We start from the raw sequence: 57,671 nt of genomic DNA on the forward strand, positions 1-57,671 counted from the left end.
TTTGCTTGGGACAATGAAGATTTTGCTCAAGAATTAAAAAAAATGTTTCTAGAAGCAGGAGCATTAGATTATGATATAAATATCAGTTATCGTCAGCAAAAGAAAGGACAGGCCAGTACATTACTCGTCAATTTGACTTCAAATCAGAAGGAACAGTTAAATAGGTTTTATGATAAGGTGTTTCAAGCTCAAAACATGGCTGAACTTGAAGAGATTGTAAATGATGCTATCAAGTTTGGTATACGTTTAAATTATTCTTCTTCACAAGATTTTTTTTCAGGTAATGAATACACTTTTACCGATTATGTGATGAAAAGAATCAGTGAGTTGGAAAAAAATCCTAAAGTTGCTAGTAGTATAATATGTCAATTAGTATCAAAAGGAGCAGTGTTTGGTAATACAGTTGACGCTAATATGATTAACATACTGACATCAGAATTTAAAGAGCATAAAGCTAACATGAAAAAAGCTTATAGAGATTATATTAGCAATGCTCATAAGTTTATTGAAGTCGCAAAAAGTGCAACCAATAGTGAGCTGAAAGATGCAAGAGTAGATAACTCAGTTTTTTACTTAGAATATTCTAAAGATAGTAAAATAGATATTACAAAGATAACAGATGGGACAAGGGGTTTGGGTTTAACCCATGGAGATGTAAAATGTGGAAGAAATATAGTAAAGATTGGTAATAGTGAAGTAGAAATTAAAACCGAAAACGGCAAAAGGAATTACACAGATCTTATAGAAGGCAGCGATATAGTATTAACTTTCTATACTAGTTTGGGAGAATTAAAGGTTAGATTATATCCTGATGAGGCAAATAAAAATTGGATAAAAGTAGAGGTGAGTGAAGAAGGCCTACTTCTACTCGATGAAATAGACAGTTATAATCAAGCAATAGAAGATTGTAATGAAGGAATAGAAAATTGTGAAGAAATAGGGCAAAATTGCTTATTGGGAGGTTTATCGGTTATTGAAGCTATAGATCGAGGTGTTTTTGCTAGATCCGGTGGATTAATGCGTCCTGAAGTAATAAGCGAGTCTAATAACAAATGGACAGAACGTGAAGAGTTAAGAAGGACTTCTGATCCTAGGAGAGAAGTTTCTAGGTAGATTAATTTGCTAAAAAAGGGGAGTGTTAAATAAACCATACGCGTCAAGTTAAGGAAATATCGTGAAATATAGCAACATTTGAGATGGGCATTTTATTTGTTACATTTATTTTTTTAGGGAGTTCTTATCTAGAAGAAGATGATTTTTTCAGAAGAATCTATAAATTAATAACTTTATTACTTAATATATAAAATAGTTTTTTTTCGTTTCCTTTCTTCCTTATACCACTTTTCCTTAACTTGACGCGTATGGTTAAATAAACTGTGTCAAACCGAATTTTCAGCTCAACTCAATTTTCAATCTACCAGGAAAGAAAATGTCGAGCTGGGACATAGTTAATGCCCAATCACGTACAGGCACCGTCCACTTTTCTTCCACCTTTTTTATAGCACAATATACCAGCTTGTACAAGGCATTTATGCTGGTAAATGAGCCTTTGGTCTTGGTGAATTTCCTAATTTGCCTGTGTAATCCCTCTATGGGGTTAGTGGTGTAAATCACTCTCCTCACTGGATCAGAATATTTGAAATAACTAGACAAATTTTCCCAGTTATTCTGCCACGATTTTATAACCATAGGGCCCATTTTTCATCTAGTTCTAGTAGATAATTCTCAGCAATTTCCTTGCTTGGTGCTTGATATACCTTCTTCAAATCACTTAAAAAGCTCTTTGTATCTTTGCTAGCCACATACTTCAATGAATTGCGTATCTGATGCACTATACATAATTGTACTTCTGTATTAGGAAAGACGCTGTTTATAGCTGTAGGAAAGCTTTTGAGACCATCTACACAAGCTATCAGAATATCCTCTACTCCTCTTTCTTTAAGATCGTTTAGCACTCCCAACCAAAAATTAGCTCCCTCACTTTCAGCTAAATAAAAGCCTAGTACTTCTTTTCTGCCATTCTGATCTATCCCTAATATATTATACATGCACTTGCTTACACAGCGTCCATCCTCTTTTACTTTAAAGAACATTCCATCCATAAAAACTATCGGATACACTGCCTGTAAAGGACGACTACGCCATTCGTTGATAACTGGCAATAATTTATCAGTAATACTGGATATTTCAGCAACCGATATCTTATTGTCATAAATTTCTTCGACGTGTGACATTATGTCTCTATATCCCATACCGCTAGCAAACATGCTCAAGATCTTTGTTTCAAGTTCAGAATGCAGGCTTGTTTGTCTTTTTTTGACTATTTGTGGCTCAAAACTTCCTTCTCTATCTCTTGGTGTTAGCAGTTCGAATGATCCGGAACTTGTTCGTAAAGTCTTTGAGTTTTTGCCGTTTCTGCGATTGTTTTCTTCGTTCCTATTATTTGATAGATGGCTCTCCATTTCACCTTCTAAACTTGCCTCTAGCAGCTTCTTTATCAATGGTGTTAGCGCTCCATCTCTTCCGGTAAGTGGCCTACCTTCTCGTATAGATGACAGGATATTTGACTCTAACTCTTGATAATTTACTAACCCAACATAGTTATTTGCTATTTTTTCACTCATGTGTAAAACCTCCGTTTTTATATTAACTAAAATACATCATTTCTTGGTTTGACACAGTTTATTTAACACTCCCTAAAAAGTTGGGGATTATTATTTAAATATAAACTACTATAATTTATAGATTAAGGAGTTCGTACCAATGTCTATGATCTTCTAAGAATACTCTTTTATATTGTTTTTAAGCTGGCTACAAAATGAGGATATGGAACATACAATTGGCTGAGCTGCCTTTTATACTCCAGGTTTAGTATTAAAATATGCAGCTAAAATTGGATCATTTTCTACCATTGTTGCACCTAATATGCTAAAATCTTCATCACTTGTATTGATATTTTTACATAATTGATTTTGTAACATTTATTTGCTCTTCTATATCGATTTCAACATCTTTTTGTGTGGCCCTTTGTAGTAGCTCCTTTTGCAATAACCTTTTTTAATTTTCTGGCACATACTTTTTTCGATGTTTTTTCATGTTGTTTTTATAAACGTTACGACGCTGAGCCGTAAAACTTCTCTAATTGTTCACTCCATAACATTGGTATTTCTCTTAAATCCACTAACCTCAAACTCCTTGGCTGTCTCCCATTTACTATGTCTTCCTTAATCTTTGGAGCTAAATAATTTAATCTTAAAATTTGTTGTATACGTCTTGTACCTATACTAATTTTGGCACTCAGCTCCTTCACACTTCCATATTTTCCCTCTTCTAGTTGCCGTTTCCAGGAATGGGCTCTTACCACTGCTTTCAGTAGCGCATTATTTGTTTTACCTTCTGGCTCTACTACTGTGCATTTGTTTTCTTTCTTTTTTATTGGTATAAATTTTTCCTCTGATTCAGAATGCACCTCTATTCCATCCTCTCTCACCATTACTCCCTTTATTAACTTTTTCACTACTTCTTTCTGTTCTCTGAAACTTAAATTTTTCCATTCTTCTCCCCATTTTTCATATAAATCTTCTGCTCTCTTCATTACTTCTTTTTCTACTTCTCCAGCTACTATAGTTCTGTTTATTGATTCACAACCTTTTCCTCTTAAATGATTATTACATATATAATATCGATACCTTTTATTCTCTTTTTTTGAGTACGTTAGTGTCATATTTACATCACAGCTCTTGCACTTAATTATTCCCCTAAGTAGCGCTTCCTCATATTTTGCTTTTCTATATGGTTGATTCATTATCAATTCTTGTGCTTTTTGCCATTTTTCTTCTTCTATTATCGCTTCATGCTTTCCTTCATACTGTTTGTCATAATGTCTTATCTTTCCCATATATATTGGATTTGTTATTATTCTTCTCACCGTTGCTTTTTTAAAGATATCTGATTTTGTTCTATAACCTTCTCTATTTAACTCCCTTGCCAATTCTGCCATTGATTTTAGCTCCAAATATCTTTCAAATATATGCTTCACTGTCCTTGCTTCTTTTTCATTTATTATTAATTCTTTATCTTTTACATCATATCCAAGCGGCAAAGTTCCTCCCATCCATAATCCTTGCTCTTTTGATGTTGCTATTTTATTTTTTACTCTCTCTACTATCATTTCTCTTTCTAGCTGTGCTGCTCCTGATAACACTGTTTGTACGAACTTTCCCATTGGCGTATTATTATCAAATATCTGCGTTACTGCTACAAAATTTACTCTATGTCTTCTAAAAAATGATGTTACTTCGATGCTGTCTTTTGTTTCTCTTGATAGTCTGTCTAGTGTGTACACTACTACACAATCTACTTCTCCTTTTTTTACATCTTCAAATAATTCCTTTATCGATGGTCTTTCTAAGTTTTTCCCTGAATATCCACCATCATCGTACCTTTTGGCCAATACTACCCAGCCCTCTCTGCTCTTTATGTACTTTTCACATGCTACTCGCTGTGCATCAAGACTATTAAACTTTTGTTCTAGACCATCTTCATTTGATTTTCTTGTATATATCGCGCATCTTACTTCTTTTAGCATTTTCAACTTCCATTTTTATCACGCATTCCAAATAATAAAGGTCCGTTGTAACTCATTCCCATTATTTTCCCTGCTACTGCTGACAATGATGTATAAAACTCTTCTCGATAGATTAAACTTTTATCTGTTACCATCACCGCATGCGTCTCTTTCCCTCTCTCTAATATTAGCTCTGTTCCTGCTACTGGAAGTTTGTCACTACTTATTCTTTTTCCCTTCTTTAGCCGATCTGCCAGATACTCTAGTCTTTTTGTTCCCTTTCTTGACATTTCTCCATACGCTTTTTCCTGCATTCTATAAGCTAATCTCGGTATCAGATATTTCTTTGAGTATCTAGGCGCTTCTTCTCCATATACCTTCTTCCATATTTTTCTCAGCTCATCCAAAGGTTTTCTCTCTAAATTCATTACTTTCTTTTCTGTTTCTCTTTCCATATTTTCAGCCTCTCATAGAAGGTTCTATTTGTTCAAATAACTTTTCAATTCTGTCCGTTTCTTTCTTCAATACTTCAGTTACTTCTTTACTATTTTTTGCATAATCTATTGCTGTCATCCCACATTCATCCTCTTGTTCTATTTCTCCTCCAGCTTTTACCAGCTCCTCCACTATTTCTTTTTCACCTACCATGCACGCAAGGTGTAGAGGTATGCATTTATTTCCATATTCCTCAGCATTTACGTCTGCTCCTGATTTTATCAATTCCCTTACGGTTTCTAGACGTTTCTCCGTTACCGCTAGGTGCAGTGCTGTGTATCCTTCTATATCTTTAGCATTCACATTCGCTCCTTTTTCGACTAATAACTCTACTGTTTTTACCTCTACTGCATAATGTAGAGCTGTTCTTCCATTCTCGTCTCTTGCATAAATATTTTTATATGAGTTCTCTAATAATTCTTTTGCTGACTTATTAAATTTGCCAAACTTTAACATAATTTACCTCACCTTTTTTTTGACCCTTTTTTTAAGCTTTCCTTCTCACCACCTCATCTATCATTTCGTTTACTTGGCTCATTATCTCGCTTGCTAAATTTTTACATTCTTCCTTTATTAGTGACTTATCTTTCTTCCTTATTTCTCCTATCTCTATTATTTTTAGCTCCGGTAAATAACTCCCATTCAACATGTCTGCTATTTCTCCCACTAGCCTCTCTATTCCATAGCACGTCAGTTCTCTACTTTTTGTTACTCCTCCTTTTTCTCTCAAAAATTTACTTGCCTTTTCACTCTCTTTGCTATCACATAGACGATACTTTTCACTTTCCCAGATGTAATACATTGGCGTTGCTCCGTACTTATTCAGTTGATTAACTTCAGCTCCAGCCTTTACCAGCTCTTTTATTATTTCAACTCCTGCTCCTCCTATTTTGCACGCAGAGTGCAGTGGTGTACATCCGGTAATATATTGAGTGGCATTTACTTCTGCTCCTTCTCTTAGCAGTACTTTTACATTTTCTAAACTTTTCGCAAATACTGCACAGTGTAGTGGTGTATAACCATTTTTATCTCTTGCATTTACCTCTGCCCCTTTTTTTATTAATAATCTCACTGTTTTGTAATCGGAGATTTCTACTGCTTGGTGCAAGATCGTCTCTCCTTCTTCATTTCTTTTATTAATATCGTTATTTGATACTTCCTTAAAAAACTTACTAAAAGATTCTCTCTTTTCTTTGCTAAACTTCATACTTACCTCACAAAATTAGCTTTTCTAGCGCCAGACAAATTTCTTATATTTACCTGCTGCTATTCAAGTCATGTCCTTTTTAGCATAAGAAAGCAAGTCCTTTTCTTTTTATTTCATACACTTTAACCTATTATTAATATAATATATGAGGATCTAAATATAAGTATTTAACTTATTATACATATTGCTTGACTATTTTTCCAACTTCTGTACAAATGTCGATGTTCGTGCCACTTTAGTACTCCCGGGTAAAATACTAAAATGTAATTTTCTAATTCGTGTATTGAGTCTTTTTGCTCTGAATCTAAATCGTTTTCATACTTAATATTGTGTTCTGCTAAACCATATTTTGTAATCTTCTGATCAGTATAGTTTTCTATTTTGTAGTGGTGAGTAACGCTAAATCTTTCTAAAATTGGCTTGTGTTTTAAATTCCAATGCTGCCCTGAAAGTTTATCGCTTCCCAATACAAATTTATTCCCTCTTTCCTCTACACTACTTACTGGAAAACATGCATTTATTTCTCCTAAGCTCCAACTGTCCGATAATATAACTTGCGCTTTCGCAAACTTTATTTCTGGTAATAAGCTCTGTGGTAGTGGATATAGTGCTTTTAAGTTGTACCACTGATGACTTCTTTCATAGATGCCTTTGTAATCCTTTGTGTGAGGCTCTGTTTCTCCAAGTACTGCTACATCTAACCGGTATATGTCATTACTAAATGCTTGCTCATAATGGTTGCGTAGATAACTCTCTATAACCTTAATTGATGTACCACTAAACCTAAAAAAATTTACTCTTCCAAACGATAATACTGGTCCATCCTTTTCAACCTTTATACCTGAGTAATCCGATAACAAATTTCCAAAAAAACTTTCATCTAAAATAAACCTATCAACGTTGTAGTGGTCATTAAAAATCCTCATTAGCCGCGATCTTGCTGGTAATGATAGTTTTGCCAGTTCTACTACTGCATCTACAAAAAAATCATTTGGGACATCTTTTATTCCTATCTGCAGCTCAAAGAAGTGCTTGCCAGGTGGTTCTTCGATAATTGTAATATCTTCTATATTTGCCCATTTTAGTGCTATTTTTAGTGATGCTGGAGTTCCTCTCAGTCTTTGAAATTTTACTCCTTCTACTATGGCTTTTCTTTTATCTTTTACCCAGCGTAATATCTCTTCTAAACCATATTCTTCTATTATCCACGACAATGTTTCTTCTTCCAATCTAAATTTAAATCCTCTAATACAGCTTGGATCAACCTTATAATCTGTTGCATCTACTAGCGCTTTTTCCTGTTTTGTTGCATTTGGTGGTAATAGCATTACTCAATCTTTAATTTTCGCAAATTTGCACACTCGTTCCCTAGTATCACAATATCCTCTTTTGGCTCGATTAATTCTACGTTTTCCACTCCTTCCACAAACAAATTCGCTATTATCCATGATCTTGTAACGTTCCATCCCAGCCTTCTATTTGCTTCAAACTTCTTAATGAACTGTTTCTTGATTTCCTCCTTTGATATTATAGGATTTATACTCATTCTGCTGTGAATATCTATTTCCATAATATTGCAGCCAATTACTGTTACTGTATCGGTTAAAACCCTTATATCATCTCTAGTAACCTGCTTTTTTACAATTTCAAGTAGTTCTTCTGACACTATGCCAGTTATGGATAATTTTGTTGATAAAATCGAGATCTGTACTTTCCCTGGTATAGGTGATTCTACTAACGCATCCTTTACTCTACTATCTGCTGACAGTGCATGATATCGATAGTGTTCTTTGCTTCCACACGTGCTTGAGCCCACTATTTTTGCTTTAATTCTTTTTCTAAATCGTTCATCATCATCTTCTTTTTGTCTCTCCACTCCATAAAACTCAGCTAAATTATCAAGATCTTCTCCCATTGCAAACTTCAGTACATTACTTTTTACTGCCTCATTTATTCTTTGTCTTAGTAACAATTCCCTCCATGCTGCTACCTCAAGAATCTTTATCGCTGGATCACTTTCAACTAATGCTGAAAAGGTTTCATCTCTACGGACTAACTCTTCCTTCATTCTTAAAAATATTTCCTCGAAATTTGGCTTTTCTACAATATTTAGCTGCTGCATCTTTAAACTACAATTTCATCAAAATGAATGTTTTTCCCGCTTGGTAAGTATAATCCTTCTAGGTCAAGCGTTACTTTTCCTTCTTTCACCTCTGTCATTTTTACTTTTTCTAGCTTAAATCTCTTCTCAAATTTCCCCAGTGCTTCTGCTGTTGCTGCATAGATTTCCAAAGTTAAATCCCTATTTATTGGCTTATCTACTAATTCAAATAGTCTTGAACCATAATCTCTTCTCATTATTCTACTGTTAATAGGAGTGGTCAGTATATCAATTATTGATTGCTTTAAATGTTCTATTCCCTCTAATTCTTTACCTGTTTTAGCGTCCGTTCCTTTCATATATTTTTCATGGCTCTGACTTAATACTTGCATGTTTTTCACGTGCTATAGAAATAGCCTTCCTCAACTTCTTTTCAAGAATTTCTTTAGAAGGAAGCTGTGTTAAATACTGTGCAACATGAATATTAGAGCCTTCGAGTTCAAGATATTCTATATCCTCTTGATCCTTATCAGCACATAAAATAATCCCTAACGGTTTTTCTTCACCTGCTTTTCGTTCATTTTTATCTAACCAATTTAAATACCATTCCATCTGTCCTTTATAAGCTGGTTCAAAGCGACCTATTTTTAGTTCTATTGCTATAAGGCGCTTTAATCCTCTGTGAAAAAATAGCAGGTCCAAATACCTGTCAGTTGTTTTAGTACTCATCCTTTTTTGACGTGTTACAAAACAAAAATCATTTCCAAATTCTTGTAAAAACTTTGTCAATTCATCCAAGATTGTATTTTCTAGATCAGTCTCACTATAACTTGATGGCAATTCCATGAAGCTAAGGAAGTATGGGTCATGAAAAATGAATTCTGGTGCTAACATATTTTCTTCACGTAAATTTTTTATACTCCTTCTTATGAAATCTTCAGGTTTTTTTGCTAGTGCTGTACGTTCATACAACATAGTATCGATTTTACTACGTAGTGCCCTAACACTCCACCTTTCAATACGACACATTTCTATATAATAATTACGCTTCAGCTCATCAGAAATTGCAATAATTTCTACAAAATGTGACCAACTCAATTGTTGTGACAGTGTCGCGACAATTTCTTGATCAGGAAAGAATTTAGAAAATTGCACCATACGAAATAATGACGCTCTATCAAACCCACGTCCATATTTAATCTGAAGTTCTTTTGCAAGCTGAGTGATGACCTGCTTCCCATAATCTGCACGTTTGTGCTTTAGGATATCTTGGTCAATTCTGGAGCCAATTTGCCAGTTTAGCAATACTAGAGTAGAGTTGAATTGAACAGAAAGATGATTCTTTGCTCTATCTATTAAATTACTAACGTCTCCTAATAGGCTAGTAGTTATATCCATGTTCATAACCTTACTTTTTGTAAGTATAACAGATGGTTTATTTTTATCCTGAAAAAACATTATTACTACCACTCATTACTTTAGAACCACAAGATATTGAATCTCCAACTCTTCCTATACCATACCCATTTGTAAACACTGTTTTTGACCCTTCAGTTAATACTCTACTTTCTGTAAAATTATCTCCTTTTCGGCAAACTGGTTTACCATTCACAAAAACATTATTACTGCCGCTAATGCAAAAATGTGGTGTTGCTTCTGCACAATGATCTCCTACTCGCACAACCGATTTATTCATCAATTAAGGTTTATTTTATCTGCCTTCAATTTTATTCCACTTTTTGTCATTTCTATACTTGATTCCCCAGCTTTCAGTGTTATTTTGTCTACTACTTCAATCTCTAAATGATGTTTATCTTTATCGTATGACAACTTTGTTCCATCTTGAAATTTTATACTATTTATTTCTTTTTTATTCTCTGGTGCAGGGTATTTTTCCTGATATATTCCAGCTAGTACTACTCCTAATGATAACTCTCCCAATGGTGACAATATTACTACCTGTTCATTTATGCTTGGTGGTAACCAGCTTCTTTCCTCTCCTGCTCTAGAAGTTATCCATGGAAGAAAATCTGTTAAAAGTTCTCCTATCTTCACTCTTACTTTTGCTTTTTCATAATCTATTTCTTTAATGATCCCGATACGAACAATGTTGGCCATTTTCCTCTGTAGTTCCGAAATTGCAAAATTATTTTCTAACATTTATTTCACCGATTTCTATTTTGTGTGACCTAAATTTTCCTTCTTCCCAAATAGATCGCCCTACGTGTATTGTATGCACCCACTCAATCAACCACACTAAATACGCATCTAACTCTGGCCTAAATCCGTCAATTTCCGCAGAGATAAATTCTCCTGGTGAAACATTTTTCACGTTCCAAGTATTTTTATTTACTACTCTTGCTACTTCTGCTGCTAATGACCTTACAACTAACGAGGAATACTCGACTGTTCCATCAACTACAATTCTCGCTTCAAATCTTGCTTTCAGCGCTAATTCCTCTGTTCCAGGATCTTTTCCCGATTCTAAACTCACAAGCTCTACAAATAACGCTGGCGCTACTAATTCTTTTCTTATCGATGGATAAATTTCACATGTCTGTATAGCCGGTATTTCTTCCTTTAACTTAGTACAAATTGCTTGATGTAAATCTGTCCAGAACTTTGTCATATCTTTAAAATATAGTTTAGCTCATGCTTAAAGTATTTCTCAAACACTCTCTCACTCTCATAATCAACAAGGTCTTTTATTATTCTTGAGCCTTCAGGTTCCAGTGGTAGTTTTACTTCCTTTATTGGCAATGCTGCTCTTCCTTCACGTTTAAAAATACCGCTATTTCCTTTTGGCATAACTGCTGCAAATCCTCCTATAAACTCATGCTTTCCTACTTTCGATCCTCTTCTTGTTTTTTGTATTTTGCCAATTGTCGATGCTCTAATGTCATAGAGATTTGCTCTAATTAACACTTCTAATCTGCTAGTTTTCGCCTTAAAAATTCTTAATCTCTTTCTTATCAAACTTAATTTTATCTTCTTTTCCTCACTGATTTCCTTAGCTGCTTGCGCTTTTAACCATAGTGCTGTTCTATTTAGTGCTTTTATAGCTGCCAGTTTTATTTTCTGCTCTTTTCTTTCAATATTGGAGATTATTTCATTAATATTGTTACTAATTTTAATATCAAACACTTTCTATTGCCTCAATTTTCCATATTTCACTCGAAGAATCTTTTAACGGTGGTTCAAAAATCTTGTAGAACCTTTTTTCAATCTTGATATAATCGCCTATGCTAAAGGAAGTAACGTCCTGATCACGTATTTCTATAGAAGCAATTTGCTGAGTTAATGCTCCATCTGCACCTAAAGAGTACGTAGTGTCAGGACGTTTAATTAGCACTTTTATTTTACGAATACCCTCCTTATTTTTATTACAGTATGTGGCTTCCACTCCTAAATGCTTAAAACAATCCTCCAATAATCGCTTAATATTCTCTTGCATATTTCTTTTTGATATACTAACCTTTACATGCTAAGAAAGCGCATACCGGTAGAGTCGTTCTGTGCCTCACCACCTTGTAGTTACTCTACCAGTATGTTATGCTATAGCGACTTTTACTAATACGCCAGGTCTATGGCACATTGGCAATGGATTTGACTGCGTATGTAAATCTGTTCCTCTATCAAATCTTCTTGGCTCTTGTTTTGCATATAGTGGTTGTCCTAGTGTGTTTACCGTTTCATTAAAATCTGCTGGTGCAAAATATGTTGTAAATGTGCTTGCTGTTCCTACTGGAAAACAGTGCCCTGTATCTTTCTCAATAAATCTTCTCACAGTTCCTTCAGGGTCAGTTGCTTGCCCTCTATATTCTTCAAATGTTATTCCACAGAATGTAAATCCTGATCTCATATCATTTCGAAGTGCTGCTCCTTCTTGCCATCTCTCGTATGCTTCTTTTACTTTAGCATGAGAAGTGAGTGCATCAAAAAACTCAGGACTTACCAGCGCATGAATCCCAGTCATATATTCACCACTTAAGTTGTCCTCAACATGGCGCAATACTTCCAGACACTTGCGTTTTACATCTGTTGTTGCTGTTCCCAGTGCAAAATTTACTACTTTTGGTGTTATTTCAAATTCGTTGTACAGATTTAATAACTCTGACCCATCAGCATCTAAAATTATTCCTTTGAGCGCTCCCATTCGCAAATGCTCTAATGTTATTGCATGTTTGTTTCTCATTAGCTGCAAATGATCAGTTATTACATCTGCCAGCGCTTTCAGTTCACTTTCTGATCCAAATGCCCTTATTCCTTGTACTTCCTCTGGTAACACTACATCATCATGTGGAATATGTGGAATCGTAAATGTTCTTACCTTTCTTTTTCCTCTTTTTCCTACTGTTGCTGGTGCTCCGGGTAACTGCGTTGGTAATAAACTTAATACTCCATTTTGCTCTTCTATGGTAATATGTCTAAATCTTACTGACCTACTTGGAAATAAATTTAAATTTTCAACACGTCCATAATTTATCGGCAATATATTCATCGCATTTGTTAGTGCTGTCATGCTAAATGCTGTATTTGTAAATGGATTTTGCATTCTTTCTTTTCCCCCTTATATATGTTTTAATAGTTTTTTAAACTCCCTTGCGGATAATGATCCCTTGTGCTTCAAGTTGCTTTATTGCTGCAGCTTTCTGCTCTTCAGTGATATTTGCTGGCCATACAACTGCATGATCTGCTAGCATTGCACCGCGAGCAATAATTACTCCTTTACTATTTTCCTTTGCGTTTACATCGCTTGCTATCACTCCTATCGCCGTTTGTGTCCCATCTGTGGCAGTTGGATTGATTATCCTAATCATGTTGTCTTTATCACGACTAATAACTGTTCCTAGCTTCAGATTTTGCCCCTTGGCTACTGTTATCTGATCTCTTGAATATAGACTTGATGCCTCATACTTTAATAAGTCACCTAGATTATTTTGTTCGGTTATACATGTCATATTTCCTTTTCTCCTTTTTTTATTTTTTTACCGCCATATTTGTGGTTGTTATACACGGCGGTTATACACATACTTTAAATGTTTGATTGCGCACGACTTTTCGCTACCTGCATCATCAACTCTTCTCCTGAATTCTGTGGTATTGCACTTAGTATTTCTGTCTTCTTCGTTTGCTCTGCAAGTAACTCCATTAAAACTTCCCTGGCTTGCTCAATACTTACGCCTTGCTCAATAAATTCTCCTATCTTTTCTGGCATCTTTGATATATTACATAATCTTATTATCTCTAAAATTTCTCTACGACAGTTCTCCTCAATAGTTGTCATACTAACACTCCTACTTTTATGATTATTGATAAATTCAAAAAATGTTGTAACTCCATCTGCAAGACCTATTTCTACTGCTTTCTCGCCAAAATATAGACCTGCTTCTGTTGATCGAATCTTTTCAATTGAAAGACCTCTGTTCCTTGCTATTAGCTGCAAAAACATTTCATATAGTCGGTCTACTTCTTTTTGTAAGCTTCCCAGACTTTCAGACGTCATTGGCTCATGTGGGTTTAAATCATTCTTTCGACTACCAGCAAAGATTGTGGTGTATTTTATTCCCTGTTTTTCGTCAAATCCACTTTGATCTATATGACTTGCTATTACTCCAATACTCCCAACTCCTGAAGTGCGGGTGAGAAAAATCTTCTCAGCGCTAGAGGCTATAGCGTACGCAGCAGAATATGCATCATCATTTGCTAATGCCACAATTCTCTTTTTTGCTCTTGATTCATAAATAAAATCAGCCAGGTCAAATATACCGTTTACCTCTCCTCCTGGGCTGTCTATTTCCAGTATAATTGTCTCTATGCTACTATCTGCTAATGCTTGTGTAATTTGCTCTTCTATTTGCTCATATGATGTCATTCCCAGAAAGACGTCAAAAGCTCCTGGTTTTTTAGTCAGAATTCCATGAATTGCTATAATTGCAGTTCTTTCTACGTTACTTTTGATGGAGTGCTTTATGTTTTTAAACGTGGGATGTTTTTGATTGTTCAATGACAATAGCTCAAAACTTCTTGGCTCAAGCATTAATGGTTTTCCTAAGAGGATCATAACCCTTTGCAATCAGAGTCAAAAATTAAATTGAGACTATTTGCACGCTTTTGATCTTCTGCTATTTCTTGGTCAATTTCTTCTACATCATAACCCATTTCTGATACTACTTCCGATCGACTCTTAAATCCATTTCTTACTGCCATTTGCTGTGCTTGTTGATCTTTTAAAGGATCCACCCAGTCAAATCCCTGTGGTATCCATTTCACTTCTTCTTTCGCTGCTTTTACTACTTTTTCATCTATACAGAGTTCTCCACAAAGTACTGCTAACTCTAGCCATCTATTCCATACTGGTCTGCAAAATTGGAATACCACAATGTTATGTTGCAGCATAGCGCATCGACGACGAAACTCTATTAATCCTGCTCTGATTGATGAATAATTAACGCCGGTTAAATCTCCTGTTAGCTGCTCATATGTTATCCCTGTACCAATCGCTATTGCCCTGAGTTGCTGTCTTATAAACGCTTCATAACTTCCTCCAACATCTGACGGCTCTGAAAATTTTATGTCTTCTCCTGGGTCTAAAAGCTGCATTGTTCCAGGTTCCAATCCAGATAGTGCTACTCCTTGCTCATTACTTTCACCTTCTCCTAAAATATTTGCCTCAGGATCGAGTCTCGTAATAAACCCTGCAAACATCGCTGCTGTCTTTTTTCTCACTAATTCTGCATCATCGTATTGATCAAGTTCATAAAGCTTTAGCAGTATATTAGAAAGCCATGGCTCTCCTCTAATTTGCCCAGGTCTTAATGGTCTATAGATATGTAAAACATCATTTGCTGGCACTCTCACTGATTCTCCAAACATACTTTCACCAGGGTGTTCTTTAAATAGGTAGTATGCTTCTCTTTGCCCAAGCCTGTTAAACTCAATCCCGTTTCTTATTACATTACCATTTCCTAAAGTTTGATTTGTTTTATTATCTAAATGTTCAGACTCAAGTACTTGCAGTTGTAATGGCACAGAAAATCTATCTTCCAGCTTTCTCGTTCTTAAACGTACAAAACATTCTCCTCCCTCTATCATACTTCTGCATACTAGAGCTTGTAATCCATAAAAATCACTTATTCCACAGCTATCTGCTTCATCTGTCCATTTTAGCCATAATTCTTGCACCTTCTTTCGAAATTCTCCATCTCTTGCTTTTGATTGTGGTTTTATTCCTGTTCCAATAGAGTTACTTACTATCGTATCAATTATATTTGCTGCATATGGATTTTTTCTCACCATGTCACGTGATCGACTACGTAAAGTTTCAAGGTTTTGAGACAGCAAATTGTTTATACTTCCTAACTCTGGTTGAAAGTGAGAAAATCTTCTTCCTGAGCCTGCTGCATCCCAAGCAGAACTTTTGATTTTTGGTTTGTTAAACAATTGCTTGAAGGTTTTTAGCAGCATTTATAAAATTCCTTTACTCGTTGAAAAAACAATTTTCCTCTTTGGGTTCATACCTGCAACTTTTAACTCAGCCTTAATTCGTTGTCTTAAATTCAATAAATCCTTTATTTGAACTTCCCCGTACCGCACAACATGATCACCATATGCAATTGAGACAACTCTTTCTCCGCTTTGCAGTTTTTGAATTGCTTTCTCAACTTGAGTTAAATATTCTTCACTGTACATTTTGACTACTAAGCCATTTACTCTGTCTTAATTTTTTAGGCTTTTTGCTTTCCATTTTTCCACTTAAACTATTCCATTTACTCTCTGGCCATCTGTCTATTCCCAGTGCTATCGATGCTGCTCTTGCGTAAACTCGGCAATCTAGTACTTCATTTCTTTCTCTTACCTTTTGCCACTCTTGTTTGGTGTATCCTTTCACCACTTTGCTGACTAATTGCTCTGCCGTTAGCTGCTTAAAATATTCAGGTGCATACTCAGGAAAATGACAATATCCAGGTAGAGCTTTTCCTTCTTCTTCTTTTAAAATATTAAGTAATTGAAAAAGCTCTGACTTTAATATCGATACTCCTACTGGCCATAGCTTTATTCCTCTTTTCAGCTTTTGCCCTCCAACTGTTATATCTACTCTACTTGGGCTACTAAGTGGCACTAGTGCTTTATTTACACCTTTTACTGCCATTACTCTTCCAGATCCTTGATGACCTCTTACCCAGTTGTATACTTCTTGCGTTGCATATCCAGCATCTACCGCCATCATGCTTATCATATATTCAAGATCATTTTCACCGATAAAATGATGATTGAGTAACTCTGAAAGCTTTCCCCATACTTCTCCACCTCCTGTATCTCCTTCAAATACTCGATAGTCTATTGACCAACTTTCACGGCTTTTTCCCCATGCTACAACTTCTACTTCTAACCGATCTTTTTGAACATCAACACCTGCAGTAAGTACCACTTCTCTCTTAGGTACTGTACCTACGGGAAAAAATTCTCTTCTGTTGAATAATTGCTTCCAGTCTGGTACTTCTCCCTTATCTACCCAAGTTTCTCCAAGCGTTGTGTTGATCCAAACTTTCAGTAATTGTTCACTTTCTTTTGCATGAAGAAAATCTTCTACTGCTTGAGTCCAACTATACCAGCCTACTGGACTATAAAGACTTGAAAGATGAAATCCTTTTTTCTCCCCTTCTTTTGCCTCTGTAGCTCTCCATTCTCCACGTTCTAGCATCTCTGTCTTTTGATGATTTTCTATTTTGCCGCTACATTCAGTGCAGACATAATGTGCTGTTCTTGAGTCGTTGTTTTCCCATTTTATTTGTGACCATTTCAGAACTTGATAGTAATTACAATGTGGACATGGTACAAAAAAGTATCTCTTATCTGTTGCTTCAAATTCCTTCTCAATTCTGCTTATTCCATGAATCGTTGGCGTTGATACTAAAAAAATCTTTCGCCGTGCAAAAGTGTTAGTTCGAGCAATACTGAGCAGTACTGGATCTCCTTCTCCTCCTGAATCTCCTGGATACGCGTCTATCTCATCAAGAAAGAGATACTTTACTGGCATAGATCTCAGTGCTACACTGCTATTTGCTCCAGTTATTACTACTATTCCACCTGGAAATTCCTTACTTTGTACAGTATTCCCTGAATCTCTTGATCTTGGGTCTTTTACTTTATTTTTTAAACATGGCGTACTCTCTATTAATGGTGCAAATCTTCCTTTTGACCAACGTTTTCCCATTTCAACTGTTGGCTGTACTACCAGCATTGGACCAGGAGTCTGATCTATGATGTAGCCAATCCAATTGTTACCAGCTTCTGTTCCCCCAATCTGCGCTCCTTTCATGAATACTACTTTTTCTGTTGGTGAGGACGGAGAAAGTGAATCCATGATTTCTTTTAAATAAGGAGTTCTTTCCGTTCTCCATTTACCTGGCTCTGATGCTGCAGTTGCTGCTAAAACTCGATACTCATTTGCCCACTCTGATACTTTAAGCTGCGGATCTGGTCTTAAACCTTCAGAAAAAGCTCTAGCGTATATCATTGTCTGCATCTACTCATAATTGGTTCTATCTCAATATTGTTAACAGTAGAGTTTATTCCTCCACACTCCTCCAATTCCATAAACACCTTTTTCTGAAATTCGTTTTCTATATATCTTTTGCTCACCTCACTTATCATTATTGCTATAACAAGCGCAAATATCCCTGTTATTGTTGCAAAAATGATTGCACTGCTTATTGTTGTTGTTATCAACCCTATATATACTGCTACTGCTGTTGCGCTGACTGTAGTATAGATGCAGATAATATTATTATGTTTTTTCGTCCTTTTATCTGCTATTTCTCTCTGTGCTATATATTTATTATGAAGGGTTGGAAAATTAACAACGGTATCTCTGCAGAGCAAAGACCCATTTTTTTCAGTAAACAAAACTTTAAGTAACTCTAAATTGTTTGATTTGATTGCTAAGTGCAAAACAGGTGTATAATTTGCTCCTTTTTTCAGCAATAACTTTACTACATGTAAATGCCCTTTTTCCGCAGCAAGGTAAATCGGTGATAGACCTTTATTATTTACAATATCAATATTGATTTCTTCTTTTAAAATTGCATCTACAATCTCAATTTCTCCTCTTTGTGCAGCTAAATGGAGTAGACTATTCTTTTCAGAACCGTATTTATTACTTACCAAAGCCTTCTTTATCTCAGGTTTAGCGTAATCAAATGGTGTCTTGCCGCTATCGTCTTTTACCAGAGGGTCTATATCTTCTCGCGTTAGTAAAACTTCTATTGTTTTAAGTCTTTCAGCGTAATGTAGTGGTGTTTTATTTTCGTAGTCTTGCAAATTGACTTGAGCATTAGGCTCCTTTATTAAGCATTTGAGAATATCAAGACATAAGTCTCTTTCATCGTAATTAGTATTACTTACAGCTATATGAACAGGTGACAATTTCATTGAGTTTTGTCCTATGCGCGCGCTATTTACATCTGCTCCAAGCTTCAGCAGTAACTTTACTATCTCCAACTTTTTATTATTAACTGCATAGTGCATTGGTGTCTGATTTCGTGCATCAAAGACATCTATTTCAGCTTTTCCTTCTTCTACTAAAATTTTGACAACATTTCCATGTCCTATGCCTGCTGCTAGATGTAATGGAGTATGATGCAGAGCATTTCGTGCATTAACGTCAATACCTTTTCTGATCAAATATCTCACTGCATTAACTTCACCTATCATTGCGGCCAAATGAAGTAAGCTATCTTGTTCTGACCCGTATTTGTTATTAATTAGCGCTTGTAATATTTCTGCTTTTTTCCCTTCTTTAGCATAGTCAAGAGATGTTTTACCATCATTATCTTCTACGAAAGGATTAATGTTCTTCTTCGTGAGTAGCAGATCTACCATGCTTAATTCGTCAAATTCTATAGCGCAATGCAGTGGAGTTTTTCCGTTTAACCCTCTGACATTAACATCTAATCCAGGTTGATTAATGAGGCACTTTATTAACTCCAAACTTAGGTTATCAGCCATTTTATATTCAAAATCTTTTTACATTTGAAATTTAGTGTTAGATAATTCTTCAAGTGAGTTTGTAATTTCCTCAGTCAATGTTTCATGAATCTTTTCAGTGTCACTCAGTGATGCAAGCAGCGCTGAAACTCTATTTGGAATGTTAAGCAAATTATTACGGACAACTCTTGCTACGTTAAATGCATCGCGCTTTACTTCCTCTACTGCTACAAGTTCTCCTATTTCAGCCTTAGCTTTTGCCTCAAGCAATTTACCACGTTCCATCTCATTTTTTATTCGCGTTTTTAGCAACATTGTAGAAAGATTACTTGTGTTTTCTGGATTTTTCCTCCTCAGTGGCTGACTTGGATCTCTTATTGCTGCTACTGCTTCATTTGCTTGTTCTCTATTGATCAAACCATCCTCCAACTCAACTATTCCTTTTTTTACTAAATAACAGACATATTGCTTTGATACTCCTATCTCTCTTGCCCATTCTGTTTGTGTAATTTTCACTTTTTTCCTACTGTTTTTCTTCTTGAATTTCTGCAAAAGTTTTACCAGTACCGGCTAAAATTGCATCTCTTCCCGTGTATACTTGCCAACGTTTTATCGTTACATCTACAAATTTTGAATCTAGCTCTATTGTCCTACAAATTCTTCCTGTTCTCTCACATGCAATCAGTGTACTTCCAGAACCGCTAAATGGATCAAGTACTATGTCTCCTGATCTGCTGCTGTTTACTATTGCTCTCTCCATTAGCTCTACTGGCTTCATTGTTGGATGTAATGAGTTATGTGTTGGCTTATCATAAAACCACAGATCACTTTGATTTCTACCCCCATGCCACTCACGTTTATTGCCGCTTTTCCATCCATAGAGCATTGCTTCGTATTGTCTTTGATAATCAGACCTTCCTAGCGTAAAGTGATTCTTTGCCCAAATGATAAATGTTGACCATTTTCCTCCTGCCTCCTCAAATGCTTTTTGCAACGTTGAAAACTCTGATGATGATATGCAGATGTAAATTGCACCTTTCGTATATGCTAAAATATGAGTACAAATATCATAGAGAAAAAGCTCATACTTTTCACCTTGATTATCGTTTAGTATCTTTTTATCCTCTCTTTCTTGACTGCTACGCCGGGTAGAAAGAGAAGCGTTGCCGCTCCTTTTCCCCCTAAGAACCGTACTTGACAGTTTCCCGTCATACGGCTCAAGCCTTTCAAAGGCAGATTTATTTGCCCGGCTGTTATCGATAGAAGACTGGTTCTCAAGTTTCGTCATAATTACTTCTCCTTAATACAATGTTGGTATTTCTTTCTTTCAAGATTTCGCTTGAAAAAGTATGAATTAAACTTTGGATCATAGGGATTAGCATCTGCTCTTATTTTGACATGTCTCACAATCGGAATTGAGGCAGCTTGCATTAAAGTTACCATGCTACCTTGTCCTTTATCTTTTGAAGACTTAGCAAAGAAGGTCCAGTTATTATTGCCAATGGTGCAAAAGTATCTCTGCTTTCTCCATTGAAAATTTTTATTTGGATGCCTTCTTTTAATCCATCTCAAAAGCGCACCAAAGATCTTATGATCGACATAGTTGAACACTTTCTTTGACACAACATGACGGTAATAATTTGTCCATCCTCTGATCTTAGGATTCAAGGTGTAGATAAGTTGTTCCGTTGTTATTGTGCTGTGAAGTCTCATGGTTTCCAGGATCATTTTTAGGAACTCTTTGATACTTGCTTTAGAAGGCATGATCAAGAGCTTTCCTCGATACTTTCGAATCGTAAATCCTAGAAAATCAAATCCTTCATCAATGGAAGTAATCTTAGTTTTTTCTACTGAGAATTCCAATCCACGCTCCTTCAAAAAGGCACACACTGCTGGTTTTACTTTGTTTTCAAGGACTTCTTTCGATCTTCCTGTAATAATAAAGTCATCAGCGTAGGCGGTAGTATTAACCTTATCGCGCCAAAAGGCAGATTTTTGGGCTGTCTTTTCTAAGCCTCTAAGGGTAATATTCATCAGTGTAGGAGAGATGATCCCTCCTTGAGGAGTACCTTCTTTAGTGATATAAAAAGTGTTCTTATCCATGTATCCTGCTGTCAGCCATTTTTTCAGAATTTTCTTATCCATAGGGCAGTGTTCTAAAAGCCATGCATGACTAATGGAGTCATAACAAGATTTGATATCTGCTTCTAGGATCCATGGTGCCGATACTTTTTGGCACAACGTTTTAAAACATTGGTCAATAGCATCAGCAGCTGATCTTTTATGCCGAAAACCATAGGCATGACGATCTAAAATTGATTCTGAAACTGGTTCAAGTGCTTGCAGATAAAGAGCCTGCATTGCCCGATCCTTCATAGTTGGTATTCCCAAAGGACGTTTTTTTCCTGCTCTTTTTGGAATCCATACTCGTCGGAGCGGTTGGACGCAATATCCTCGACGCTTTAACGATTGAACAGCTTTGATCTTTTGTTGCGGTGTGCGCCAAACTAAGCCATCAACCCCAGGGGTGTTTTTTCCTTGATTTTGAGTGACTCGTTTAACAGCCAAAAGTTTTGCAGTAAACGAATGTGTCAATATCCATTGCAAAGCTTTCACTTTGCCGTACCTTCTTTCTCGAACAGCCTTTGCAATACGCATCTGGAGCTTTTTGACACCTATTATCACTTTAGTCCAATTAATAGATTCCCATGTAATTGTAGGTGTAGAGGATGCACCAATCGCTGAATATGTCAGTGTTGTCATTTGCTTTTCCTCATATATAAAAAGTTCTCCAAAATCTCTTACAAAGAAAGACCTATCGGACGTAGGCACACTTTTATGTCCAGTAATGTTTCAACTGGTATTCCCACCATTACAGTGAGACCTTTGCTTTTTCCGACATCCCAAACCTGCACTGCCATAAGCATTCCTTACAGTTTGCTGTCCCCACTATGGTAGGGAGCAAGTACAGGGTTTCCACGCTTCCCCAAAAGTAGCTTGTGAACTTAGGTGCCTGCTGTCAACCGAGAAGCTTATAGGTTACGGGAACACAACTACGAGATGTTCCTCCTGCTTCCAATGCCTTTTGGCCCAAGCGTATCAACCGCTTTCGCTTGTCAACGTTTACGGTCTTTATCACAGGTTCAGTTACCTTCACCTTATTCACTATCTAGCACTTACCCTCTGTATGGTTTGAGGGAGAATACGCCTTTTGCAATTTGTATCCCGCATAATGCTTTGTTACATTGTCAGGGCAGCTACTTAATTCATGCCCCTAGATTCATCCGGCAACACGGACGGTTTCTTCTTGATCTTTCTAAGAAAACCTAGAAAATCCTGAGAAACAGCTACTTCTGACGCCTTCGCGTCGCAACATAATCAACGTTATATGGAGGATCACAAACAGTAATGTCTGCCATTTTATCATCTAACAGCGCTTTATATGATTCAACTACAGAGCTATCACCACAATAGATTCGATGATCACCTAAAATCCAAAGATCACCTGGTTTTGTTACTTTTTTGTCATCACCAGCTAAGTTAGAAAAATCTTCACCATTGTCTCCATCAAAATCATCGAGAAATCGTTGAACTTTTTCCAATTCAAATCCTGTCATTTTAAGGTCAAACTGCAAATCTTCTAACTCTTGAATTTCTACCTTTAAAAGATCATCATCCCACTTTGCCCAATTAGCTGATTGATTTGCCAGTAATCGAAAAGCTTTGGTTTGTGGTTCATTTAAATTATCACTTAAAACAACTGGAATACTCTCCATACCAAGTTTTCTTGCTGCTTTAAGTCTTAAATGACCATCAACCACAGTTCCATCGCTTTTTGCAACTATTGGAATACGAAAACCAAATTCCCGAATAGAAGCACACATTCTGTTGACCACATCGTCATTTTTACGTGGATTACGCTCATATTCGACTAGATTTTCAACAGGATAGTAGTGGATTGCTAAATTCATATCTTAATAATTAAAAAGTTAATATTCAAAATATCTCTGACGCTAAAGAAGGCCTGGGGTCAAACCCACCAAACCCGCCAGTATGGCCGAAAGGACCCACTTTTACGGTATTTTTAATGTGTTAAAATCTTTACTGAGATTCATAGCGTAAAACATTAATGCTAAAGCATCAGATTCATTATCATCTTTAGGCAAAAAACCTTTTTTCTTTACAGCTTCAATAACTTCACTCTTACTTGCATTGCCTTTGCCTGCTATAAAGCGTTTTATAGTTTTAACATTAACACCTTTGTACGGCACATGATGTTCTTCACACCAAGCAGATAGAACGGCAAGAAAACCACCGTAGCAATGCGCTGCATCAGTTCCTAGATGTCTTCTTACTTCTTCAAAATACACTGCAGAAATGTCTTTCAAAGAATTAAGCCAATTACGAAAGTTTAAGAAGCACATTCCGCCTCCACTGAAACGGCTACCATGAAAGCTTTTGCTACCACTTTCAATTACTCCATCTGTTAGAATTGCCCAGCCGGTTTGTTTGCCTAGATCTAGTGTTAGGGTTGACATTATTTAAAACTATAAGTAGCACTGATTCCAAAATATCGTTTGGTTCCTCGAACGTACTATCAAAAAGCGGTTTATAGTTTTTTTGTTGGCCAACAACGGAAATTCGAGAATCATGTGCTACTCCTAAGAAGTATATGGATTAAGGTTGTCTACGTTATAGTAGCTCTTTCAACTACCTCTTAACAGATATATACTAGAAATGAGGTTGGAAATTTGATTTGCACTAAATTTTTTTTGTTTGAGTTAAGTTATTTCTTCTCAATTACGCAACTTAGCAAACACTTTGTTTCTCTTGCTATCAGCTAATTTAAAGGTTTTCTGGGAACACTCAATAAAAAAAGATGAGAGATACAAGGAACTTATGAAAGCTATTGCAAAGTGAGTTTTCTCCTTCATATAAATTGTTTCTTTACAATGGATAAAAACGATGTTAAACTTACACGTAAGTTTACTTATATCAATCTAATCATTAGTAGTACTTTTTATTTGCTTTTCAAAGGGTGTTAAAGGGAGTGTATGAACAGAAATCATAATGAAATTTTGTTCTATGAAACAGATGATGGAAAGGTATGTATTGAAGTTAGATTTGAAAATGAAAATCTATGGCTTACTCAGAAACATATGGCTGAGTTATTTGGCTGTTCAACTGATAATATTTCATTGCATCTAAAGAACATTTATCTATGTAAAGAACTAGATAAAAACTCAACTACCGAGGAATCCTCGATAGTTCAAAAAGAGGGAGAAAGAGAAGTAAAACGTGATGTGGTTTTCTACAATTTAGAGGCTGTGATATCAGTTGGTTATCGTGTCAATTCAGAGCGTGGTGCTGCTTTTCGTACATGGGCAACTGATAAGCTAAAGAAGTATATTTTCAAAGGTTTCGTGATTGATAGCAATAGATTTAAAAATGGCTCTAGATTTGATACTCATTTTTTTGATGAGTTGCTTGAAGAAATTAGAGAAATTCGTGCAAGTGAGCGTATGGCTTATCAGAAAATCACAGATATTTACGCAACTTCAGTAGACTATGTAATACCAAATCTCATAAATAAGTAGGCAAATAACTCACAGAACAAATGGTTTTGATCGAACTTTCCGTAATATTACGAATGAATGCACATACAGTATCCTCCAATAAACTAACAGAGTCATATATTCTATTTTTAATGAGATTGTCTTTCAAATATTGCCATAAACGCTCTACTGGATTTAACTCTGGTGAATATGGAGGTAAATAGATTAAGGTAATATTTTGTGGTATTTTTAAACCTTTGGATCTATGCCATCCTGCACAATCCACAACAAGAAATGCCTCCCTTGTTCCTAAATATTGTGACATCTGCTCAAGGAATATATTCATACAATCAGTATTGACGTTTGGTACGAATAAGCTAGAACTCTCTCCATTTCTAGGATTAACTGCACTATAGAGATAAAAGTTTTGCCTACCTAATTTTACCTTAACCTGTGTCCTAATGCCTTTTTTAAACCACCCGTGTCCAATCTTTGAATGTGTGCCAAACCGCGACTCATCGAAGAAAAATAGCTCTTTTTCGGGATACGTGACAATAGTTTCATTAAGATTTTTTTTTAAACTCTTCTTGTTTATTTTTATCCTGTTTATTGTGCACAGGCCTTGGAGTAATATACGAAAAACCTAACTTTTGCATCAGTCTATGTGCTGTAGACTTACTTACCTCAATAGAAAACATTTTCTCAATTATGATTTTTAATTTCTTAGCCGTTAGGTTGGCTCCTTCTTCTGCTATGACATTTTTAATTTCTTCTTGCTGCTTGTAGCTCAACTTCGGCTTTACTCCACGTCCTGGTTGTATTTTAAACGCATTGACTCCTCCTTCCTTAAATCTTGTAATCCACTTCATCAATGTAGTTCTAGTAATTCGGTATATTTGAGCAACTTTTGTTATTCCATATTCTTTTGCAGATATTATTGCCTGTAATCTTCTTCCTATCTCTCCTCTTATGCCGTGCTTCTTTAATTCCAGGTTACACTTATTATATAATTCTTCTCCTATTGCTTTACTTTTTCCTGCCATAACTCCCCACTAATTCTTAAATTATTCTATTTTAGAAATTTTTCTTTATTCGTCTATTTATTTTTAGGAATTGGTATAAGCTGTTCAACTGAAACGAAAAATTTCTTTGCTATAGTGCAGAATAAATTGCATTTTGCTATTACTGGAAATACAGCAGCAGAAATTATTGCTAACAGAGTGGATAGAAGTAAACCTAATATGGGATTAACAAATTGGCGTAAGGGGCCTAAGGGAAAAATCTTTCTTTCTGACACACAAGTAGCAAAAAACTATTTAGATAAAAATGAAATTGCTCAGCTAAACAGAATAGTAAATATGTATATAGATTACGCAGAGTTTCAAGCTGCCAGGGGTAAAGTAATGTATATGAAGGATTGGAAAGAGAAACTTGATGCATTTTTAAGATTTAATGAGCAAGACATATTACGGAATTATGGCAAAACCTCTCATGAAGTAGCAATTGCCCTAGCTACAAAAGAATATGAGGTATTTAGAAAAACACAGGATAAGTCATATAAGTCAGACTTTGATAAATTGGTGGAAGAAAAGAAAAGTCTTGATCAAAAAAGTGTAAAAACTTAGAGCTAAATTTCATAAAAGTAAAAAACAATTTAGAAATGCCTCTTAATTGAGTTTTAAGCTATCTTGTATAGGTCTTGGTGGGTTGTAGAATCGCTTTGAAACTTAATTGTAGTGGCTTTTACCTTTTCGCAGAAGTTAAGTTTTTTGAGTAGTAAGATGAAAGTAGTATATGTTAATTCATACTACTTATTATTATATAATAATAGAAAACTTTGGAAACTGAAAACTGGTCAAAATCCCTCAATATTCCTAAGTTTTTTGCCACCTAAACCAGATTACAGCTCAGAAATCTGTCAACCCTTAAACTATTGAAAATACATCATTTTTTTGCTAGCAGAAAGTACCAGATCTCATAAACTGCACCAGATTCTGCCAAGACTGAAGAGTTCTGGAGTCTGGTATTGTAGCTGAGATCTAATTATAGTAAAGCCAAATGTTTGAATCTTCAACTGGCACAATACTTCCATATTCTGGCGATTTGTAATCGGTTGGTAAAATCTTTTCATACACTGTAATATCCTTATTTAGTTGGTTTGTAACTTTCTCTTCCATACCTTCAACACAAGTGTAAAAATGTCTACGAGAACGTTCTGCATCTAACTTATGACCATATTTATAAGCCTCTGATATGCCAGCAGTTATTGATTTATATTTTGATGGAATAGCATACGTAATTCAAACATCAGTTGACGACTACTTTGCCTGTTTGAAAAAATATTTTACAACGAATAAAAGACGTGATAAACTAAAATGAAGTTTTTTTATAACAAGTAAAAATTTAAAGTAGAAAATAATTTAGAAGTCCCTTGTAATTGAGTTTTAAGCTATTCTACGTAAGCAACTTAGGTCTTGGTGGTATAATTGTACCCCAAAGTCATAGAATCGTTTTAAATCCGCATTAAAAGCTATTTCTTGTATTTATGAATATTTTAAGACCTTTCCAGTTCCCCTAACTTCTTTTTTCTTCACCCCCTAAGCATTACTTTAATTCTAGTTAACCTCATTATATTTTCATATTGTTTATTATTATTTGTTATTAGTATATATATATGTATAGTGTTATTTACATATTATAATAATATATAAGATTTTCGGAAAGTGGAAAGCTAGCTACTGTAGCGGGTTTTAGGGCGATCTGATTCATTAAGTCTTTTGGAAATGGAAAGATAAAGTCTTATAGATATTAAATGGATAAAAATACTGAATTTCAATGGTTTAGGTGTATTATATTTCTGTTTCCTTATTTTGAAATTTTGCCGGAAATCACGGAAACTATAAAACTCAGATCGGCCTAGCCAAAGTAATGAAATACATCAAGCTTGCCTATAGTTGCGAAATTTGTATTCCCAGTTTGGCTTAAATGCTTTTTGTATGACCCATTTTTTAAATAAAAGTTTTTTCAAGTTTGTAATTAACCTTTTATTATAGCAGATTTATGCTGATGGCTGTAAACTGTTTTTAAAGACTATTAGCAACTTTGAATTTCCCTGCACCCAGCTTAAATTTACCTTCACCTCTTGCAAAAGGACCAGTTGGAACATCAAGCCACTTATCTTCTTTTGAATCTGCAGCCATACCTTTTACTACCCTATTGTCATTTAGTAAACTCTGTACTAAACGTTCAAGTTTATGTCTGCTAACATTATGAAACATAGGTGGTAATTTATGCCGTTGTTTGAAAATTCCAGGACCACCTGTATGCGTAAATGGATGGCCTTCGTGGGCTGAAAGTTTAATGTAGTGAATAAGTATATTTTTTAACTCTTCATCAGAGGACTTAATAGCATTAATTTGTTCAGATATATCTTCTAGCAAGCCTGTTGATGAACGCAAATAAGTTCTTACACTTCTGTCTGCTGCCCCATTGGACTTAACCACTGCTCCCTGATAAATTTTACTATGAGTTCTTTCAAGCTTTAGTGTATTACACACTGAATTTTGATGCTCTACTAGTGCAGGCCATAATGCAAAAGAGCATCTAACTCCATCAACAAGTGCAGTTGTACCTCTTATTGCATCTCTTGCTTGTTCTACGGTTGTAATTGATCCACATTTAGGTTTTCTCATATGATGTGCAGCAATTACAGTCGCTCCTGTTTCAGTTGCCAAACTTGCAAGCAATCCTGTTGAATACCACCCAAGTTCTGGATCTGAATTTATATCAGCATGAACAAACGATACTAATGGATCAAAAATAATCAGTTTTAAATTTTCAATTGCATTTAATTGTTCGCTAATACCTTCAAATTTTTCTGAAGTTTCAGGACATTTACCACGCGTATTGGTTTTTATTATAGAAAATGGTCCTCCTGTGTTTGGCATAGGTACAATAAATACACGATCCTGGTACTTTGCTCTATTACCTTCAGGATCAAGACGTTCTAAGCGACGATGTATCTCATCTGCATCATCTTCTGCTGAAAAAATTACCACTGATCCGTGCTCTTTTACAAGCGAACCAAAACCACAGATCTGATCTGTATCACTTGCAACTTTGAGAGCTAAATCAAGTAGTAGCATTCCTTTGCCTGTATCTCCCATAGCAGCTACTATTGAAGTAACGCCTAAAGGAAATAACCCTTCAACTAGGAACTTTTGTGTTGGTACTTCACCTAAATAACGGCTGAGATTCCAATCTAAAATATTGAGTTTATCATTTTTCTTTAACCTCCTTTCAATAAACTCAGAAGCTCTTATTCCTTCTAACACACAATCAGCAGCATCCCAGCCTTTTGTTTTATTTTGTGGAATATTAAGAATAACAAGTGATTCAACTCCGATCTCTAAAAGCTTTTTTTCAGCATTTTTTGCGTATTTATTACCTGCTTCATCATTATCTGGCCATATAATAATATGTTTACCCTTTAGGGGCGACCAGTCTGTTTTATCAACATCTGCGTTTGCTCCAGACATTGTTGTTGTAGCTACAATTCCTTGTTCTATCAGCGCTTCTGCACATTTTTCTCCTTCAACCAGAATAACTTTATCAGACTTTAAGATTTCTGGAATGTTGTAGAGTGGCCTTATCTCTGGTGCTGCAAACTTAGATTGTTTGACATCAAAAGGCTTGTATACTTTTTTCTTTCCAGGAGGATCAGAACGGTAAACTTTTACAATGACCTGGCCATTTTCATCATAATAATTCCAACTGTGGGTAATAAATTTCTCGAAGTCTTCATCAACATATTGTTTCTCTCTGTATTTTTTATTATTTCCGAGCCATTCACTTATTGAAGCTATTACCTCAGGAAACTCTGTCCTTGCATTCTTTCTATGCACAGCTGCCCAAAGGTCGATAATGTCACCACCTTCTCCAGTTGCAAAATCATTCCATAACCCAGCTCTACTGCCACTTAATTCTACTACCAGACTTTTTCCTTTGTTACCATGCACATCACCTACGTAAAACTTATCACCACGAAAAATTCCTCTTGGTAAAAGGTAAAAAAGGCAAGATCTTATGTTAAGCAATAGTTCTGCTTTATCATTTAAAGATTTAGAGTCGATATTCATAATAAAACCACAAACAACCTTATATAAGAGTTATTCAAGTTTTGAAGGCTAATGTTTACATCGACATTATTTTAAATGCTACCGCAATTATTCTCAAAAAAAAGCAAGCGAATATCAATAGGTTAAAAATCGTACCGCAATTATTTAAATTTCTCTGAACCTGCAATTAACCGTCCATAAAGGTCATCCTTGACAGTTAGTTATTCAAGGAGCTTCAATGAAATCAAAGAATTCTTACTCAGGAATTGATCCCATAATTGTCAAGTACGTTAGACATTACGCAAAATGTATAAAGAACTTAAAGTGTTTTGCGCATGAAAGTCTTGAAGATATTGAGCAAGAACTTTTCTGTATGATTTGGCCTGCTATTGAGAAATATGACGAAAGTAGAAGCTCTTTTTCTACCTTTGTATGTCAACTTGTTAAGTGTAGAGCTATTAATTTAATCAATAAGCAACTCTGTAAAAAACGTGGTGGCAGACAAGGTATATTCTATGTTGATCCTGATGATCTACATGAAGTAGTTGATGATAGATGTCGTTTTATCACTGAAATCACAACTCGTATTGATGTGAACGATGTTATCTCAACACTACCCCAAGAATGGCAAGTACTATGCAGACAACTGGAATTTTTCAGTGTTCCAGAAATAGCTGAAATAAATGGAATACCACGCACAACAGTTTATAACACTTTGCAACGAATAAGACGGCACATAAAAAATTTTTTTTAGCAAATCAAACAACAAGTAACAGTTCTAGTATAACTCTTATAGGAGGGCCGCGATATATGACTTTAAAAATAATAAACAGCAAAGAAAGGGTAAAAATAGTAACAGGTGTAAAGGTAGTAATCTTTGGACCTTATGGAATCGGCAAAACCAGTCTGCTTAAAACTTTGAATGAACCAACACTTTGTCTTGATTTTGAAGCAGGACTTTTAGCTGTACAAGACTGGAAAGGGGATTCTATCAATATGCGCACTTGGAATGAGGCCAGAGATATTGCTTGTCTTATTGGTGGGCCAAACCCTGCACTAAAATCTGATCAAGCATACAGCCAAAGACACCATGAACATGTATCTGGCAAGTATAAAGATCTTCTTTCTGAAGTTTCTAAATACCGATGCATCTTTGTAGATAGTATAACTGTTGCTTCACGTTTATGTCTATTATGGGCAAAAATGCAACCTGAAGCTTTTTCTGAAAGAAGTGGAAAGCAAGACATGAGAGCTGCTTACGGAATGCTTGCTCAAGAAATGATGGCTTGGCTCAATCAATTTCAACACATCAGAGATAAAGACATCATCATAGTTGGCACACTAGGTCAATATCTCGATGACTGTAATCGTTCAACCTGGCTACCTCAATGTGAAGGGGCTAAAACTGCTAGTGAAATTCCAGGTATTGTTGATGAAGTAATCAGTATGGTTGGAATCAAGAAAGATGATGGTACAGAGAAACGTTCATTTGTCTGTCAGACTATTAACTCTTGGGGATATCCCGCTAAAGATCGCAGTGGCTGCCTGAATATGGTTGAAGAACCGCATTTAGGTAAATTACTTGCGAAAATTAAAGCCAAAACCTTGGCTTCTATTATTTAATTAAAAATTGGAGAAATTATTATGGAACAAAGCTTTTTCAATATCGGTCAAAAAATTCCCTTTTTCAGTGTGAAAGAATACTTGAATGATCAATCGCCAATACCAGAAGATATAATTTCCCCTAGAATTCTAACTAAAAGAGGTTTGTTAGTACTAGGTGGCCCACCTAAAATTGGCAAGAGTGACTTTTTGATCTCTTGGCTTGTCCACATGGCTGCTGGTAGATCATTTCTTGGCATGACACCAAGTAGACCTTTGAAAATTTTCTACATGCAAACTGAAATTGAATATGAATATATGAAAGAACGTTTGCAACAACTTCAACTTGATGAGGAGCTTTTGGATATAGCTGCTAACAACTTAATCATTACGCCAAAGGTGCACTTATCATTTAATCATGATGAAATAAGTGAAATGAAGGAAATTGTGAATGAACGCTTTAAACCTGATGTTTTGGCCATAGATCCATTACGTAACATCTTTAGCAGTGAATATGGAAATGAAAATGACAATAGTGCTATGCTGTTTTTTCTGCAAAAGACTCTTGAAAAGCTACGCAGTGCTGTCAATCCAGATGCTTGTATTGTACTTACTCATCATACAAAAAAATTATCAAAAAAGATGCTCGAAGAAGATCCATTTCAGGGTTTAAGCGGTGCTGGTTCTTTGAGGGGATTTTATAGTACTGGCATGGTGATGTTTTCTCATGATGAAGAAAGTACTGTACGTCAGATAGTATTTGAACTGCGTAATGGTGAACGTGTGGCAAGCAAGCTTGTCGATAAGATAAATGGCCGTTGGGAGCTTGTAGACCAATGGAGCAGCTGATTCTTTTTTTTTACTTAATTTATGGGGAACAATATGCTAACAGATTTTTTAACTGATTTTAATACTGCTAAACCAAGAAGTAGTTTAATACCAGCGGGTACCATAGTAAAAGTATTGGTTAAAATTTGTCCTGGAGGCCATGAACCAAATGGCTTACTCACGAAAAGTAAAAATACTGGCAGCATTTACTTAAATCTCGAATTTACTGTGGTAGAAGGACCATACTCAAAACGTAAGATCTATCAAATCTTTGGTATTCAAGGGAGTAAACTCAACGAAAATGGAGAAGATGTCTGGGGAGAAATAGGTCGTTCGATGATTAGGAGTATTTTGGAGTCAGCTCGCAATATCTATCCTCATGATGATCGAGAAGAAGCAAATCTTGCCCGTAAAATTAAATCCATTTCAGAACTAAATGGCCTGGAATGTTTAGTTAAGATTGGCACGGAAACTAGTGGATATGGTGAAAAAAATAAGATCATCTCAGTGATTACTCCAGAATATGGTAGTTACGCGAGTTTTATGAAGGCAACAGTTAATTGGAATTAAAAAATTGAAAAGTAAAAAAATAGTAAAAAAGTAAATATGGGGGATATATGGATTTTTGGAGTATTACAGAAAACTTTTTGTGGAAAGATTCTGAAGATGTTTTAGGAATTAGATCACTGCTACTTCATAATATTAAAGCATGCATTTCTCATCTTTTTCCTAATGGAAAATTCTATAAAAAGAAGTTTTGTATTGCTGATCTACAAAAGGACCAAATCGTAGTCGACATGAAGGCAGGAAATTGGTCTAGCCTAGTTACCGGTAAAAGTGGAGATATCATCAGTCTTTGGGCATTTGTTACTGGTAAAACTAAACTTTTTGACGTTATTGGCTTAATATCAAAATGGCTCAATGCTGAAAGATTCATTTACCGTGATGAAAACGGCAAAGACATTATTTATGTCTATCTTTATAATGATAACAGTTATTATGCTTGGAATACTAAAACACGCAGTAGTGATTCAAAGCCACTTTTCAACATTCCTGAAATCATAAAATCAGACAGAGTAGTTATAGTAAAAGGCGAAAAATGTGCTGAAAAATTAACAAATCATGGTATCACAGCAACAACAGTGATGTTTGACTCAATTGATCAGACAGACTTTTCACCTCTTAATGGAAAGCAGATCATCATTTGGCCAGACAATAATGAAGTAGGTAAGCAGTATGCTGAAAAAATAGCTAATAAGCTGAGTAACCTAAAGTGCTCTATTCTAAACATTCCAGAAGGTAAAAAGAGTGGATGGAGTGCTCTTGATTCTATTGTAGAAGAAATAGATATAAACCAGCTGTTAATATCAGCCAATCCAGTAGTTAAAGAAAACATCTCAGCTTTTTCTGTAAAGCAGTATTTAAACGATAAGTCACCAATACCAAAAGATATAATTTCCCCAAGAATCTTAATACCAGGTGGATTATTAGTACTTGGTGGTACTCCTAAAGTGGGAAAACTGATTTTTTGATTTCTTGGCTTGCTAATATGTCAGCAGGTATTCCATTTTTTGATATGGTACCAGCAAAACCTCTAAAAATCTTTTATCTACAAACTGATGTTGGCTATCACTATATGCGTGAGAGACTACAACAACTTAAGATTGACAGCAAACTTTTGAACTTAGTTGCCAATAACTTTGCTATTACATCTGATACTAATTTACTACTTGACGAGAGTAAAGTTTATAATACCGTAAAACAATTTTTCAACCCAGCAGAGGTAGATGTTATCGTTATTGACTCTTTACGCAATGTCTTTAACTATAAAAATGAAAATGACAACAATGTTATGTATTCCTTTTTGCAGGAAAAAGTCGAAAAGTTACGTTCTACAATTAATCCAAGTGCAGGAGTTATCTTAACTCACAATGTTAATAAAAAGCTTCCTAAGGAAAATCCTTTTCAAAGTTTAAGTGGTGCGAGCAGTTTAAGAAATGTTTATACTTCTGGTATGCTCATGCTAAAACCAATCGAAGAGGAAAATATTCGCCAGTTGATGTTTGAGTCAAAAAATGGTCAGTCCTTGCCGACAAGGTTTATCAGTAAGGTTAATGGCAGTTGGTATTCACAAGTTTGCGGTATTTAGTATGCAAAAGAATAGGGTTTCAAAAAGCTTTGTCGTTGTAGGAAGGCTAAAGCTCATAGAGAATAAAAATATGCCATCAAATCTGAGGTAACTGTGGAAATGAAAATTAGAAAAGGAAATACAAGAGGTGAAGCAGAAATTTACTTTTTCAACACAAGAGTAAAGGGGTTAAGACGATAACCGTGTTCTTTACAAGTTAATTCTGGCCAACCAATGGTTTGAATAACATCATCACGTTTAATGCTTAATCCCAATTGATTGGCTAGTTTTTCTTTTATCGTTCTTTGCATTTTATTCAGAGGATATCTTATTTGTTGTTCTAAATCTGTGATTTCTGAATGAAAAGTTAAACGGTCTGCTATTTTTTCAATGCTAAGGGGTATATGTTTCTCTAACGGTACATCATTTTCAAAATCATTAAGGAATTGTTTGAATAAAACACGAAAAATACTAACACACAACGTAGCTCGTTTATTTACTACTTCAATGTCATTAATGTAAACTACACCATGCGAAAACTTTAGTTGTAGAATCTTTTTTGGTAATTTAGGTTTAACTTCCTTTAGTGAAATAATGGGAAATATTTGCGTAGAAACATTAGCAATTAATTCTGGTATAGCTGCTTCACAAAGTATTTCATTTAAAGTTTTATGCTCACAAAAAAGATCAGACATTTTTACAATAGGTAAAACTAGTGGCAAGTTTGGTATATTTTCTCTTACCGTAATTAGGATAGTGGGCTGAATTCTCAGTTTATCTACGGTTAAATGTACTGCATCAGTGCAAAGGTCAAGAATAATTACACTTACTATACTACTTTGGCTGCTTATGTGGTAAACTCCTTCTGCTGCTCTTCGCCAGATTAATCTTGAGCCGCTTAATAAATCCTCGAACCAACTTGCAATTTTTTCTAAGTTAAGATTGGTTGATAGTAGGTGAAATCGTTGTTTTTGATGTGTATTTGGTAAAATGTAGCGACAACAATCTTCACAAATCATGTCATCACACTCTTCATCAAAATCTCGACTAATAGGAATTTCATTATTACAATCTGGGTAGAATACATTAGGCCAATCTAGATGGTCTTCTATGCGGGAACAAATAATAAAATCAACTTCTTTTAGCTTAATAAAGCTGAGGTCAGACAACCACAATGCAGTTTCTAAATAAGCTTTACTAAGATCAATCCAAGAGTCATGAGATCTCAGAATATCTGCAACAGCTTGCTTTTGGGAGGATTGTAAGTCCATAGGTTTCTTTCATTAATGATTTAAAATCTTCACGCTCTTTTTTATTAAGTATGTGCTCTGAGTAATAAATAATAGTATAATGTTCATTTCTTTTAAAGAACAGAGTTACTTTCTTCTCTTGGAATACAATACGAATAGATTCAACAAGTGAATTGTCTTGCTCAATTGTTAGTTTTAGCATTTGTAATTCCCTAGCAATTGAGTTAACTGGATTAGTAACTACAACTAAGTACGTGTCTTTTTTCAGCTGAGTTGAACGAAATTTTACCTCAAATAGACAAATATTAGGATCAGTACCTTCTATGGAAGATTTCAAGAATGTTGCAACAAGAAGTGTACAATTCTGGTCTTTCATGTCGATAAATAAGCATTCACATTCAAAATAATTACTTACGATACTATTTGCTATTTTTAGGCTTTCATTAAAATTCTTAGCACACAGATTTACTTGATTACCATGAAGTGAAAAATCTAGAATAATCCAACTTGGTCTATATCCATGGATAATACGATTTGAATTGAAGAGTAGGTCCTTATCGCTAGCTCGACGTATAAACACATATATACGATTTTGGTGATAGAAAAACCCTTGTAGTTGAGTTTCAAAGCCATCATCTTTTTCAGCATCGTATTCTTGTAGTAATCGGTGAGTAACTTCTTTTGATATAAAGTTTTTAAATGGAATTTTCATCTGCCTTGGTGAATTTTGTAAAGTAAAAGATGAAAATCCTCTCTTTTGTACTTTATCAAAGTGGTAAACACATTTGATTAATTCTGGGTCACTATGAAATAAAACAAAAATTAAGGATTTTTTATCATGTTTGTTATTTTTACATAAAAAGTTTGTGATCAACTCTTCAGTCAAAATAGACCTTGCTACTTCAACAACAGCAGACTCAAGTTTAGAATGGTTGAAGTGGCTAAGTAGATAATAGCTGAACAAAGAGTCTGAGCAACCTATAAGCATTTTGCGTTGTTCTTGAACTGAAATATCATCATGTTTATGAAATTCAAACAATTGGCCATTTTGCTTATGTGTAAAGGAATACTGAAAAATAACATTTAGTTGTTTACCTGAAAGAGAATAAAGCCAATTTTTACGTATTTCTTCATTTTGAAAGCTAGTCAGCCAATGATCTACTGGCATTTCCAAACTACTCTCCCAGAATTCTCTACTAGGATAAAGATTAACCATATATTATGTGTAATATAATACGCTACATTTAACATAATTCAAAAACTAGTCAACGGTAAAAATTATAACAAAGATTTAAGAAAACAAATTGATAAAAATATTTTTCTTTCACTTAAACATACAACTATGAAAAATGTATATATTAAGTAATAGGTCTGCGTAAAAAGGGAAATGTCAATTCTTACACAATCAGGTCGAGCAGCAATAGCAGCAAGCATAAAAGAGCAGCCGATACATCTTGCCTGGGGCAGTGGTGATGCAAACTCTGGAAGTAGCCATCAGGTCGAAAAAGTTTTTGTTGAGGATGAAATAGCTCTAGATCACCACACTATTAAAGATGTAAGGGTTTTTACAGGACAAACAGTGTATCAGTCAAGTGTTGACTATACAGTTGATAGCAGTAGTGGTGTAATAAAACTTACGGAAAATAGCTCTATCACGGCAAATAGTGCAGTTACTGTAGAATATACTCAAAGCACACCACCTGAATCTATAAATTCTATAAAGCTCTTGAATGAACTTGGCAGACGTACTGCAGATGAGGTTCTCTTCTGCACAGGTGATGAGAATGGAGAACTTGTAACTCCTTCTGGAAGGTTTAGGTCCTCAAATGTACCAACCAATAATTTGTACCTTAAATTTACTTTCGATTTCACGGATGCAGCAAATCAAGTGATAAGGGAACTAGGAGTTATGGTTGGTACAAGGGTAAAAGAAACATTGCCTCCTGGACAAAGGTATTTTGAACCACAAGATATAGAAGACCATGGGATTTTATTGGTTTTGGAACATACAGTACCATTAATCAGGACTTCTGCTACAAGAGAGACTTTTTCCTTCGTTGTAACGTTTTAGAAAAAAATGACACTTAAAAATTATTATAATCGCTTTAATCCTGACAAAGAATACGAAAAAAGCTTGTTTCTAGCAGGAAGAGGTCTACAGTCAGCAGAATTAAACGAGACGCAAGAATATGCTCTCTCTAAGCTTAAAGGCATAGGCGATGCAATATTTCGTGATGGTGATGTTATAACAGGAAGCAATTGTATTATAGATAGAGAAACTGGTAAAGTTACGCTTGAATCAGGAAAAATCTATCTTCGTGGAGCAGTTAGAAAAGTCGAAAAAGAAGAATTTATTATTCCACTGAGTACTATAGTTCGCATAGGTGTTTATTATCTAGAATCTACCATTACAGAACTTGAGGACGAAAATCTTCGTGATCCTGCTGTTGGTACAAGAAACTATCAGGAAGTAGGAGCTGCAAGGCTTAAAGTTTCCACCATTTGGGGTTATCAATCTGAAGGTGTTTCTTCCCCTTTTTCTGTAAATGGAGAATTTTATCCAATTTATAACATTGAAAATGGAGTATTAATAGAACATTCACCGCCACCACAAGCAAATATAGTAACTACTGCTCTTGCTCGTTATGACAAAGAAGCAAATGGTTCCTACGTCGTAAATGGTCTTGAAGTAATGTTCCTGCAAAAGGAAGAGGGAGAAGGAGGAAAAAAAATATTTGTGATTAATGAGGGCAAAGCTCATGTTGATGGCTATGAAATTGAGTTACCTCACAGTATTCGTGTTTCTTTTGATGAAGATCCAGACATAAAAGCAGTTGAATCAGAACCACATACTTTTCAGCCAAATAGCCAAAGAGTAATGGAACTTAAAGTTAATGATTTTCCAATAAGTGAAATCAAAAAAGTAGATATAACCGTTCAAAAAACCATTACCATTACTCATGGTTCATATTCAGGAGCTGTTGATCCAATACCTGACTCTGCAGTACTTGAGATTATTCAAGTTAAACAAGGCAATGTTATTTATGAAAATAGTATAGATTACAAATTAAACGCAGGAAACGTTGATTGGTCATTACCAGGTAAAGAACCAGCTCCTGGAAGTAGTTATCAAATAACTTACCGCTGTCGTACTCATGTAAGTCCTGAAGATATAAGTGAACAGGGATGCAAAGTAAAAGGAGCAGTTGATAACAGCTTGGTTTTGATTGATTACACCTGGAAAATGCCCCGCTATGATTTAATTACTATCGATAGCAAAGGGGTGGTAAGAAGAATAAAAGGAATTTCCCACTCTTGGAGACCATCGATGCCAAAAGCGCCTAGCGGACAACTTTTGCTCTGCTACATTCATCAGACGTGGAAAAAAGGCGAAGGGGTAAAAATAGTGAATAATGCTATTCATGCTGTACCGATGAATGAGCTTGAAGCAATGAAAAAAGGAATAAATGATCTTTATGCTCTTGTTGCACAGGAACGTCTACGCAGTGATGCAAATTCAAGAGAACCTACCACCAAAAAAGGAGTATTTGTTGACCCATTCTTTGATGATGATATGCGTGATCAAGGAATTTCGCAGTTTGCAGCAATAGTAAATAGAGAGCTAGTTCTGCCAATAGATGTAGAAGTTGCAGATATTGAAAAAGGTGGGGAAAGATATCTTTTGCCATATGAACTTGAACCGGTACTGGAGCAGCTTTTACAGACTAAAGGAGAAAAGATCAATCCATATCAAGCTTTTGATCCAGTCCCGGCACAAATTACTCTAAATAAAAACATTGATCACTGGACGGAGGTAAAAACAAATTGGAAAAGTCCAGTAACCAGAGTATTTAATGCTAAAGAAACGACAGAGCTGCTGTCAAGTACTTCATACGAAACTGAATTTATGAGAGAAGCAGTACAGAATTTTGAAATTGAAGGTTTTGAGCCAGATGAAAAGCTTAAGGAAATAAAATTTGATGGCATTTCTATTATACCTATGGCATAGAGGAAAAAAAAGTGGAAAAAAGAGCTAACAACCAGGGAAAATTAAAGGGAAAGGTGAAAGTACCAGCAAACATTCCAGCAGGTACTAAATTAGTACAGTTTTATGGGGATAAAGGAAGCTATGGAGAGGCAACTTATACTGGTAAAAAAACTATTACCATAGAGGAAAGAAGAAGAGTGATCGCAGCAAGAAGAGTTGATCCATTAGCGCAAACATTTACTTTAAATGAGAGCAGACACATAGGAGGTCTAGAGTTATGGTTTGTAAATAACGGCAAAAAACGTGTTGCTGTGCAGATTAGAGAAACAGCAGTGGGAATGCCCTCGCAGACTGTCATTGCTGAAAGTTATATTGAGCCAAAAGATATAAAGATAGATGGCACAGCAACACGTATAACTTGGTCACCAGTGTTTTGCCATGCAGGAGAGGAGTATGCAATAGTACTGCTTACTGATGATCCTGGTACTGCAGTAAAGATAGCAGAACTTGGCAAATATGATGCAGTAAATAGCCGTTGGGTAACAAGCCAGCCATATCAAGTAGGAGTATTACTGTCATCAAGCAATGCAAGCACCTGGACTCCACATCAAAATTTAGATTTAACGTTTCGACTACTAGCTGCAAAATTTAGTGAAGTTTCTCATGTTGTTGATCTGGGCAAAGTTACTGTAAATAATGTATCAGATTTAATTGTTTTGACGAACGTCGAAAAAGTAGCATTTGATACCAATGTAGAATTTATTCTGACAGATGAAGAAGGAAAAGAAAATTTTCTATCTGATAACTTGCCGCTCGCGCTGCGTGAAAGACTATCTGGAGAGTTAACAGTAAAGGCAAATTTAAAAGGGTCAAAAGAAAAAAGTCCAGTGCTATATCCTGGGTTACAGCTAGTTATGGGTAATATAGGGGAAAAAGGAGATTATGTAACTAGGAGCATTACAGCAGGAGCTAACACTAAGATTACCATAACATATGATGCGCTGATACCTGGCACTGCAGATGTTAAAGCGTATGTGCAAAAAAATGTGGATTGGCAATTAGTAAATTTAACATCAGGAAAACCAATTGGAGAAAATTGGGTAGAGAGAGTCCACATACTGACAAACTTTAATGGCAATGAAACAAGGGTAAAATTGGTTTTAAGTGGTACGGTTATCTATCGGCCAAGGGTAAAAAACTTGCGGATTGTTATAACATAAGAAAAATGCCAAATGATAAAACAAGGCGTGGATATCCTTTACCGCATCCAGAAAATATTGCTGTGCAGGATGTTGTTCGTATCCGTACCACAATTGAGAAAATAGATGAAGATATTACCGAAAGAGAAGATGAGCATAATCAACTTAAGAGTAATTTTGAGCGGTTTAATTTTGAGACTTTTTTAAATTTTTGGAAATGAAAGAAGCAATATACCAAAGGATAAAGGATTTAGCAGCAAACAGCACACCTGATCAATTGGCATATCTTGCAAAATCGCTGGAATTGATAGCAGATAAAAAAGCTATTTCCAACGTTGTACAAATGACCACAATAAAAGAAATAATTGATGCACTACAAAAAAGACTTAAGGATTTAGCAGAAAACAGTACACCAGATCAATTAGCATATCTTGCTAAAGCATTGGAATCAATAGTCGACAAAAGTGCAGTTTCTGAAATTGTACAGATGACAGATGGTAAGCTAAAAGAACTTCTTGATAGTGCAAAAAAACACTTAACTGATCTGGATAATAAAAAAGCTAGTTCTTTAGCAGTGATCTCTGAATCAGAGAAGCAGTTATTAAAGAGAATTGATGAAAAAGGAACAACAAATTTGTCGCTACTTGATACGAGAAAGAATGCCAATATTGCAGCAATAAATAGCATTAGTAATAGTCATAAAGATGGTCTTAAAGGTTTAGTAGAAGATTTTCGTGCTGTTAATAATGTACCATCTGGCTCATCAATTATTGGGGAAATAGAAACTCGTGATAACCAATTAAAAACATCCCTGATAAATGAGGTAAAAACTCGGGATGAACAGTTAAAAGTGTCTCTTATAAATGAAATAAGAAAGCGCAACATGGTTGAACCAGGGTCATTACCTTTCTTATTTGGTGTACTTGGCAGAAAAAATAATTATTTTGGCCACGGAACTTTTACGACAGAGCTTGGAAAGTGGAGTAGTGATATAACAAAAACTGACTATATGTTACAACTACTAGCAGGTAGCCATACGTACAATACAGATTACGTTAGTTTTTATCGGCCAAGACAACTAAGTTTTATAGAGGGAAGTAAAGGAACATTTATTTACGGAGAGTTATGCATAAAAAGTTTTTCGGGTAGTTATGATGAGATATACTATTACCCATATGCTGCACTTGGAGTAGTATTTATAAAAAATACAACGAATGTGAACATAAATAAAACAATAGAATTTGTTGGATCATCATATTCTAGTACGGAGTATGGGGGTGCAGGACTATTTGTGGGAACACCAGATAATACCAATTCTAATAAATCAAGTATTTCAAGAATAATATGGAAAAATGTTTACCAATACACGAGTTCTGATAGCAAGTTAGCTGGATCTGGTAATGTGGAAATTCCAGCAGGAAAAACAGTTGCAACATTACTTTACACATCATCTTACCTATGTTCCAGAACACAAGTCAGTCAAGGTATGCTTGCATCAAATTATGTATACAACTATGGTCAATTTATTCAGTGGGGAATATATAACATACGTAGCAATTTTCTAACCACGGGGCTTGAGATAGATGTAGAGAGAACGCTAAGGGCTTGGCAATGTCCAGGATTATCTAACACGCATGAGATTTGGAGGTAACAAACAATGTCTATCTACATTAGATTTGAAAATGATAAACAAGTAGAAACAACAATACTTGAAAGCAAGCCAAAAGGTAAAAATTGGTATGAAGCGCCAAAAGATTTTGATTGGCAAAAAAGTTATTGTTTAACAGAAGGAGGAGAAATTGCTCAGCGTACTAAAGAAGATATACAAAAGGAGTTACTGGATAATGCGAAGCTTTGTACATTTGATAGTATGCGTTTCTATTATGATAATCATACTCACCAATATGCAGGTCATTCTCACCAAAAAGCTAAATCTTATGAGATTCAAGCGAAAGCCGCAAAAAGCATTCTAGCAGCACCAGAATCTATAGATGAAAAGGATAAAGAAATTATAGAACCTTTAGCAAAAGTCCGTGGTATTACGGTTATTGAAATGGCAAGAATAATTGAGGAAAAAGTGAAAAAAGCAGTAAAAGAAATAATGAAATGTGAAGAGCTTGAAGATTTAGCCAAGAGAAAGATTGAAGAAGCCAAGAGTGAAAATGAGCTACAGACTTTGCTCGATGATTTCAGGAAAAAAATACAAAGAAATGGCTGAAGAATTTTTACACGGAGTAAATGTTATTGAGGTAACCTCAGGGTCAAGAACAGTACGCACAGCTAAATCATCAGTGATAGGTGTAATTGGTACTGCACCTGAAGCTGACGAGCAAAAGTTTCCGCTAAATAAACCAGTGTTAATTGCAGGAAGATTAAAAGAGGCTGCGAAGCTTGGTAAAACAGGTACCCTTCCACAAGCAGTAAGCTCTATCTTTACACAAGTTGGTGCAACAGTAGTAGTAATTCGAGTTAAAGAAAGTGAAAACAGTGATCCAAAATTAAAAGAAGAAGAGACGCTGAAGAATATAATTGGCGGTGTTGATAAAGAAACCGGAGAATATCAGGGAATTGAGGCATTCCTCAGCAGTGAAAGTATAGTTCATGTTGCCCCAAGAATATTAATTGCACCTCAATTTACTCACCAACTACCAGAAGATGCAGTGGTTGCAGCATTAATTTCCGTAGCAGAAAAGCTGAGAAGCATAATAGTAGCAGATGGGCCAAATACCAATGATGAAGAAGCAATCAAGTGGAGAAAAAGTGTAGGCAGCTCAAGAATTTACGTAGTTGATCCATGGGTTAAGGTATTTATTGAAGGAAAAGAAGAAATCTTGCCAGCAAGCCCATTTGTAGCTGGTTTAATAGCAAAAGTAGATAGCGAACAAGGATTTTGGCATTCACCTTCAAATAAAGAGATAAATGGTATTGTTGGCACAAGCAGACCTATTGATTTTACGCTCGGTAATACAAATTGTAGAGCAAACCACTTAAATGAAAATGAAGTAACAACGATAATTCATCAAAATGGCTATAGGCTTTGGGGAAATAGGACATGTTCAAATGATTCGAAATGGGCTTTTTTATCAGTGAGAAGAACTGCAGATTTAATCAACGATAGTTTACTTAGAGCTCATCTATGGGCAGTTGATCGCAATATTACCAAAACTTACATAGATGATGTAATTGAGGGGGTGAATTCTTATCTTGCAAATTTGAAAGCTCAGGGAGCGATTATCAGCGGAAAATGTTATGCAACTTCAGAATTAAACACACCAGCAAACATCGCAAGCGGAAAAGTATATTTTGACTTTGAGTTTACACCACCATATCCGGCTGAGCAAATAACATTCAAATCTCATCTCGTAAATAATAGTGTAATAAGTTAGGAGAAAGCAAAGTGTTACCGAAAATACTGAGAAATTTTAACGTATTTGTTGATGGTCGTGGTTATGCAGGAAAAATAGATGAAATTACGCTACCAAAACTTACCATAAAAACAGAGGAGTATCGTGCTGGTGGTATGGATATTCCAATAAATATTGATATGGGCATGGAGAAACTTGAAGCAGACTTTACTTTCGCTGAGTATGATTCAGAACTATTTAGACTTTTTGGCTTGATAGATGGAAACTCAGTATCTTTAACGCTCCGTGGAGGAATGCAAGGTAGTGGTAGCAATGAGGTTGAAGGAGTAATTATCAACCTTAGAGGCATATTCAAAGAATTTGATTTTGGTAGCTGGAAACCTGCTGAAAAAGCCACTCTAAAATGCACTGTAGCTGCTCATTATTATAAATTTACGATAGGTGGCAATGAGCTGATAGAGATCGATGCTGAAAATATGATAAGAAAGATAAATGGTGTTGATCAAATGGCCTTGCTGCAAACGGTTTTAGGTATTTAGGTTTAGTTTTAAAAAGATTTTAGAATTTTATTTTTTAGGAGAAAGTATGACAACAGTAAAACTTGATAATCCAATAACAGTTGATGGAATTTCTGTCTCAGAACTTACTGTTAGACGTCCAAAAGTTAGAGACTATCTTGCAATTGAACGCTTAAATGGTAGTGACCTTAGTAAAGAAGTAACTTTGACTGCCAATTTGACATCAGTTGCAAAAGAAGCAATTGAAGAGTTAGATATTGCTGATTATGTGAAAATTCAAGAGGTATTAAAGGATTTTTTTTCACCGATTATCCAAAAAACTTGAGATTAGAAATACTAGTGCTTGGCTCTATCATAGGTGGTGGAGTTGAGCACATTCTTGATATGGAGATTAGTGAGTTTATTTTATGGAGCAAATTAGCTAGGGAGTTCAAATGTCAGTATTATCGATAAAAATAGGTGCGGTACTTGATGGCAGTTTTAATACTGTAATAAAGGGAAGCAGTAGTCAACTTACCCGTCTTGGTGAGAATATAAGAAAGCTTGATTCATCTTTAAAATCAGTATCAAAGTTTAAGCAGTTGGGTAGTGATGTTTTAACTAGCAGAAGGTCATGGAAAGGTTTTGAGGATCAGGTAAAATCTTTAGCTAAACAAATGAAAGCAATAGAGAAACCAAGCAAAACTTTAAAAGCTGAGTTTGATAAAGCTAAGTTTTCTGCAACAAAAGCAAAAGAAGCATATTTGAAAAAGAGAGATGCTTTGCATTCATTTAATGAAGAAGTAAGAAAAAGTGGAAGAAATATTAAGTCATTAGTAAGTGATCAATATAAACTTGGTTCTTCTATTGAAGTGCTAAAAGGTAAGTATGGTAAGCTTGGGTCTGCAATACGTAGTCACCAAAGTTTTTTAGCAAGTAAAGCACATTTTAAGTCACAAATTATAGAGACTATTGGGCTAGGTCTTTCGCTTGCAGCTCCAGTTAAAGTTGCGATTGATTTTGAATCGGCTATGGCTGATGTTAAGAAGGTAGTAAAGTTTGATAATAAAAAAGATGAAGTAACTAAATTTGCTGAAGGGTTAAAGGAAATGTCAAGAACAATACCATTATCAGCCGCAGAATTAGCACAAATAGCTGCAAGCGGTGGTCAACTTGGTATCAAGAAAGAAGATCTTTTTAAGTTTACAGAAACAGTAGCAAAAATGTCTACAGCATTTGATATGTCTGCAGAGCAAGCAGGTGATTCCATAGCTAAACTTTCTAACGTTTATGGAATTGATGTTAGTGAAATGGAGCATGTTGGTAATGTAATCAACCACTTATCAGATAACACTGCTGCTAAAGCAAAAGATATGGTTGAAGCTCTAGCAATAGTTGGTGGTACTGCAAAGCAGTTTGGATTAAAGTTTGAACAAACAAGCAGCTTAGTAAATGCTTTTATTAGTTTAGGTAAACAACCAGCAAAAGCTGCAACTGCTATAAATGCACTGCTTAGCAAACTTCAAACTGCTGAAGGTCAAGGAAAAGAATTCAAAGCAGCACTAGAAGAAATGGGCATAACCGCGGAAGAAATGGTACAAAGGATCAGTGAAAGCGGAGAAGAAGCACTACTTCACTTTTTTCAAACTCTAAAGAAAATGGATAATCAGGAACGTTCTACAATCCTGATGAAACTTTTCGGTCAGGAATATCAAGATGATATTGCATTATTAGCTGGAAGTTTTAATAAGTATGAGGATGCAATAAAGTTACTGGCTAATACAGAAAAGTACGGAAGCTCTCTGCAAGAAGAATTCAAAAATCGTGCAGACACTACAGCTAATAAATTACAATTACTTAAAAATGCAATAGTTGAAGCTGGCATGAATCTAGGGTCAGTAATGTTACCTACCTTGAATTATGTAGCTGGAAGTTTGAAAACAATAACAGAGCATATAGCTTCTTTTGCAGAAAAATATCCAACTTTAACCACGACGATCATGGGTACTGTAGCAGCTTTGATAAGTTTAAAAATTGCAGCAGTAGGACTAGGATACGGATTTACATTGCTAGGAAGTACGATTTTTGGTCTGAAAGCAAACCTACTTGGAGTATTTTCATTTTTATCAGCTACAGTTTTTCCTGCAGTAGTAACAGGACTAAGAGCAATAACGCTTGCTGTAATGAGTAATCCTATAGGGCTTTTAATTGCTGGACTTGTTACTGGCGCAGCTCTTGTTATCACTAACTGGCAAAAGGTGAAAGACTTTTTCTCTAGCTTTTGGAAATCGATAATAAAACCCATAGAAGAAGCTTTTTCATGGATAGGGGAAAGTGTATTTGGAAAAGTATTAGGGAATAGCCCACTGAAAGAGTTTGAAAAAAGAAAAACTGAAGTAAAAGCAGTACATAGTCCCCTAAAGAGTAATATTCTCAACAGTGGAAATCCTTTGCTAAGTAACAGTATAATTAAAGAATTTTCCAAGAGAAATCAGAATAATTTCAGAATCAAAAGCCTTATTGAGGAGAAAAAGTTTACAGAGAGCGATAATGATAAGATATTTGCAGATTTTGGAAGGAGTAAATTTGAAAATAAAGAACAAAATAAAACTCAGAACATCACTAATAATTACACTATCAGCATTAAAGCAGAGCCAAATCAAGATGTTCGTAGTCTTGCAGATGAAGTAATAAAAAGGATAAGAGAAAAATCACGTGATGTTTTATTTGATACAGTAGAGACGTTTTATTGATCAACTATGTTTTTAAAAATTTTTTATTTGTGTTATCTCTTGGTCCATATAAATTTACTCCGATAAGTTTGAAGTATAGTAAAGAAAATCGTTGGAGTGTAATTGAATGTATCGATAAAATGCCGTCACTACAAAATATTGGTCGAGGAGTGGAAAATGTAGACATAGAAGGAGTTATTTACCTTAATACTCTCAACAGAGTAAATCAATTAAAGAATATGAAAGAAGCTGAAAAACCGCATGTTTTAGTAGATAGTCTAGGTAATATTTTAGGACAATTCGTAATTACTAGGTTAGAAGAAAAGCAGATGTATTTTTTACCTAATGGACTACCAAGAAAAGTTGAATTTAGTTTGAGTTTGAAGAGCTATAGATGACTATATATTACTTAACTAAAGAAGGAGAAATGCTAGATCTGATTTGCTGGAAACATTATGGATTTACCGATGGAATAGTGGAGGAAGTATTGCTTAAAAATCCAGGCCTTGCAGAACATGGAAGTTTTTTACCGGTAGGACTAAAAATTAAATTGCCTGTAACAGAAAAACCTCTACAAAAGTCAAAATTAAAAGTATGGGAATAAATGCAGCCAGATTTTATAATAGATAAATGTGAATCAATTAGAGATAGAGTTATATCATTGCGCCTTACAGATGAATCTGGAACTATAGATGATGTAGTTGAAGTACATGTTGATTATAGGGATGAAAACACAGATGTTCCGAATGAATTAAATATCGCTCTAGGTTACAGAGAAACTGGAGTCTTACCAATGGGCATATATACAGTCAACGAAGTTACAATACAAAGTCCACCTAAGACTCTACTAATCAAAGCTCATGCAACAAATTTAAGACTATCATTAAAGGAGAAAGCATCTAAAGAATGGCATCAAATTACTCTAGGTAGCTTGGTTAAGGAAATAGCAGAAAAGCACGGATATGGGTGCAGAGTTGCAGAAGAATTTGAAAATGTGTTGATTCCACATATTAACCAAACAGAAGAAAGTGATATAAGTTTACTAACAAAAATAGCAATAGAACGCGAGGCAATGGCAAAGTTAGCTGGCGGATACATACTTTTTATTCCCAAAGGCAAAGCAAAGTCGGCAACTGGAAAAGCTTTAGGAACAACAGCTATTAGACCTCAAGACACAATAAATTGGAAGGTTCACTTTACCGTGAGTAGGTACAACTCAGTAATTGCAAAATGGCATAGCTATGAAAAAGGTGAAACTATATCAGAAATAGCTGGTTCTGGTAGTCCAAGTTATACTATACAAACGCTTTACTCTAATGTAGAATCAGCATTAAGTGCAGCAAATGCTAAGTTAAAACAATTAAAGCGAAATAATGCAGTATTGGATGTCACTATGCCTGGTAATCCAGAACTATTTGCAGAGGCAAAACTTAGCTTGTTAGGATTTCATCAAGACATAGATGGTGAATGGGTAATCGATAGAGCAGAACATGTGTTAGATAGTTCAGGTTATCGCACTGTGTTATCAGCATCAACGTTAAAGAAAAATCAGTAAAACAAATGTTTAATATTGAAAAAGGTATTGAATATGAATAGAGACTCAAGAAATAAGCTACATTTTTGGTGGTTTATAGTAACAGTAGTATGTGTTATTATTACTTATTGCTATATGAAAGCAAAAGCTACAGATAATTATAAAACAATATTACAAATTGCATCTGAAAATTGTAACTTAGAGATTGTTAAATTCTCAGTAGAAAATTTGTTAGATACTAGCGTACAGATTAATAAGTTAACAGCATTACATCATGCATCTGATTCTGGGTGTCTAAGAATTGTTGAGTTTTTAGTGAAAGAAAAAGCAAATATAAATGCTACAGGTGGGTATATGGGATGGACAGCTTTGCACCATGCAGCAGATAAGGGACATTTGGAAATCGTTGAGTTTTTACTAAGCAAAGAAGCAAATCCTACAGCTACAGCTCAAGACGGAAGAAGACCTAGAAATATGGCTGTAGTGGAATCGCGACACAATAAAAATAACAAACATTACGATAAAATCATAAAGCTACTTGCTAAAGCAGAGGATCAATACGAATCAACAAAAAGTAATCACTAAAGCTGTAAGTTTTCTATGATCTCTATATAAATCCTCAAACTATCCATAATAGATTAATACTTTCACATGAAAAAGCAAAAAATCCCAATAGCGGTAATAATAACAATAGTTCTACAGACTGTAGGATTCATATGGTGGTTGGCAAAACTTGACTTACGTGTACACATCCATGATAAATTTATAGAAAAAAACCAAGGACTAATCGAAATAGTCTATCGACTTGAAGAGAGAGTGAAAAACCTCACTGGAGAAGTCAACGAACTTGAAGCTATTCACAAACACAAATAAATTTTACAGTGACAAAGTACATTTTATCTGTAGATGGAGGTGGCATTAGAGGGATAATACCTGCCATTATTCTAGCAGAAATTGAATCTAGGACAAAAAAGCCAATTTCCCAGATTTTTGATTTAATGGCAGGAACCTCAACCGGTGGGATTATTGTTGCTGGACTTTGTAAAAGCAATAAACTTCAATACTCTGCCAATGATTTGGTTGAACTTTACCAAGAGTATGGAGCATATATCTTTCAATCATCATTTTGGAGAAAATCAATTGCTTCTTGGCTGAGTGGTTCTCAGTACTCATATAGAAATATGGAATTTATTCTCAACAAATACTTTGGTGAAAGTACTATGGCCGATGTTGCGAGTAATCTACTACTCACCAGTTATGACATTCACAATAGTTGTGAATTTTTCTTCAAAAGTTGGAAAGAAAAAAACATTAAGTTGAAAGATGCACTCAGAGCTACAACAGCTGCTCCAACGTACTTCACACCAAAACGTCTGAAAATTAGCCAAACAGAGAGAGTATTGATAGATGGTGGAGTGTTTGCAAATAATCCAGCGGCTTGTGCATATGCAAGTGGTAAGAGGTTATTTCCAAATGATGAGATTATACTGCTATCAATAGGCACTGGTGGAACAGATAGAAGTATAAAGTATGCTAACTCAAGGAAATTTGGCAAAATAGGGTGGATCAAGCCACTACTGAATGTGATGTTTGCCTCTGGATTGGATTGCGTTGATTATCAACTAGAACAAGTAATAGACGATAAATATATAAGAATACAATCGCAATTGAAAGTAGCATCGACTGAGATGGACAATATTACACTCAAAAATATCAAATCTCTTCAGCAAGAGGCAAATGCAATGATAGAGGACAACCAGAAATTAATAGATAAACTTTGCGATTTCATATCTTAATTTATACCAAGCAAAATTCAACTGAGCCAAAAAAGTTGGTTAGCAAATTCTGCTGGTTAAATTATTAACTAACTTTACTTATATCTTAAACACATTCAATTTTCACACTCACCCAACTCATCAGCAGTTAGGCCACTTGCTCGCACAATAATATCAATAGCAACACCTTCCTTAACTAGATCTTTTGCAATCTTGATTTTCTCTGCTTTTTTAACCTTTTCTTTACCAGTTTGCATTCCTTCAGATAAAGATCTGGCTACCGTATCCAGTAATTCTTGATCCTCAATTTTTTCGCATTTACCTATAAACTCAAAAACTGGCTCATTTTCATATTCTGTTAGTCCAAGAGCTTTAATGTTAACTGATAATGTCTTTGCTATCTTATATAATATTTCAATTGGAATGTCTGTATATCCTCGTTCATAGTCGTGTATTTCTTTAGGTGTTGAACCGATTTTATTTGCCAAGTCCTCCTGAGTGTATTCCCGTATTAATCTCTGCTCTTTTATCCTTTTCCCCACTTTGTAGAGTATAGAATCAGTACAAATTTCTTTCTCTATATCATCATATTCATAAGTAGATAAGCGAGTCACTTGGGAAATAATATCAACTGAAACTCCTTCTTTCACTAGATTCTTTGCTACTTCTATTTTCGCTTCTTCTTGGCTAATTTTCTCGCTAATATATACAAACCTTACTAATGGATACAGCTTCTTGCGTAATTCCTGATCCTTAATTTCTCTATGTATTTTTGTTAGATAGACTATTTCTTTATCCTCATCTTCATACCAACTGTTTTCTCTTAGTACTGTTGGTCCTGGAAGTAGATCTATAACATTGACTGACAATGCTCCTGCTATTATATACGATTCTTTGATTGTAATAGCCTTGCACCCTAGTTCAAAGTTATGTATTTCCTTATATGTTAAACCAATTTTTCTTGCTAATTTTGCCTGAGTATACCCTTGTACTATCCTACAACCTTCTATTTTTTTCCCCAGCTCGTAGCTTACTGAGCCAATATGCTCTGAATTATCATAGATAAATCCTCTAAAAGCTGTTTTTCCTACAGAAGCAAACATATATTCTATCACAAAAAAATCCACTATTGGCTAAGTTTTTATGAAATCACAAAAATTTCTCAATCATATAATTTGATAAGCCTGTCGTTTGCAAGATAATATCAACAGAAATTCCTTCTTTCACTAAATTCCTTGCAACTTCAATCTTCTTTTCCTCTCTGACCTTTTCTCTACAAACATGTATACCTTTAAATAAAGACTTGATTAGCATATCGCGTAATTCTCGACTCTCAATCTTTTTGTATTCTTCTATCAAGTTTGATAGCTTTTCTTCCGCTTCACTATCCTCATCTGATTCGGGAAGTAGATCTATGATACTGATTGATAATACCTTTGCTATTTCATCTAACATTTCAAGTGAGACAGCAGCTCTCCCTTGTTCATACTCGTATATTCCTTGATTTGTTATGCCAACTTTATTCGCTAAATCTTTTTGAGTATATCCTCGCTTTAGCCTCCAGCTCCTTACTTTTTGTGCTATTTGGTACCTTATCGAGATATTTGCCATAAATATTATACAAGTTAATACTACCAAATAAAGATATACAAAATGTTTGCATTTTAGTTGAATATTTCTTCACAATTGTGTATAATTATTAATGCTTTTTACTTACTCTTGCTATGGCTCTTTCGAAGTTTCTCGATCCAAAATTAGATTTAACATTTAAGAAAATCTTCGGTACTGAAAAAAATAAGAATATCCTTATCCATTTTTTGAATGATATCTTAGGCTTTACTGGAGTCAATGCTATTCAGGATGTTGAGTTCCTCAGCACCATTATGAATCCTGAGATTGCTTCTGATAAACAAAGCATCGTTGATGTCCTCTGTAAGGATTCTCTCGGAAATAGGTATATTGCGGAAATGGTGCGACCTGAAAGTCTTCGGTCATATTGTTTAAAAGGAGAGGAATTCATTCAGAAAGAAACTGAAAGGATTCTAAAACTTATTAAACCAGATGTTTTGCCGTCTGAGTCTACGCATCAGTGCGAATCGGGCAACCGGTTGGTGCCAAGCGATGCGGACAATGAACCTCCTCTTGAAAAAGAAGATGCTCAATCGTGAGAGGGGCATAAACTGCAAGCATCATGTGGTTGGAGGGCTAGGCTAGTGGTATGGTGAACGTAAGTGAAGCTTTATAAGTACCGATACGATGAAAGAGCTAAAGATGCTGATAAGCTCTGACCAAAAGGTAATGTGGATAAGTTACATTTTTCATTTCTAGATGTACGCAAATAATAACTCCACCGGTATAGAGAAGCCACCTAACCCACTGTTGTATGACTGGAGAAACAGGGTAAGCCTGTATTTTCGCCTACATGGCAAGCAAACCGCAAGGAATGCTGATGGAAGTGCAGGTAAAGGAGAATGGAGAAAGCGAATGCCATTTTGTAACGAAATGGATAGAATTTGTAACATTAATTCGCGTGAAAACGAGCAGACTTCCGTTTGGTCCCTCGTGACAAGAAACTTTGTTAACCACTTAAGGTAGGAAAGCAGATGATTACAAGTAAACCTGTAAGTGCATCTACCAAAAGCTTTGAAGCATGGAAGCAGTTGCCATGGAAGAAATGCCAGAAAGTTATTGTGAGGCTACAAAGACGTATTGTTAAGGCTGTCCAAGAAGGAAGATGGGGTAAGGTAAAAACTTTACAACATCTTCTCACACGCTCTTTTAGCGGAAAAGCTTTGGCTGTTAAGAGAGTAACTGAAAACCAAGGAAAAAACACAGCGGGTGTAGATCGTCAACTATGGTCAACTTGCAATGCTAAATTTCAAGGAATAAAGCAGTTAAAGCAAAGAGGATATAAACCTTCTCCGCTAAAACGGATTTATATCAGTAAATCTAATGGCAAAAGAAGACCTCTTGGAATACCCACGATAAAAGATAGAGCCATGCAAGCATTATATCTGTTTGCTCTGGAACCGATAGCTGAAACGATCAGTGATCGTCACTCCTATGGCTTTAGACCTAAAAGATCCTGTGCAGATGCTACAGTAGCTTGTCATTTGTTACTGGCAAGTCGTAATCAACTACAATGGATACTTGAAGGTGATATCAAAGGATGCTTTGACAACATTAATCATGAATGGCTTATGAAGCATATTCCTATGGAGAAAAAAATTCTGCATAGTTGGTTAAAAGCTGGCTTCCTAGAATCAAAAACTCTGTATCCCACAACTGCAGGTACCCCGCAAGGTGGTATAATTTCTCCAATACTAGCCAATTTAGCCTTAAACGGACTTGAAAAGTTATTGGAAAGTCGATTTGGTAAACTCGGCAGTAGAAAAAGAAACAAAATCAGAAGTGGAGTGAATGTAATCAGATACGCAGACGACTTTATTATTTCAGGTTTCACACATGAAGTACTGGAAAAGGAAGTTAAGCCTTTAGTATCATCTTTTCTTCATGAGCGAGGTTTAATTCTGTCAGAAGAGAAGACAAAGATTACATCTATCACAACAGGGTTTGACTTTCTTGGTTGTAATGTACGTAGATATAATAAGAAGTTAATTATTAAACCTTCGAAAGAAAGTATTAAAAGACTTCTTAATAAAGCACGTACATTGATAAAAGCAAATATAGCGAACACTCAGGCTATAGTAATTAAGTCACTCAACTCTCTACTGAGAGGATGGGGAAATTACTATCACCATGTGTGTGCTAAAAAAGCGTTTAGAAAGATCGACAATGAAATTTGGCATAGTTTATGGAAATGGGCAAAGAAAAGACATCCTCGTAAAGGATTACGTTGGATAAAGAATCGTTACTTCAAAGTAATGGGTCAACGCCAATGGGTTTTTGCTGCACCCCTATGCAAGAACAAACCAAAAGAGATACGGTATTTAAGACTGCTTAAGCTGATTGATATACCTATCAGACGACATGTTAAAATCAGAGCGGATGCAAATCCCCTTGACTTAAAATGGAAAAAGTATTTTGATGAGAGAGTGAAACGAACAAGAATGTTAGCAAGCTCTTTCTCAAGAGAAGGTTCTCTACTGTTGGTGTCACCATTAAGAATGATGTTTCCTGAGGAATCATGAAGGACAAGCCGGTTCTAGAAAAGAAGAACTTAGATAAGGGGCTCAAGCGTAGTGTGGGGAAACCTGCATGCTGCGTTTCTAAGGGAGGGGGTAGTAGTAATACTGCTTCCTTACCTGACCAGCTCGCTAGAGACAAGGGCTTCGAAAAACGCGCTCAATTATATGCCGCTAAAGCCTACTCAAGACAATTAGATAAATCTGGCAACTACATTGATTTAAAGAAAGTCTTCTTTATTGCTATATCAAATTGTAACTTACTTCCCGAAGAAGTTGATTATATTTCTACTCACAATATACGTGATATAAAAACTAACGGCCATTACTTAAAAGATTTTCAATTTATCTTTATAGAATTGCCCAAATTTTCAAAAAGTAAAGTAGAGCAGTTAGAAAGTATAGTAGAAAGGTGGTGTTTCTTTTTTAGTGCGACCCTGAAAGTCGTGGTTTTGTGGTGGTTAAATTCCACTTTCCCTAGACATCGGGGATAATGTATATCTCACATTTTAAAGGGTGGCAACCTTTGGGATGCAAGCATGAGATAAAAGCAGGTAACACTAAACCTCATGGTGAATCCCTGCAAACAGAGTTAGATATGATTACGAGAGGAACCTATGTTTGAATTGTCGTCAAAGCATAGTATGCGAAAAGAGGTTGAACTACGCATAGACCAAAATGGTACGAAGCAAAAGGGGAACTAAAGATTGAAGACTTTAGTTATTGATGTTCCCAGCTTCCGGCAAATAGTAGGAATCTAAGTTTAACGTGAAACGAAGCCATGGAACGGAGTAACCACATAAAAGCTCTTATATTCATAAAAATATAAGTAGGTAGCCAACCACAAGCTGCTATGTGGAAGGATTGTTTAAGAAGCTAATGCCCAAAGTAATATCTGGGATACGCAGACGTAAACACTTTAATTTGGAAGGTAAAGTGGTGAATAGTAGTGAATATGTTATGGACCAGCAAAAAGCTAGGTATGAATGGAATGGAATTCCTTGGCGAAAGCTGAAGAAATCTTCATTTAAGCTACAAAAACGAATTTACCAAGCTTCTAAATGTAATGATATCAGAAAGATGCATAATCTTCAGAGATTATTACTCAAATCAACAAGTGCAAAAACACTCGCTGTTAGGAAAGTAACACAGGACAATAGGGGGAAGAAGACTGCAGGTATTGATGGAAAGGCTAATCTTAATCAAAAAGAAAGATTACAACTATCATATTCTTTAGATATAAAAGAAAAAGCAAAGCCATCAAGACGCGTCTGGATCCCAAAACCTGGTAAGCCATCGGAGCATCGCCCGCTTGGTATACCTACTATATCGTGTCGAGCAAAACAAACACTTGTAAAAATGGCTTTAGAACCAGAATGGGAGGCAAAACTTGAGCCAAACACTTATGGTTTTAGACCTGGTAGATCATGTCATGATGCAATTGAAGCCATATTTGATGTGCTAAAACAGAAAACAGCATATGTATTAGATGCTGATATTTCTGGATGTTTTGACAATATTAACCATAATAAACTGCTTGAAAAGCTCAATACCACACCAACGTTAAAGAAAATCATAAGAGGATGGTTAAGGGCAGGCGTTATGGAAGATGGAAAGTTTCAATCCACAAAACGTGGTACAATTCAAGGAGGGACGATCTCACCGTTGCTAGCTTGTGTTGCATTACACGGATTAGAGCAACATATCAAAAAAGCATTAACAAACGAACTCTTTCAATGCATGAAAAGAAAATATGGTAGGATATCGCATAAAAATGCGCAAAAGTCTATTAGTGTAATTTTCTACTGTGATGATTTTGTCGTCATACATGAAAGTGAAGAAATTATTCTTAGGGCAAAAGTTCTAGTTGAAGAATGGTTAAAAACCATTGGATTAGAATTAAAGCCTTCTAAGACAAAAGTTTCTCATACATTAAAAATCATTAATGGAATAAAACCAGGATTTGATTTTCTTGGATTTTCAATAAGACAATATCCAACAAAAGAAAGTAAGAAAGGTTACAAATTATTAATAAAACCAAGTCGTAATTCTATAAAGCAGCATATATTTGCTATTAAACATAAACTTAGAGAAATGCGTGGGGCGCCACAGGAAGTAGTAATAAGGAATCTCAATCCAATCATTAGAGGGTGGAGTCAATATTACTCTTCAGTAGTTTCATGTAAAATCTTTAGCTCATTGGATAATACTATACATAGAAAGCTCTGGAAGTGGGCAGTCTTTAGGCACCCAAACAAAGGGAAATGCTGGATAAAAAGAAAATACTTTAAAAAGTATAATAACGATAACTGGCGTTTTATGACAAGTAACAAGATACATCTTATTATACACAGCGATCATGTTATTAAACGACATATCAAAGTGCAAAAAACCAGATCTCCATATGATGGTGATTGGGTTTATTGGGGTAATCGTCTTAGAGAAATACCAGATAAGCCATCAAGAGTAATAAAACTATTGAAGTTACAACAAAGTAAATGCGGTAATTGTAGACTATGGTTTGAAAGTGATGATATAATAGAAATACATCATAAAGACCGGAATAGACGAAACAATATGATCAAAAATTTATCTTT

58 protein-coding genes and 6 pseudogenes (2 of these 64 only partly in view) are annotated in these 57,671 nt (G+C 35.3%); 30 read left to right on the forward strand and 34 right to left on the reverse strand.

Annotated elements, in window-relative coordinates:
- Positions 1-1,113 carry the 3' portion of an ankyrin repeat domain-containing protein gene (locus AAGD99_RS07775; protein WP_341823068.1) on the forward strand. It extends 888 nt beyond the left edge of the window, so 1,113 of the gene's 2,001 nt are visible here — the last part of the coding sequence; its start codon lies beyond the left edge, outside the window; the stop codon is at positions 1,111-1,113.
- A 279-nt stretch (positions 1,114-1,392) separates the two neighbouring features.
- On the opposite strand, the pseudogene AAGD99_RS07780 reads toward AAGD99_RS07775, so the two are convergent.
- The 27 genes and pseudogenes from AAGD99_RS07780 to AAGD99_RS07910 all read right to left on the reverse strand — a co-directional run bounded on the left by AAGD99_RS07780 (position 1,393) and on the right by AAGD99_RS07910 (position 23,897).
- Positions 1,393-2,624, reverse strand: a pseudogene (locus AAGD99_RS07780) (IS256 family transposase).
- A gap of 231 nt (positions 2,625-2,855) precedes the next feature.
- A complete protein-coding gene (locus AAGD99_RS07785; RefSeq protein WP_341823069.1) occupies positions 2,856-2,981 on the reverse strand; it encodes a hypothetical protein in 126 nt (41 codons plus the stop codon).
- A 131-nt stretch (positions 2,982-3,112) separates the two neighbouring features.
- A complete protein-coding gene (locus tag AAGD99_RS07790; RefSeq protein ID WP_341823070.1) occupies positions 3,113-4,588 on the reverse strand; it encodes a recombinase family protein in 1,476 nt (491 codons plus the stop codon).
- 2 nt (positions 4,589-4,590) lie between these two features.
- The gene (locus tag AAGD99_RS07795; protein WP_341823071.1) at positions 4,591-5,022 is read right to left on the reverse strand and encodes a DUF2924 domain-containing protein; all 432 of its coding nucleotides are present in this window, start codon (positions 5,020-5,022) and stop codon (positions 4,591-4,593) included.
- Positions 5,023-5,026: 4 nt separating this feature from the next.
- A complete protein-coding gene (locus tag AAGD99_RS07800) occupies positions 5,027-5,518 on the reverse strand; it encodes an ankyrin repeat domain-containing protein (protein ID WP_341823072.1) in 492 nt (163 codons plus the stop codon).
- Between the two features lie 31 nt (positions 5,519-5,549).
- Complete coding sequence (locus tag AAGD99_RS07805; RefSeq protein WP_341823073.1) at positions 5,550-6,269, reverse strand: ankyrin repeat domain-containing protein; 720 nt, start codon at positions 6,267-6,269, stop codon at positions 5,550-5,552.
- A 167-nt stretch (positions 6,270-6,436) separates the two neighbouring features.
- Positions 6,437-7,597: a phage tail protein gene (locus AAGD99_RS07810; RefSeq protein ID WP_341823074.1), complete on the reverse strand. Its 1,161-nt coding sequence runs from the start codon at positions 7,595-7,597 to the stop codon at positions 6,437-6,439.
- Positions 7,597-8,391 carry a baseplate J/gp47 family protein gene (locus AAGD99_RS07815; RefSeq protein ID WP_341823075.1) on the reverse strand — a complete coding sequence of 265 codons (795 nt, stop codon included), beginning with the start codon at positions 8,389-8,391 and terminating at the stop codon, positions 7,597-7,599. The genes AAGD99_RS07810 and AAGD99_RS07815 overlap by 1 nt, the downstream gene beginning before the upstream one ends.
- A 2-nt stretch (positions 8,392-8,393) precedes the next feature.
- Positions 8,394-8,729 (reverse strand): GPW/gp25 family protein, encoded by a 336-nt coding sequence (locus AAGD99_RS07820; protein WP_265030304.1) that lies wholly within the window; start codon positions 8,727-8,729, stop codon positions 8,394-8,396.
- A 7-nt stretch (positions 8,730-8,736) separates the two neighbouring features.
- Positions 8,737-9,828 carry a YhcG family protein gene (locus AAGD99_RS07825; protein ID WP_341823076.1) on the reverse strand — a complete coding sequence of 364 codons (1,092 nt, stop codon included), beginning with the start codon at positions 9,826-9,828 and terminating at the stop codon, positions 8,737-8,739.
- A complete protein-coding gene (locus tag AAGD99_RS07830; protein ID WP_063630987.1) occupies positions 9,812-10,066 on the reverse strand; it encodes a PAAR domain-containing protein in 255 nt (84 codons plus the stop codon). The genes AAGD99_RS07825 and AAGD99_RS07830 overlap by 17 nt, the downstream gene beginning before the upstream one ends.
- A complete protein-coding gene (locus AAGD99_RS07835) occupies positions 10,066-10,530 on the reverse strand; it encodes a phage baseplate assembly protein V (protein ID WP_265029741.1) in 465 nt (154 codons plus the stop codon). Before AAGD99_RS07835 ends, AAGD99_RS07830 begins: the two co-directional genes overlap by 1 nt.
- Positions 10,517-10,999 carry a hypothetical protein gene (locus AAGD99_RS07840; protein ID WP_341823077.1) on the reverse strand — a complete coding sequence of 161 codons (483 nt, stop codon included), beginning with the start codon at positions 10,997-10,999 and terminating at the stop codon, positions 10,517-10,519. The genes AAGD99_RS07835 and AAGD99_RS07840 overlap by 14 nt, the downstream gene beginning before the upstream one ends.
- Positions 10,996-11,514 carry a phage tail protein gene (locus AAGD99_RS07845; protein ID WP_341823078.1) on the reverse strand — a complete coding sequence of 173 codons (519 nt, stop codon included), beginning with the start codon at positions 11,512-11,514 and terminating at the stop codon, positions 10,996-10,998. Before AAGD99_RS07845 ends, AAGD99_RS07840 begins: the two co-directional genes overlap by 4 nt.
- Positions 11,507-11,824, reverse strand: a complete 318-nt coding sequence (locus tag AAGD99_RS07850) for a hypothetical protein (protein WP_265029738.1) — start codon at positions 11,822-11,824, stop codon at positions 11,507-11,509. Before AAGD99_RS07850 ends, AAGD99_RS07845 begins: the two co-directional genes overlap by 8 nt.
- Positions 11,825-11,920: 96 nt before the next feature.
- A complete protein-coding gene (locus AAGD99_RS07855) occupies positions 11,921-12,925 on the reverse strand; it encodes a major capsid protein (RefSeq protein ID WP_341823079.1) in 1,005 nt (334 codons plus the stop codon).
- A 37-nt stretch (positions 12,926-12,962) separates the two neighbouring features.
- Entirely contained in the window at positions 12,963-13,331 is a 369-nt protein-coding gene (locus AAGD99_RS07860; protein ID WP_341823080.1) for a head decoration protein, read from the reverse strand.
- A 74-nt stretch (positions 13,332-13,405) separates the two neighbouring features.
- Complete coding sequence (locus AAGD99_RS07865; RefSeq protein ID WP_341823081.1) at positions 13,406-14,434, reverse strand: S49 family peptidase; 1,029 nt, start codon at positions 14,432-14,434, stop codon at positions 13,406-13,408.
- On the reverse strand, positions 14,431-15,837 hold the full coding sequence (locus AAGD99_RS07870) for a phage portal protein (protein ID WP_341823082.1): 1,407 nt from the start codon (positions 15,835-15,837) through the stop codon (positions 14,431-14,433). The genes AAGD99_RS07865 and AAGD99_RS07870 overlap by 4 nt, the downstream gene beginning before the upstream one ends.
- Positions 15,838-16,062 carry a gpW family protein gene (locus tag AAGD99_RS07875; RefSeq protein ID WP_265018066.1) on the reverse strand — a complete coding sequence of 75 codons (225 nt, stop codon included), beginning with the start codon at positions 16,060-16,062 and terminating at the stop codon, positions 15,838-15,840. It abuts the gene before it with no gap.
- Complete coding sequence (locus AAGD99_RS07880; RefSeq protein ID WP_341823228.1) at positions 16,052-17,890, reverse strand: phage terminase large subunit family protein; 1,839 nt, start codon at positions 17,888-17,890, stop codon at positions 16,052-16,054. The genes AAGD99_RS07875 and AAGD99_RS07880 overlap by 11 nt, the downstream gene beginning before the upstream one ends.
- Positions 17,887-19,380 (reverse strand): ankyrin repeat domain-containing protein, encoded by a 1,494-nt coding sequence (locus tag AAGD99_RS07885; RefSeq protein ID WP_341823083.1) that lies wholly within the window; start codon positions 19,378-19,380, stop codon positions 17,887-17,889. Before AAGD99_RS07885 ends, AAGD99_RS07880 begins: the two co-directional genes overlap by 4 nt.
- Before the next feature lie 18 nt (positions 19,381-19,398).
- Entirely contained in the window at positions 19,399-19,875 is a 477-nt protein-coding gene (locus tag AAGD99_RS07890; protein WP_341823084.1) for a hypothetical protein, read from the reverse strand.
- Between the two features lie 7 nt (positions 19,876-19,882).
- Positions 19,883-20,500 (reverse strand): annotated as a pseudogene (locus AAGD99_RS07895) (DNA-methyltransferase); the annotation flags it as partial.
- A 149-nt stretch (positions 20,501-20,649) separates the two neighbouring features.
- Positions 20,650-22,122 carry a group II intron reverse transcriptase/maturase gene (ltrA, locus tag AAGD99_RS07900; protein WP_341823085.1) on the reverse strand — a complete coding sequence of 491 codons (1,473 nt, stop codon included), beginning with the start codon at positions 22,120-22,122 and terminating at the stop codon, positions 20,650-20,652.
- Positions 22,123-22,712: 590 nt separating this feature from the next.
- A pseudogene (locus AAGD99_RS07905) lies at positions 22,713-23,330 on the reverse strand (ParB N-terminal domain-containing protein); the annotation flags it as partial.
- 102 nt (positions 23,331-23,432) lie between these two features.
- Entirely contained in the window at positions 23,433-23,897 is a 465-nt protein-coding gene (locus tag AAGD99_RS07910; protein ID WP_341823086.1) for a Holliday junction resolvase, read from the reverse strand.
- A 516-nt stretch (positions 23,898-24,413) separates the two neighbouring features.
- On the opposite strand from AAGD99_RS07910, the gene AAGD99_RS07915 reads away from it, so the two are divergent.
- Complete coding sequence (locus tag AAGD99_RS07915; RefSeq protein ID WP_341823087.1) at positions 24,414-24,956, forward strand: virulence RhuM family protein; 543 nt, start codon at positions 24,414-24,416, stop codon at positions 24,954-24,956.
- Here the strand turns inward: AAGD99_RS07915 and AAGD99_RS07920 are convergent.
- Positions 24,943-25,957, reverse strand: a protein-coding gene (locus AAGD99_RS07920) for an IS630 family transposase (RefSeq protein ID WP_341822214.1) whose coding sequence is annotated in 2 segments (ribosomal slippage) — positions 24,943-25,491 and positions 25,493-25,957 — 1,014 coding nt in all. Because the reading frame shifts where the segments join, the coding sequence is not laid out codon by codon here. The two genes, AAGD99_RS07915 and AAGD99_RS07920, sit on opposite strands and share 14 nt — an antisense overlap.
- Before the next feature lie 75 nt (positions 25,958-26,032).
- On the opposite strand from AAGD99_RS07920, the gene rhuM reads away from it, so the two are divergent.
- Positions 26,033-26,539: a RhuM family protein gene (gene rhuM / locus AAGD99_RS07925; protein ID WP_341823229.1), complete on the forward strand. Its 507-nt coding sequence runs from the start codon at positions 26,033-26,035 to the stop codon at positions 26,537-26,539.
- A gap of 414 nt (positions 26,540-26,953) precedes the next feature.
- On the opposite strand, the gene AAGD99_RS07930 is transcribed toward rhuM, so the two are convergent.
- Both AAGD99_RS07930 and AAGD99_RS07935 read right to left on the reverse strand, forming a co-directional pair.
- Complete coding sequence (locus AAGD99_RS07930) at positions 26,954-27,091, reverse strand: hypothetical protein (RefSeq protein WP_019236431.1); 138 nt, start codon at positions 27,089-27,091, stop codon at positions 26,954-26,956.
- Positions 27,092-27,997: 906 nt separating this feature from the next.
- Entirely contained in the window at positions 27,998-30,052 is a 2,055-nt protein-coding gene (locus tag AAGD99_RS07935; RefSeq protein ID WP_341823088.1) for an AAA family ATPase, read from the reverse strand.
- A gap of 217 nt (positions 30,053-30,269) precedes the next feature.
- On the opposite strand from AAGD99_RS07935, the gene AAGD99_RS07940 reads away from it, so the two are divergent.
- Genes AAGD99_RS07940 through AAGD99_RS07965 form a run of 6 tightly spaced genes read left to right on the forward strand, consistent with a single transcriptional unit; the run spans position 30,270 to position 34,610 of the window.
- Positions 30,270-30,785, forward strand: coding sequence for an RNA polymerase sigma factor (locus AAGD99_RS07940; RefSeq protein ID WP_246111594.1), 516 nt, complete (start codon positions 30,270-30,272; stop codon positions 30,783-30,785).
- Between the two features lie 56 nt (positions 30,786-30,841).
- Positions 30,842-31,654, forward strand: coding sequence for an ATP-binding protein (locus tag AAGD99_RS07945; protein ID WP_341823089.1), 813 nt, complete (start codon positions 30,842-30,844; stop codon positions 31,652-31,654).
- Positions 31,655-31,675: 21 nt separating this feature from the next.
- Positions 31,676-32,482 (forward strand): AAA family ATPase, encoded by an 807-nt coding sequence (locus tag AAGD99_RS07950; RefSeq protein ID WP_341823091.1) that lies wholly within the window; start codon positions 31,676-31,678, stop codon positions 32,480-32,482.
- A 33-nt stretch (positions 32,483-32,515) separates the two neighbouring features.
- Positions 32,516-33,031: a hypothetical protein gene (locus AAGD99_RS07955; RefSeq protein ID WP_341823092.1), complete on the forward strand. Its 516-nt coding sequence runs from the start codon at positions 32,516-32,518 to the stop codon at positions 33,029-33,031.
- A gap of 47 nt (positions 33,032-33,078) precedes the next feature.
- Positions 33,079-33,993 (forward strand): hypothetical protein, encoded by a 915-nt coding sequence (locus AAGD99_RS07960; protein ID WP_341823093.1) that lies wholly within the window; start codon positions 33,079-33,081, stop codon positions 33,991-33,993.
- Positions 33,990-34,610, forward strand: coding sequence for an AAA family ATPase (locus AAGD99_RS07965; protein WP_341823094.1), 621 nt, complete (start codon positions 33,990-33,992; stop codon positions 34,608-34,610). The genes AAGD99_RS07960 and AAGD99_RS07965 overlap by 4 nt, the downstream gene beginning before the upstream one ends.
- Positions 34,611-34,750: 140 nt before the next feature.
- Here the strand turns inward: AAGD99_RS07965 and AAGD99_RS07970 are convergent, their stop codons facing one another.
- A complete protein-coding gene (locus AAGD99_RS07970; protein ID WP_341823095.1) occupies positions 34,751-35,860 on the reverse strand; it encodes a hypothetical protein in 1,110 nt (369 codons plus the stop codon).
- A complete protein-coding gene (locus tag AAGD99_RS07975) occupies positions 35,805-37,007 on the reverse strand; it encodes a hypothetical protein (protein ID WP_341823096.1) in 1,203 nt (400 codons plus the stop codon). The genes AAGD99_RS07970 and AAGD99_RS07975 overlap by 56 nt, the downstream gene beginning before the upstream one ends.
- Positions 37,008-37,226: 219 nt before the next feature.
- Between AAGD99_RS07975 and AAGD99_RS07980 the strand changes: the two genes are divergently transcribed.
- From AAGD99_RS07980 to AAGD99_RS08055, 16 genes are all read left to right on the forward strand, one after another.
- Positions 37,227-37,910, forward strand: coding sequence for a hypothetical protein (locus tag AAGD99_RS07980; protein WP_341823097.1), 684 nt, complete (start codon positions 37,227-37,229; stop codon positions 37,908-37,910).
- A gap of 6 nt (positions 37,911-37,916) precedes the next feature.
- Entirely contained in the window at positions 37,917-39,848 is a 1,932-nt protein-coding gene (locus tag AAGD99_RS07985) for a DUF4815 domain-containing protein (protein ID WP_341823098.1), read from the forward strand.
- An 11-nt stretch (positions 39,849-39,859) separates the two neighbouring features.
- A complete protein-coding gene (locus tag AAGD99_RS07990; protein WP_341823099.1) occupies positions 39,860-41,047 on the forward strand; it encodes a hypothetical protein in 1,188 nt (395 codons plus the stop codon).
- A gap of 5 nt (positions 41,048-41,052) precedes the next feature.
- Complete coding sequence (locus AAGD99_RS07995; protein ID WP_017532579.1) at positions 41,053-41,247, forward strand: hypothetical protein; 195 nt, start codon at positions 41,053-41,055, stop codon at positions 41,245-41,247.
- Positions 41,244-42,677 (forward strand): hypothetical protein, encoded by a 1,434-nt coding sequence (locus AAGD99_RS08000; RefSeq protein WP_341823100.1) that lies wholly within the window; start codon positions 41,244-41,246, stop codon positions 42,675-42,677. The genes AAGD99_RS07995 and AAGD99_RS08000 overlap by 4 nt, the downstream gene beginning before the upstream one ends.
- A 6-nt stretch (positions 42,678-42,683) precedes the next feature.
- Complete coding sequence (locus AAGD99_RS08005; protein ID WP_265042209.1) at positions 42,684-43,244, forward strand: hypothetical protein; 561 nt, start codon at positions 42,684-42,686, stop codon at positions 43,242-43,244.
- Complete coding sequence (locus AAGD99_RS08010; protein ID WP_341823230.1) at positions 43,237-44,412, forward strand: phage tail sheath subtilisin-like domain-containing protein; 1,176 nt, start codon at positions 43,237-43,239, stop codon at positions 44,410-44,412. The genes AAGD99_RS08005 and AAGD99_RS08010 overlap by 8 nt, the downstream gene beginning before the upstream one ends.
- An 11-nt stretch (positions 44,413-44,423) precedes the next feature.
- Complete coding sequence (locus tag AAGD99_RS08015; RefSeq protein WP_341823101.1) at positions 44,424-44,930, forward strand: phage major tail tube protein; 507 nt, start codon at positions 44,424-44,426, stop codon at positions 44,928-44,930.
- 46 nt (positions 44,931-44,976) lie between these two features.
- The gene (locus tag AAGD99_RS08020) at positions 44,977-45,234 is read left to right on the forward strand and encodes a phage tail assembly protein (protein WP_341823103.1); all 258 of its coding nucleotides are present in this window, start codon (positions 44,977-44,979) and stop codon (positions 45,232-45,234) included.
- Between the two features lie 109 nt (positions 45,235-45,343).
- The gene (locus AAGD99_RS08025; RefSeq protein WP_341823105.1) at positions 45,344-47,641 is read left to right on the forward strand and encodes a phage tail tape measure protein; all 2,298 of its coding nucleotides are present in this window, start codon (positions 45,344-45,346) and stop codon (positions 47,639-47,641) included.
- Between the two features lie 29 nt (positions 47,642-47,670).
- A complete protein-coding gene (locus AAGD99_RS08030; RefSeq protein WP_265027834.1) occupies positions 47,671-48,018 on the forward strand; it encodes a phage tail protein in 348 nt (115 codons plus the stop codon).
- Positions 48,015-48,224: a tail protein X gene (locus AAGD99_RS08035; protein WP_064085527.1), complete on the forward strand. Its 210-nt coding sequence runs from the start codon at positions 48,015-48,017 to the stop codon at positions 48,222-48,224. Before AAGD99_RS08030 ends, AAGD99_RS08035 begins: the two co-directional genes overlap by 4 nt.
- Positions 48,225-49,175: a phage tail protein gene (locus AAGD99_RS08040; protein WP_341823106.1), complete on the forward strand. Its 951-nt coding sequence runs from the start codon at positions 48,225-48,227 to the stop codon at positions 49,173-49,175.
- Between the two features lie 33 nt (positions 49,176-49,208).
- Positions 49,209-49,739 (forward strand): ankyrin repeat domain-containing protein, encoded by a 531-nt coding sequence (locus AAGD99_RS08045; RefSeq protein WP_341823107.1) that lies wholly within the window; start codon positions 49,209-49,211, stop codon positions 49,737-49,739.
- A 66-nt stretch (positions 49,740-49,805) separates the two neighbouring features.
- Positions 49,806-50,027, forward strand: a complete 222-nt coding sequence (locus AAGD99_RS08050) for a hypothetical protein (RefSeq protein ID WP_341823108.1) — start codon at positions 49,806-49,808, stop codon at positions 50,025-50,027.
- Between the two features lie 8 nt (positions 50,028-50,035).
- Entirely contained in the window at positions 50,036-50,950 is a 915-nt protein-coding gene (locus tag AAGD99_RS08055) for a patatin-like phospholipase family protein (RefSeq protein WP_019236454.1), read from the forward strand.
- 95 nt (positions 50,951-51,045) lie between these two features.
- On the opposite strand, the gene AAGD99_RS08060 is transcribed toward AAGD99_RS08055, so the two are convergent.
- On the reverse strand, positions 51,046-52,032 hold the full coding sequence (locus tag AAGD99_RS08060) for a helix-turn-helix transcriptional regulator (RefSeq protein WP_341823109.1): 987 nt from the start codon (positions 52,030-52,032) through the stop codon (positions 51,046-51,048).
- Positions 52,033-52,078: 46 nt separating this feature from the next.
- Positions 52,079-52,528: pseudogene (locus tag AAGD99_RS08065) on the reverse strand (helix-turn-helix domain-containing protein); the annotation flags it as partial.
- A gap of 125 nt (positions 52,529-52,653) precedes the next feature.
- Between AAGD99_RS08065 and AAGD99_RS08070 the strand changes: the two are divergent.
- From AAGD99_RS08070 to ltrA (AAGD99_RS08090), 5 genes and pseudogenes are all read left to right on the forward strand, one after another.
- Positions 52,654-52,899, forward strand: a pseudogene (locus AAGD99_RS08070) (PD-(D/E)XK nuclease family transposase); the annotation flags it as partial.
- Positions 52,900-53,257: 358 nt separating this feature from the next.
- Positions 53,258-53,524 carry a hypothetical protein gene (locus tag AAGD99_RS08075; RefSeq protein WP_338482311.1) on the forward strand — a complete coding sequence of 89 codons (267 nt, stop codon included), beginning with the start codon at positions 53,258-53,260 and terminating at the stop codon, positions 53,522-53,524.
- A gap of 8 nt (positions 53,525-53,532) precedes the next feature.
- Complete coding sequence (ltrA, locus tag AAGD99_RS08080; protein ID WP_264330863.1) at positions 53,533-55,080, forward strand: group II intron reverse transcriptase/maturase; 1,548 nt, start codon at positions 53,533-53,535, stop codon at positions 55,078-55,080.
- Positions 55,077-55,502: pseudogene (locus AAGD99_RS08085) on the forward strand (PD-(D/E)XK nuclease family transposase); the annotation flags it as partial. The gene ltrA (AAGD99_RS08080) and the pseudogene AAGD99_RS08085, both read left to right, overlap by 4 nt.
- A 427-nt stretch (positions 55,503-55,929) precedes the next feature.
- On the forward strand, positions 55,930-57,671 hold the 5' portion of the coding sequence (ltrA, locus tag AAGD99_RS08090) for a group II intron reverse transcriptase/maturase (RefSeq protein ID WP_341822236.1). 46 nt of this gene lie beyond the right edge of the window; 1,742 of the gene's 1,788 nt are visible here — the first part of the coding sequence; the start codon lies at positions 55,930-55,932; the stop codon falls past the right edge of the window.

Source organism: Wolbachia endosymbiont (group A) of Clivina fossor (assembly GCF_964026865.1).
Lineage (GTDB): Bacteria > Pseudomonadota > Alphaproteobacteria > Rickettsiales > Anaplasmataceae > Wolbachia.

What these genes read in the sequence shown, in the direction of transcription:
- AAGD99_RS07785 (WP_341823069.1), bottom strand. Translation starts at nt 2,981, where the DNA reads ATGTTACAAAATCAATTATGTAAAAATATCAATACAAGTGATGAAGAT.
- AAGD99_RS07790 (WP_341823070.1), bottom strand. Translation starts at nt 4,588, where the DNA reads ATGCTAAAAGAAGTAAGATGCGCGATATATACAAGAAAATCAAATGAA.
- AAGD99_RS07795 (WP_341823071.1), bottom strand. Translation starts at nt 5,022, where the DNA reads ATGGAAAGAGAAACAGAAAAGAAAGTAATGAATTTAGAGAGAAAACCT.
- AAGD99_RS07800 (WP_341823072.1), bottom strand. Translation starts at nt 5,518, where the DNA reads ATGTTAAAGTTTGGCAAATTTAATAAGTCAGCAAAAGAATTATTAGAG.
- AAGD99_RS07805 (WP_341823073.1), bottom strand. Translation starts at nt 6,269, where the DNA reads ATGAAGTTTAGCAAAGAAAAGAGAGAATCTTTTAGTAAGTTTTTTAAG.
- AAGD99_RS07810 (WP_341823074.1), bottom strand. Translation starts at nt 7,597, where the DNA reads ATGCTATTACCACCAAATGCAACAAAACAGGAAAAAGCGCTAGTAGAT.
- AAGD99_RS07815 (WP_341823075.1), bottom strand. Translation starts at nt 8,391, where the DNA reads ATGCAGCAGCTAAATATTGTAGAAAAGCCAAATTTCGAGGAAATATTT.
- AAGD99_RS07820 (WP_265030304.1), bottom strand. Translation starts at nt 8,729, where the DNA reads ATGAAAGGAACGGACGCTAAAACAGGTAAAGAATTAGAGGGAATAGAA.
- AAGD99_RS07825 (WP_341823076.1), bottom strand. Translation starts at nt 9,828, where the DNA reads ATGTTTTTTCAGGATAAAAATAAACCATCTGTTATACTTACAAAAAGT.
- AAGD99_RS07830 (WP_063630987.1), bottom strand. Translation starts at nt 10,066, where the DNA reads ATGAATAAATCGGTTGTGCGAGTAGGAGATCATTGTGCAGAAGCAACA.
- AAGD99_RS07835 (WP_265029741.1), bottom strand. Translation starts at nt 10,530, where the DNA reads ATGTTAGAAAATAATTTTGCAATTTCGGAACTACAGAGGAAAATGGCC.
- AAGD99_RS07840 (WP_341823077.1), bottom strand. Translation starts at nt 10,999, where the DNA reads ATGACAAAGTTCTGGACAGATTTACATCAAGCAATTTGTACTAAGTTA.
- AAGD99_RS07850 (WP_265029738.1), bottom strand. Translation starts at nt 11,824, where the DNA reads ATGCAAGAGAATATTAAGCGATTATTGGAGGATTGTTTTAAGCATTTA.
- AAGD99_RS07855 (WP_341823079.1), bottom strand. Translation starts at nt 12,925, where the DNA reads ATGCAAAATCCATTTACAAATACAGCATTTAGCATGACAGCACTAACA.
- AAGD99_RS07860 (WP_341823080.1), bottom strand. Translation starts at nt 13,331, where the DNA reads ATGACATGTATAACCGAACAAAATAATCTAGGTGACTTATTAAAGTAT.
- AAGD99_RS07865 (WP_341823081.1), bottom strand. Translation starts at nt 14,434, where the DNA reads ATGATCCTCTTAGGAAAACCATTAATGCTTGAGCCAAGAAGTTTTGAG.
- AAGD99_RS07870 (WP_341823082.1), bottom strand. Translation starts at nt 15,837, where the DNA reads ATGCTGCTAAAAACCTTCAAGCAATTGTTTAACAAACCAAAAATCAAA.
- AAGD99_RS07875 (WP_265018066.1), bottom strand. Translation starts at nt 16,062, where the DNA reads ATGTACAGTGAAGAATATTTAACTCAAGTTGAGAAAGCAATTCAAAAA.
- AAGD99_RS07880 (WP_341823228.1), bottom strand. Translation starts at nt 17,890, where the DNA reads ATGATATACGCTAGAGCTTTTTCTGAAGGTTTAAGACCAGATCCGCAG.
- AAGD99_RS07885 (WP_341823083.1), bottom strand. Translation starts at nt 19,380, where the DNA reads ATGGCTGATAACCTAAGTTTGGAGTTAATAAAGTGCCTCATTAATCAA.
- ltrA (WP_341823085.1), bottom strand. Translation starts at nt 22,122, where the DNA reads ATGACAACACTGACATATTCAGCGATTGGTGCATCCTCTACACCTACA.
- AAGD99_RS07910 (WP_341823086.1), bottom strand. Translation starts at nt 23,897, where the DNA reads ATGTCAACCCTAACACTAGATCTAGGCAAACAAACCGGCTGGGCAATT.
- AAGD99_RS07915 (WP_341823087.1), top strand. Translation starts at nt 24,414, where the DNA reads ATGAACAGAAATCATAATGAAATTTTGTTCTATGAAACAGATGATGGA.
- AAGD99_RS07930 (WP_019236431.1), bottom strand. Translation starts at nt 27,091, where the DNA reads ATGGAAGAGAAAGTTACAAACCAACTAAATAAGGATATTACAGTGTAT.
- AAGD99_RS07935 (WP_341823088.1), bottom strand. Translation starts at nt 30,052, where the DNA reads ATGAATATCGACTCTAAATCTTTAAATGATAAAGCAGAACTATTGCTT.
- AAGD99_RS07940 (WP_246111594.1), top strand. Translation starts at nt 30,270, where the DNA reads ATGAAATCAAAGAATTCTTACTCAGGAATTGATCCCATAATTGTCAAG.
- AAGD99_RS07945 (WP_341823089.1), top strand. Translation starts at nt 30,842, where the DNA reads ATGACTTTAAAAATAATAAACAGCAAAGAAAGGGTAAAAATAGTAACA.
- AAGD99_RS07950 (WP_341823091.1), top strand. Translation starts at nt 31,676, where the DNA reads ATGGAACAAAGCTTTTTCAATATCGGTCAAAAAATTCCCTTTTTCAGT.
- AAGD99_RS07955 (WP_341823092.1), top strand. Translation starts at nt 32,516, where the DNA reads ATGCTAACAGATTTTTTAACTGATTTTAATACTGCTAAACCAAGAAGT.
- AAGD99_RS07960 (WP_341823093.1), top strand. Translation starts at nt 33,079, where the DNA reads ATGGATTTTTGGAGTATTACAGAAAACTTTTTGTGGAAAGATTCTGAA.
- AAGD99_RS07970 (WP_341823095.1), bottom strand. Translation starts at nt 35,860, where the DNA reads ATGGACTTACAATCCTCCCAAAAGCAAGCTGTTGCAGATATTCTGAGA.
- AAGD99_RS07975 (WP_341823096.1), bottom strand. Translation starts at nt 37,007, where the DNA reads ATGCCAGTAGATCATTGGCTGACTAGCTTTCAAAATGAAGAAATACGT.
- AAGD99_RS07980 (WP_341823097.1), top strand. Translation starts at nt 37,227, where the DNA reads ATGTCAATTCTTACACAATCAGGTCGAGCAGCAATAGCAGCAAGCATA.
- AAGD99_RS07985 (WP_341823098.1), top strand. Translation starts at nt 37,917, where the DNA reads ATGACACTTAAAAATTATTATAATCGCTTTAATCCTGACAAAGAATAC.
- AAGD99_RS07995 (WP_017532579.1), top strand. Translation starts at nt 41,053, where the DNA reads ATGCCAAATGATAAAACAAGGCGTGGATATCCTTTACCGCATCCAGAA.
- AAGD99_RS08000 (WP_341823100.1), top strand. Translation starts at nt 41,244, where the DNA reads ATGAAAGAAGCAATATACCAAAGGATAAAGGATTTAGCAGCAAACAGC.
- AAGD99_RS08005 (WP_265042209.1), top strand. Translation starts at nt 42,684, where the DNA reads ATGTCTATCTACATTAGATTTGAAAATGATAAACAAGTAGAAACAACA.
- AAGD99_RS08010 (WP_341823230.1), top strand. Translation starts at nt 43,237, where the DNA reads ATGGCTGAAGAATTTTTACACGGAGTAAATGTTATTGAGGTAACCTCA.
- AAGD99_RS08020 (WP_341823103.1), top strand. Translation starts at nt 44,977, where the DNA reads ATGACAACAGTAAAACTTGATAATCCAATAACAGTTGATGGAATTTCT.
- AAGD99_RS08025 (WP_341823105.1), top strand. Translation starts at nt 45,344, where the DNA reads ATGTCAGTATTATCGATAAAAATAGGTGCGGTACTTGATGGCAGTTTT.
- AAGD99_RS08035 (WP_064085527.1), top strand. Translation starts at nt 48,015, where the DNA reads ATGACTATATATTACTTAACTAAAGAAGGAGAAATGCTAGATCTGATT.
- AAGD99_RS08040 (WP_341823106.1), top strand. Translation starts at nt 48,225, where the DNA reads ATGCAGCCAGATTTTATAATAGATAAATGTGAATCAATTAGAGATAGA.
- AAGD99_RS08045 (WP_341823107.1), top strand. Translation starts at nt 49,209, where the DNA reads ATGAATAGAGACTCAAGAAATAAGCTACATTTTTGGTGGTTTATAGTA.
- AAGD99_RS08050 (WP_341823108.1), top strand. Translation starts at nt 49,806, where the DNA reads ATGAAAAAGCAAAAAATCCCAATAGCGGTAATAATAACAATAGTTCTA.
- AAGD99_RS08060 (WP_341823109.1), bottom strand. Translation starts at nt 52,032, where the DNA reads ATGTTTGCTTCTGTAGGAAAAACAGCTTTTAGAGGATTTATCTATGAT.
- AAGD99_RS08075 (WP_338482311.1), top strand. Translation starts at nt 53,258, where the DNA reads ATGTACGCAAATAATAACTCCACCGGTATAGAGAAGCCACCTAACCCA.
- ltrA (WP_264330863.1), top strand. Translation starts at nt 53,533, where the DNA reads ATGATTACAAGTAAACCTGTAAGTGCATCTACCAAAAGCTTTGAAGCA.